Source organism: Limnobacter sp. G6BE5S (assembly GCF_058448965.1).
This window is the reverse complement of record NZ_JBZFLM010000005.1, coordinates 288,225-344,346: the sequence shown is the minus strand read 5'-3', so window position 1 is coordinate 344,346 and position 56,122 is coordinate 288,225. Positions and strand designations below refer to the sequence as shown.

The following is a 56,122-nucleotide window of genomic DNA, read 5'->3' as shown; positions in this document are numbered from 1 at the left end:
TGGACAAAGACTTGGCCAAGCAGGTAGTGAAGGAAATCAAAGACAGCAAGATGAAGGTGCAAGCCAGTATTCAGGGCGACACGGTGCGAATTCAAGGTGCCAAGCGCGACGACTTGCAAAGTGCAATTGCCTTGCTGAAACAGAAAGTGACAGAAACACCGTTGGGTTTCGAAAACTTCCGAGACTAACCGAATTAAGGACATGCCATGAGCGCAGATCATTCACACGACCATGACCATGGTCATGAACACGAACACGAACACGGCCACGATTGCGGTCACAACCACGATGTGGTGTACAACAAATTGGTGAAAGCCAACCACAAAGTGGCCTCGGTGCTGCTGCGCAATGCCAAAACGATTGAACTGACATTTGATGAGCGCCAGGAAGTACCTCACGATGTGAAGGCCACCGATGGCAGCACACTGATTTGCCACCTGCACGACACGGTTGAAGTGGGCGACAAACTGGTGTCCAACACCAATGAGTGGGCTGTTGTTGCAGCCGCGCAAGAAGAACTGTTTGAGATAGCCCGCGGCCAGAAAGGTTTTGAAGAATTTCTGCACGTGGCTGGCTTGAATTTCTGGCCAGTGCAACTGAATGACACAGGTGCTCGCATTGTGGCCAGCCATGAATGCATGCACATGCTGGAACACTTCGAACTGAAGTTCGGCACGTTGACTGCACCAATGCTGGAAATTGTGGTGCCTGAGATCAAACACCACGACTGTTGTGACCACGATCATGGTCACAGCCACGAGCACGGTCATGCGCATGAGCACAAACACGGCCCCGATTGCGGCCACGACCACTAAGCAGTAAAAAAGGATTTCCCGGCATGAGAGACGCACAAGCACCCATCACCTTTTATCGCAAAGACTACACAGCGCCGAACTACAAAATCAGTCAGACTGATTTGACCTTCACGCTAAACCCTTCGCGCACCAAGGTGGCAAGCCGCTTGCAGTTTCAGAGCTGGGATGAAAGCACCCCAGATAACGTGCCTCTTGAACTGGATGGGGAAGATCTGGAGCTGGAAATGGTACTGCTTAACGGCGAGAAACTCGACCCAGAGCATTACACCCAGAGCCCCACGGGCTTGAGCATTCACAACCCAGGTCGTGCAGGTTTTCTTGAGATTACAGTTCACATTCAACCCGATCAAAACACTCGACTGGAAGGTCTGTACGTATCCAACGGCAACTTCTTTACGCAGTGCGAGGCGCAGGGATTCAGGCGTATTACCTACTTTCCTGATCGCCCCGATGTTCTCAGCCAATTCACCGTCACACTGATTGCGAACGAGGCCACTCATCCAGTCAGTTTGTCCAATGGCAACTTGCTAGAAGAAAAGCAGTTGGGTGAAGGCTTGCACATGACGCGCTGGGAAGATCCCTTCCTGAAACCTGCTTACCTGTTTGCCTTGGTCGCTGGCCGCTTTGTGTGCCAGGAAGAAACCGTACAAAAAGGCGATGGCAAGCCTGCATTGTTACAAGTGTGGGTGGAGCCGGGCAACCTCGATAAAACCGACTTTGCCATGCAAAGCCTGAAAAAGTCCATTGACTGGGACCGCGCACGTTTTGACCTTGATCTGGATTTAGACCGCTTCATGATCGTGGCCACAGCTGATTTCAATATGGGTGCGATGGAGAACAAGGGACTGAATATTTTCAATACCAAGTTTGTATTCGCCAACCCTGAACTGGCCACTGACGTTGACTTTGAAAATGTAGAAAGCGTGGTGGGCCACGAATACTTCCACAATTGGACCGGCAACCGGGTCACCTGCCGTGACTGGTTTCAACTGTCGTTGAAGGAAGGTTTAACCGTGTTTCGCGACCAAGAGTTTTCAGCGGACATGATGGCCGATGGGCTGGACGAAGCACAGGCAGACTCTGCCCGCGCCGTTAAGCGAATTGAAGATGTGAAAGTGCTACGCGCCGCACAGTTTCCGGAAGACGCTGGGCCCATGGCCCACCCGATCCGGCCAGACAGTTATCAGGAAATCAACAATTTTTACACGGTCACCGTGTATGAAAAAGGTGCAGAAGTGATTCGCATGCAGCACACGCTGCTGGGCGAACATTTGTTTCAGCGCGGCATGAAAATTTATTTTGAACGCCACGATGGTCAAGCTGTGACCTGTGAAGATTTTGTCAGCGCCATGGAAACGGCACTGCAAGAAGACCATCCCGAACTGGATTTGAAACAGTTTCGCCATTGGTATTCCCAAGCTGGAACCCCGGAAGTGTTTGCCAGCTGGAAACAAACAGAAGACAAACTGGAACTGACGCTAAAGCAACATTGCCGCCCGACCCCGGGGCAGAGCAAGAAACCAGCTTTTCACATTCCGGTGAAACTGGGTTTTGTCGATCAAGCGAGCGGACTAGACATGCCATTGAAGCTGGTCGGCCAGCCAGGCGCACTTCATGGCGATGTACTGGACTTCACCGAAGCAGAGCAAACATTTGTATTCACCGGACTGGACAAACCGGTGGTGCCTTCACTACTGCGCGGATTTTCCGCACCGGTGATGCTGCAAACTGCGCACAACACAGATGATTTGATCTTTTTGGCCGGACACGACAACGACCCTTTCAATCGCTGGGATGCCTGCCAAAAGGTATACGGCAAAGCCATTCTGGATATCTACTTGCAACGCGGACAAACCGACAGTTCAAATACGCAGGCGGCCGTACAAATTGTGGGTAACCTGTTGAATGACAGGCAATTGTCGGACGGCTTTCTGGCTTTGGCCTTGCAATTGCCCAGTGAAGGAACCTTGCTTGAGGCATTTGATGGCTTGGTCGACCCTGTCGCCATGCATTTTGCACGCACCACGCTGCGCGATTTGCTGGCCTGTACCTTTGGGGCCGAGTTCAACGAAATTTACGAAACGCGCCACACACCCGGGCAACCATACGACTACAACGCGGTGGCTGCAAGCCAGCGTGCATTGAAAAATGTGGCCTTGGCTTATCTGGTGGCTGCAGGTGGTGATGACGAACTGATTGTCGCCAAGACGCAGTACGCAGCCTCGAACAATATGACTGACCGCATGGCGTCGCTGAGCAACATTGTGCACAATGGGCCAGCCAATCCAGCGGAACTTTCAGAGTTCTTTGACCGCTTCAGAAACGAAGCGCTGGCCGTGGACAAATGGTTCATGTTGCAAGCCACAGTGCCCGCCAGCAATGAAAGCGTCAACACCCTGAATACAGTGCGTGCATTGTTGAAGCATCCCTCATTTACGCTTAAAAATCCAAATCGCGCACGTTCACTTCTGGCTGCTTTTGCAATGCAGAACCCAAGCGTGTTTCACTCACATTCGGGTGAAGGCTATTCGCTGTGGGCAGACCTGGTGATCGAATTGAATACCATTAACCCGCAAGTGGCTGCGCGCATGGCACGTGGCCTAGACCGCTGGACCAAACTGGTGCCCGCGTTGCAGGAGAAAGCCAGAGAACAGCTGGAGCGAATTTTCAAGACAGACCAGCTGTCGCCCGATGTACGGGAAGTGATCGGCAAAGCGCTGGATGCGGCCACCCATTAATTTTGAATTGAACAGAGGACAAGAATGAGCATGAATTTGGCGCAATACCTTGAACACCATGCCGACGCGCACATGGGTGTGTTGATCTCGGCAATTGCCGAAGTGTCGCAATCCATTTCCGCGGCGGTTCACAAAGGCGCGCTGGGCGGTGTGTTGGGTAGTGCAGGTTCGGAAAACGTACAAGGTGAAACCCAAAAGAAACTCGACATTATTGCCAATGACATGATTCTGGATGCGCTGGGCGCCACTGGTGTGGTGGCTGGCATGGCATCCGAGGAGCTGGATGATTGCTCTCCGGTTCCCGGACATTCAGATCGCCCATTCCTTGTGCTGTTCGATCCATTGGATGGCTCCAGCAATATTGACGTGAATGTGTCGATCGGTACCATTTTTTCAGTGCTACCCAACCCCGATGTGGGCGAAATTACCAATGAAAGCTTCCTTCAGGCTGGAACTGAGCAATTGGCAGCAGGCTATGTGGTGTATGGCCCGCAAACATCACTGGTGCTGACATTTGGCAAGGGCGTGGTGGCCTTTACTCTCGATCGTGAAGCAGGTGAATATATTCAAACCAGTGAGAGCATGGACATTCCCGAAGACACGAAGGAATTTGCCATCAATATGTCAAATCAGCGCCACTGGTATGCACCAGTGCAACGTTATATTGCTGAATTGCTGGAAGGGAAAACCGGCGCACGCGGCAAAGACTTCAACATGCGCTGGATTGCCTCCATGGTGGCTGATGTGCACCGTGTACTAACCCGGGGCGGCATTTTCATGTACCCCAAAGACCTGCGCGATCCCGGCAAACCGGGCAAACTGCGCCTGATGTACGAAGCCAACCCGATGAGTATGCTTGTGGAACAAGCGGGCGGCAAAAGCTTTGATGCCACTCAGCGCATTCTGGACATTCAACCCACAGATTTGCACCAGCGCTGCGCGGTTATGCTGGGTTCGGCCAATGAAGTGCAGCGGGTCAGTGATTATCACAAAGGCTGATTTGGCTTTGCCCGTCAATTAATTGCCGAATTTCGCGAATTCACGCTCTGCGTCAGCCTTGCGCTTGTATTCGCGTTGTTTGGCATCAATTTCCGCTAACAAATAATAATTGTCCTTGGCATAACGCTTGGCAATTTCAGCCTGTTCAATGGCTGGCAAATACGCTTGACGGGCATTGTAAGACTGCGCCAACGCCATGTGATGTTCCGCAGGCTGGCGTAGCGCCAAGGCACTTTGCGCGAGCAAATCGAATACCTCTGGCACTGAACGATAAGCTTGAGACAACTCTTTCAAGTAGGCATCTGATTCAGCAAACAAGCCCAAGCGTTGCAAGCCCTCTGCATACAGCAAGCGAATCGACATTTCACTTTTGAAATCATTGCGCAATGCGGTCAGCTGCCCGAGCAGGGCTCTTTCCTGCGTATTCAGTGCGGAGCGCTCCCTGACGGGTCGCTGATCCATGGGTGCAGAGGCCAAAGGCAAATTGACATCCATGGCCATTCGAATGCGCTGACTTTGCAGCAGCTGTGGCACTTCGGTTTTCTTGACCACCGATTGCCCAGCCTTGAACAACTCAATTGCTTTTTCACTGGCGGCAAGAGCCTCTTGCTTTTTACCCATTGAATTCAGAACCAAAGAACGTCCATAGGTCAAAGCAACTGGGTCTTTAACACCTTCCTGCTCGTTGGGCGACTCGAAAGTACGCAGACGATCAAGCAATTGCTGGTTACTGCGCTCTGCAAATACGATTGATTTGACCCTGATCAATTCAAATTCCAGACTCGACTGGTTCCGGGTACGATTTGAACCGCTTTCCAGGCCAGCCCGATTTCGGATGTCAGCAATTCGCTCGGTGGTCAGGGGGTGCGTGCGCAAATAGGAGGGCGCGTTGTTTTCATACAGTCGGGAAGCTGTTTGCAAACGTCCGAAAAAATCCACCATACCCTGGGTGTCAAATCCAGCTTGTTGAAGCGTTAGAAAACCGACCCGATCAGCTTCGCGTTCCGCATCCCGGGAAAAAGCCAATTGCTGATCGATGGAGTACCCGGCACCCGCAGCCATCAAACCAGAGGCCGCTTGGGGGTTGGAGCCGGCGACCAGCAAGGCGGCGATCAAGGCCGCGGTGGCGACCAGGCTGGCCTGCTTTTGTTGGCCAAAACGGCGTGCAATGTGACGTTGGGTAACGTGCCCTACTTCGTGTGCCAACACCGAGGCCAATTCTGACTCGGTTTGCGACGCAGCAATTAAACCCGTGTGCACGCCGATGTAGCCACCAGGCATAGCGAATGCATTGACCGATTTATCTGTGACCAGGAAAAACTCAAAATTGGAAGGAGATTCAGATGCAGCTTGAACAATTTTATTGCCCAACCTACTGATGTACGCAGTGATTTCAAGATCGGTGTTCACTGCGCCGAAGGCACGATAATCTTTCATGATCAGCGCACCCAAACGGCGCTCGTCCTGAACGGACAGCTCTGCTCCGCCTGCATCGCCCAAACTGGGCAAGTTGTTCAAGCCATCGGCATGCGCAACAGGCGAAATCAAGGATGACAGCAACAGGGTACTGCACAGCACACTCGCAACACTTTTCCGAAAATCAAGACGCATCATGGGCTTTTTACGGTGATAGTCTGGGTATGATAGCGCGATGAAAAACAAGTTCAATCAACTTCGGGCTTTGCGTTGCGTTTCCATGGGTAAATTTAGGTAAATGCAGCAGGCACCATTGAAGTTTGGAAAATCAGTTAGCAGGGGATTACAACAATGAACGGACTCACGCATTTTGACCAGGAAGGCAATGCACACATGGTCGATGTGGGCGGCAAAAGCGAGACAGAACGCAAAGCGGTGGCCACAGGGACCATACAATTGGGCCGCGAGGCTTACGCTGTTTTGAAATCGGGGACAGCCAAGAAGGGTGATGTGCTGGGAGTGGCACGGATTGCTGCAATTCAGGGTGCCAAACGAACTTCTGATCTAATTCCACTTTGCCACCCACTACCCCTGACTCGATTGGCTGTTGAATTTGAACTAAACGATGAACTGTGCGAGGTGCACTGCACCTGCACAGCGCAAACAGCGGGTAAAACCGGCGTTGAAATGGAAGCCCTGACCGGTGTTCAGGTAGGGCTTCTGACCATTTACGACATGCTTAAAGCGATAGACAAAGGCATGGTGATGACTCAAACCAAACTTGTTGAAAAACGTGGTGGCAAGAGTGATTTCAATTCACGATAAAGATCAACCGTTGTTACGACAGGTCGCGGGTAAATATCGGTAATTTTCAACACCCACATTCGTCAGGCAACGCCACTGGCTAATGGGCTGAGTCGCATCAGTTTGGTTAGTCGTCCCATTTGCCAGCACCGGCCTGAGACGAATGTAATGCCCATCAACAATTGAATCGGCGACTTCCTTTGCCTTGAAACTCACCTCAATAACGCCATTATTTCGAACAATCAAATTATCTGCATACTTAGAGCTTATCGCAGTACCAGTACCCGTCTGGCAACCCGCTTGAGCACCATTTGTTGGCCATTTACTCGTTGAGGCGGCGAACTCGACAATCCCTGTTTTACAGGCCTGCGCCAAATTTATTAGTTCTGTAACCTTGGAGCGATTCAGATAATCCTGAAACGCTGGAATTGCGATGGCAGACAGCACGCCAATAATTGCAATGCCAATCATCAATTCGATCAGGGTAAAACCCTTCGAAATCTTGCTTCGGGTAAAGGTTTTTGGAGTAATCATCGTCGCATTCCTCACATCGAAAAGTGGTGTTGAGAGACCATTCTTCGGTGTTCAGCCTGCGCGAAGTACCCCCGCTAGGGTTAAAAACAAAAAACCCACCATTCAGGGTGAACAGTGGGGTTTGCGTAGTTGGCCATTGAGACCCAGTGCAGACTCTTAGGCGCCGATTGCCTTTTTCAGCAATTGACCCATGACCGAGGGGTCTTTGGTCACAGTGATACCGCACTCTTCCATAATGGCCAGTTTTTCCTGAGCTGTACCTTTACCGCCAGAGATAATGGCACCTGCATGGCCCATACGCTTCCCGGGGGGCGCTGTGACACCAGCAATGAAACCAACCACTGGCTTGGTCATATTGTCCTTGACCCACAACGCAGCTTCTTCCTCATCGCTACCGCCAATTTCGCCAATCATGACTACAGCATCTGTGTCAGGATCATCATTGAACATGCGCATGACATCAATGTGCTTCAATCCATTCACGGGATCGCCGCCAATACCCACGGCAGTGGACTGGCCCAAGCCCAACTCACTCAACTGACCCACCGCTTCGTAAGTCAGGGTACCTGAGCGGGATACAACACCAATACGACCCTTCTTGTGAATGTGGCCGGGCATGATGCCGATCTTGATTTCATCAGGTGTGATTACGCCTGGGCAGTTTGGACCTACTACGATTGTTTTACGGCCTTCACGACGCATGCGATCGCGTACTTCGATCATGTCGCGAACAGGAATGCCTTCGGTGATACAAATCACCAGGTCCAGATCGGCTTCGACTGCTTCCCAAATGGCAGCAGCCGCGAAGGGAGGCGGTACATAAATAACTGAGGCATTGGCGCCAGTTTGCTTTTTGGCATCGGCCACGGTGCCATAAATAGGCACGCCTTCGAAGTCCTCGCCGGCTTTCTTCGGGTTCACACCCGCTACGAAACAGTTATTGCCGTTGGCATATTCACGGCACATGCGCGTGTGGAACTGACCAGTTTTACCAGTAATACCCTGGGTAATTACCTTGGTGTCTTTGTTAATGAGAATAGACATTGTGAAAATCCTTTTTCGTGTTGAATGGCTGTCAAATGTGGAGCACCAGGCGCTTAGGCACCTTTGGTAGCAGCCACCACTTTTTGAGCAGCCTCACCCATGGTGTTCGCTGCAATGATCGGCAAACCAGATTCGGCCAGAATTTTCTTGCCCAAATCTTCGTTCGTACCTTTCATGCGCACTACCAAGGGAACCGACAAACCCACCGCTTTCGATGCAGCAACCACGCCATCTGCGATCACATCGCAACGCATGATGCCGCCGAAAATATTCACCAAAATGGCCTTCAGATTGGGGTTTTTCAACATGATTTTGAAAGCTTCAGTCACTTTCTCGGTTGTGGCACCACCACCCACATCCAGGAAGTTGGCTGGCTCGCCACCAAACAATTTGATGGTATCCATAGTGGCCATGGCCAAACCAGCGCCGTTGACCAAACAACCGATGTTACCGTCTAGGCTAATGTAGCTGAGGTCAAACTTACTGGCCTCGATTTCTGCCGGATCTTCTTCAGCCAAATCTCGCAAGGCTACGATTTCAGGGTGGCGATGCAAAGCGTTGGAATCAAAGTTCAACTTTGCGTCCAGGGCGATGATGTCGCCTGAACCAGTCAGAATGAGCGGGTTAATTTCGGCCAGGCTGGCGTCAGTTTCCCAAAAGGCTTTGTACAAACCCTGAAATGCGACACGTGCCTTGGCCACCGAACCGGCGGGGATACCAATTTTTACAGCCAAATCGTCAGCTTCTGCGTCGGTCAAACCAGATACGGGATCAACATACACTTTGTGAATCAGGTCGGGCGTGTGCTCTGCAACCTCTTCAATTTCCATGCCGCCTTCGCTTGACGCCATGACACATACGCGTTGGGTAACACGGTCGACGACCATACCCACATAGTATTCTTTCTTGATGTCGGCGCCCTCTTCAACCAGCAAGCGACTGACTTTCTGGCCTTCGGGGCTGGTTTGGTGGGTAATCAACTGCATGCCCAGAATTTGGCTTGCATAAGTTTTTACATCTGCCAGGCTTTTGGCAACCTTCACGCCACCGCCCATGCCGCGACCACCCGCATGGATTTGCGCCTTCACGACCCACACCGGACCACCCAGTTTTTCCGCGGCAGCCATGGCCTCGTCGATTGAATAACAGGGGTAGCCGGTTGGCACAACCACACCGTACTTCTTCAGAATTTCCTTGCCTTGATACTCGTGAATCTTCATTTGAATTCCTTGCTGGGAAAGTTAATGCAAATCGGCTAGACGCAACAAGGCGACTGAACTGACAACATTGTAAAGTGGAGAGTGTTTTTTTCGCGTGACAGCGCAAGCGGGTTCTCGGACGTAAAGCCGAGGCAAGGACGAGGCATGCCGAGCATGCTATGAAGGTTTTTATCCATCTCTTTCTTTGCTTCTTGTGTCGTTGAATAACGCTTCGTTATTTAACTAGACTATCACTTCTATGGAAACACATAAGCCGAGCGAGATGATATCACGCATTGGATTTGAACTCAGCTAGAATGCGACGCCAGGCGCGTTCTATGTTGCCAAATTCAAACCCGCGAGCGGAAAGTCCTCGGTATACCTTGGATTTCAAAGTTAACAGTTGTGCCTGGTCGATTCCCGCATCACTGTTCAACACAGTGCCCAGGCTTGAGAACTGTCTGCGTTTGATCCAGTCATAGGCCCTGTCCTCTTCACCGGTCAGGGTATGTGCGTCGGAGTCTGTTTCTGAAATCGATTTAACGTCGCCCAAACCGTGTTGTCCCAATTCAGCCGTGATCGCCCTATCACCGAAGGTGGGCGCGCGCCTGCGAAACAGACTCAGCTTAAAACGCTCATCAGACTGAAATTGGTGTGAAGTAGCCCACTCAATGGCCTCCTCCACTTCACTGGACTCGTATCCGCGTTGTAATAACTTGGCTCGAAGTTCTGACTGGCTGTGCTCCCTTCGGGCGAGCAGTGCAACAGCCTTTGATTTGGCGGAGGCCACGGGCTTGCTCAAGCCTGTGGCACCCCCGAAAGAACGCTTACTCGGCGTCTTCGACTTCATTCTTCTTCTTGGCAACTGGGGCTGACGCTGCAGCCTCAAGCAAACGCACACCGAGCTTTTCACGAATTTTGTTCTCGATCTCGGCAGACATTGCGGAATTGGCCTTCAGGAAGTCACGGGCGTTGTCTTTGCCTTGACCAATTTTCTCGCCATTGTAGGAATACCAAGCACCGGCTTTGTCTACGAAGCCATGCAACACGCCCAGATCAACAACCTCCCCCTCTCGAGACGTACCTTGACCGTACAAAATGTCGAATTCAGCTTGTTTGAATGGCGGGCTTACCTTGTTTTTAACCACCTTGACGCGGGTTTCACTGCCAATAACCTCGTCGCCTTTTTTGATCGCACCAATTCGCCGAATATCCAGACGAACAGACGAATAGAATTTCAAGGCGTTGCCACCTGTGGTGGTTTCCGGGCTGCCAAACATGACACCAATTTTCATTCGGATTTGGTTAATAAAGACAACCAGGCAATTTGTACGCTTGATGTTGGCCGTTAATTTGCGCAAGGCCTGGCTCATCAATCTGGCTTGCAAGCCAGGCAGTGAGTCGCCCATATCACCTTCAATTTCGGCTTTGGGGGTTAGCGCTGCCACCGAATCAATGACGACCAAGTCTACCGAACCCGAACGAACCAAAGCATCAACAATTTCCAGTGCCTGCTCGCCAGTGTCAGGCTGGGAAATCAGCAGATCGGGCAAATTAACGCCCAATTTGGAAGCGTATTGAACATCGAGCGCGTGTTCAGCATCGATAAACGCACAGGTGCCGCCAAGTTTTTGCATTTCAGCAATTACTTGTAAAGTCAGAGTGGTTTTACCAGATGATTCAGGCCCATAAATTTCGACGACGCGGCCACGTGGCAAGCCACCGATGCCCAAGGCAATATCGAGACCCAAGGAACCGGTTGATACCGACTGAATGTCGTCGATGATCTCATTTTCACCAAAACGCATGATACTGCCCTTGCCAAACTGCTTCTCGATTTGGCTAAGCGCGGCGGCCAGGGCTTTGACTTTTTCTGAGGATTGGTTCTTTGTTCTGAGATCTTCCATGGTCTGCCTTCAACTGAATTGGGTTTCGATTTCTGAATTATTGCACAGTTTTTACTGTAAATCTATACAGCCTTTTTGAGTGATACTTTTGAAAGTATAGTTAACCCGGCCTGTACTGCCTGCTGGCGAACGGAGTCACGATCTCCTTCAAAAACATGGTGAAAAGCTTCAATTGACCTGTGCCGCACCGCCAAGCCAAACCACACTGTGCCCACGGGCTTGTTGGCTGAACCACCCCCTGGCCCGGCAATGCCAGACACAGACAGGCAACAATCCACACCCAATGCGATCATGCCCCCATTGGCCATTTCTTTGACGCACTCTTCACTGACTGCCCCGTGTTGCTCCAACGTGGACTCACGAACATACACTGACTTCATTTTGACTTTGTTTGAATAGGTAATCAGCCCACCCTCAAACCAGTCACTTGAACCCGAAATACTGGTCAATGCCGCGCCAAGCCCACCACCCGTGCAAGACTCGACCACGCCGAGTTTGCCAGCCGATGCATTGAATGTGTCCGCAATTTGCAGCAAAAGTGCTTGGTCTGGATTGCTCAAGAGGCTCCCCGTAATAGGTTGGAAAATCGGTTCACTTCAAAAAATACAAATAAACCGCCAGTGTAAGCAGCGTCATGAAGGCCGCCACGATGTCGTCGAACATAACACCAAAACCGTTTTTCCAATGTCGGTCGAACCAACGGATGGGGGGCGGTTTCACCATGTCATAAAACCGGAAAAGCGCCACGCAGGCCAGTTGGGCAGCTGGACCGGAAAAGTGGTTGGAGGCCACAAACAACACCAGCCAGATTGCCACGATTTCATCCCATACAATGCCGCCGTGATCAATAACTCCCAAAGCTTTGCCCGTAACCTGGCAAGCCCACACGCCCGCCAAGAAGGCACCAGCTATTGCCCAAACCCACTGGCTACCAGCCAGGTAGGGATCAAGCCACAGGTATAACAGCCAACCCATCAGTGTGCCGAATGTTCCCGGCAAAAACCACGCCAAACCACTGCCAAAACCCAAGGCCAACAAGTGAGCCGGGTGGGCCAACATAAAACGCCAATTCGGTCTGCGACTGTGGTTTGAGGTCAATTCTTGCTCTCGGCAAAATGATTGTAAGAAGTTCCAGAAATACGCTTGCGCTCTTCTCCCTGGGTTCGAAGCCACAGTCCGCTTCCCTGCTCAATAATGCCCACACAATGAAGACCCGCGCCCAAGGATTGTATTGCATCGCGATGTCGCGGGTGGGCTGTCCAGCACAATTCGAAATCGTCACCGCCTTTCAAGGTTTGTGCAATCAGCGTTTTCAACAACCCGGCAACATCAGCGTGTTGATCAATTTCGGGCCAAAGATGCCGCCAAATGGACTCCAGGCTTGTCTGAGAAAGTACGGCTGCAACTTCACTGGCTTTTAAAACATGAGCCAGATCGCCACTTAGACCATCGGACAGGTCCAGACAGGCACTAGCCAGGCCGTGAAGCATCAACCCAAGTTCAATTCGCGGCACTGGCATTTCAAGCCGGCTCACAGCCTGCCGAACCAGATGTTCGGGCAATACGGCCAACAAGGCCTGGACCATTTGCAACTCGGCACCCCGGCAACATTCCGCCAAACGGCCACGCTTTTGGTATTCAAGTAAAAGCCCGAGCCGAGCCAGCCCGGGGGTGCCGCTAACCCAGATTCCCTCATCCGCTTTTGCATGCCCCCGGTTGAACCCGCGGTGAGATGCGGCCGCTTGCCCAAACACGGTGATCGACACGGTTTTCAAAGTATTCAACCCGGCAGACGTGGTGTCACCACCCACAAGTGGGCAGTTAAATCGGGTGGCCACCTCGAGCAAACCTGCCGAAAAACCGGCAAGCCATGTTTCATCGACCTCGGGCAAACTTAAATTCAGGGTGAATCCCAATGGCGTGGCCCCACTGGCAGCCAAGTCCGACAGATTACAAGCCAGTGCTTTCCAGCCTGTTGTGCGCGGCGCATCGTCGGAAAAGAAATGCACACCTTCAACCAAGGTGTCGGTGGAGGTGAATAGATTCTGACCCGGAGAAATTTGAAGTGCGGCACAGTCATCGCCAATACCAAGCAAGACTGTGTCAGCATTGGCCCGCGCCAACGGGCCAAAAGGCGTTTTGAAATGGCGATGAATAAGGTCGAATTCCAAAACGCCTCTTGAGTATTAGCTGGACTGACTATTCGCCTGGGCCTTGATTTCGGAATCACGCGCCTGAGCGGCTACTTTGTCGAGCACGCCATTGACGAACTTGAAAGCGTCGGTACCCCCAAAGGTTTTGGTGAGTTCGACAGCCTCATTGATTACAACCCGATAGGGAATTTCAGCATGGGTATTCATCTCATGGCTGGCAAGTACCAAAACAGCCTTTTCAACCGGGCTGAGTTCACCCCAAGGTCGGTCGATGAATGGCTGGATTTGATGCATCAAGTCTTCAAGGTGATGAACAGAACCATGCAAAAGCGATTCATAGTGTTCACGGTCAGCCTTGTCGAAACCGGGGGCGTTGCGAATGTGCGCATCCACTTCACCAACCTCGGTGGGATTCAAAAACCACTGATACAAACCCTGCAAGGCCAATTCGCGGGATCGACGTCGAGCGTTGCGTGTGTGCCCTTGCCTCTTGCCTGATTCAGGCCTGCTGGCTTCACTCATCGTCTTCTTCCTCGTCATCAGCACTGGGCAGGTTGTCGTCCAGCGTCATCATTAAATTGCCCATTTCCACGGCACAACGCGCTGCATCGACACCTTTGTCTTCAATGCGCTCAATGGCCTGTTCTTCGGTGTAGGTGGTCAGAACCATGTTGACCACAGGCACGTCGTGCGCCAAAGCCACGCTTGAAACGCCGCGCGCGCTCTCGCCGCAAACAATCTCGAAATGATAGGTATCACCCTTGATCACGGCGCCCAAAGCGATCAGGGCATCGAATTCACCTGAAAAAGCCAGTCGCTGCAAGGCAATTGGAATTTCCATGGCACCTGGCACGGTAATGTGCAAAATATCCTCGTTCAACACACCCAAACGCAGCAACTCGCTGCAACAGGCAGCCCAAAGGCCATTGGTGATTTCTTCGTTGAAGCGGGCCTGAACCACACCCACACGAATGCCATCGCCGTTCAAATTAGCAGGCACACTTCCTGGACTGTTGCTCATTTCGTTTCTCCGTTGACATAACCTGACACTTCCAAATCAAACCCGGTCATGCTTGGCATTTTCCGTGGCCGGGACAGCAATTTCATTTTGTTCACACCCAAATCGCGCAAAATTTGTGCGCCGATACCGTAGGTTCGCAGGTCCGGGTTCGAGCCAGCGCCCTTGCGTGCGGTTGTGCCACGCTGCTCAATGTCGTCGAGCGAAGCAAACTGCCCCAACAAGCGGTCAGAGGAGACATCGCAGTTCAGCAGCACAATGACGCCTGCCCCTTCTTCCACCACTTTCTTCATGGCTGCGGGAATCGAGAATGAGTGCTCCGACAAGTTCACTTCCAGAAAGTCGATCAGCGAGGTGGGTTCGTGCACACGCACCAAGGCTTCTGTATCCGGGTTCAACTGGCCATACACAAGCGCAAAATGTGCGCTGCCCGTTGGCTTGTCACGGAAAGAAATGCAATTGAACTGGCCCTGCACGGTGTCAATGACACGTTCGTGCATGCGCTCGATCAGGGATTCTTTGGTGCTGCGGTACTGAATAAGGTCGGCAATGGTACCGATCTTCAAGTTATGTTCTTTGGCAAACTCGACCAGATCGGGCAAACGGGCCATGGTGCCGTCGTCTTTCATGATCTCGCAGATCACGGAAGCTGGACTTAAACCAGCCATTGCAGACAAATCGCAGCCTGCTTCTGTGTGGCCGGCTCGCATGAGAACACCACCGTTTACGGCAGTCAGCGGAAAAATGTGGCCAGGCTGAACCAAGTCTTCGGGCTTTGCGTTTTTGTTGACTGCCACACGAATGGTGTGGGAACGGTCAGCCGCTGAAATGCCAGTGGACACACCCTCAGCAGCTTCGATGGACACGGTAAAGTTGGTGCCATGCGAAGAACCGTTGGCAGCCACCATCGGGCGCAGGCCCAATTCGCGGCAACGGGCTTCGGTCAATGTCAGGCAAATCAGGCCCCGGCCATATTTGGCCATAAAATTGATTGCTTCTGGCGTAACAAAATCGGCGGCCAACACAAGGTCGCCCTCGTTTTCACGGTCTTCTTCATCGACGAGAATGACCATGCGGCCCGCACGCATTTCTTCAACAATTTCGTTGATTGGACTAATTGACATGGCAGTGTAAGTTCTTGAGATTGATTTAATGGGCTCTATTGTAAGCCTTCAAGCGCCATTCACGCACGCACAGCAGTAGAAGGACTACTCCCCAAATCGAAAACCACAGGCGATTGCCCCACTTCGCAAAGAAGGTTTGCCCCAATCGACCCTCGATTTGCCCCGACCACACCAGTGCCTTTCCGGGATCGACCCGCAAAGCCCACTGCCCATGCTCGTTCACAAAGCCAGACATCCCCGTGTTGGTCACCCTTAATCCAGGCTTACGGTGCTCGGCAGACCGGGTTCGACCCATTTGCGCGTGCTGATCAAGTGCCCAGGATTGACCAAACCAGGCCAGGTTACTTAAATTCACAAACAGCGTTGGCTCTTGCGTGGAATTGGCGACCAAACCTGCAAACTCCCCACTGAAAATGTCTTCGTAACACACTGTAGATGCCAAGGCATTGCCATCGACCAAGAAGGGCTTCAGTGGGCCCGAGCCTGAAGTGAACTCGCCCATGGGCATGTTCAACATGGCAACAAACCACTTGAAACCCAATGGAATGAATTCACCAAAAGGCACCAAATGCCGTTTGTCGTGCCGTATTTTGGGCACCTCCAGGTCATTCAGCGCCTCATCGCCTTGAAACATAACAATTGAATTGAAATACCGTGAACCCTCTTGAATTGCAGACCCCATAACCACAGCTGTTTCCCCCGGAGTGGCAAAGTCACGAAATGTAGTTCGCCATTCCTCGGGGGTGTCGGTCCACACCAAAGGATTGACTGTTTCCGGAAACACAAGCAATCCACCGCCTTGCTGGGCCAACTCATGCTTGGCCGTGTCGCCAAGGGCAAAGGTTTTTTGCATGTTCGACACAATCAATTCGGGATCAAACTTGATACTTTGATCCACATTGGTTTGCACCCCCACCACCGTCAACGGACCTGCACTTTGGGTTGTCACCGGTAACTGCACCAATACCAGCGCAGCGACCAGCACAGAGGACGCGGCCAAGGCCAAACCACTGCGGCGCGTAAGCACAAATGACACTAGCAAATGCCCAATCAGCATGAGAACAAACAAGCTGCCGTAGCTGCCGAGCCACGGTAACAAATTGGTAAATGGAGAATCGACCAAGGCATCGCCCAAACCCAACCAGGCAAAACCAGTCATGAAGGTACCCCGGGCCCACTCAAAGAAGGTCCACAACGCAGCCCACAACAACGCATTAAACACTTCCCCGGTTGGGGATGCTGCATTGGTGGACATAAATCGGTTGTAGAACCACAGCGCCAAGGCAGGAAAAAGTGCCAAATACAGGGTAAACGCTGCGATAGCCGCCCAGGCCAGCAACGATGGCAAGCCACCATAAGTATGCAGACTGATATGCAACCAGGAAACACCAACCCCATAAGCCGACCAGCCAAATGCCAAACCTGTTAGCCAGGGCCGACGTGTTTTAAGTGCAACAAATGGCAACACCGCAAGCAACAGCAGCCCTAGCCACCACAATGAAATCGGGGCAAACGACAACGCCCAAGGCGCTCCCAAAAGTGCGCCTGCAAAAAAGGAGTACATCAAGTGGGCCTGTCGGAGTCGGAATTTTCAGCGGATGGGTTGGAATCAAGGGTGTCTGGAGCAGGTTCTATTTTTTGAACTCGAAGCAAATGCACCTGCCTTGCATCTGCACGCAACACCTCGAAGCGGAAAGGTGGCGACTCAACCACGTCGCCACGCACTGGCAAACGCGCCAAGTGGTCGGTCAACAGTCCGCCCAATGTATCCGCATGTTCGTTTGAAAAAGTCGTTCCAAATGTTTCATTGAACTGCTCAATCGTGGTCAGGGCTTTGACGCGATACACACCAAGCTGATCGCCGCCCAGGCTCACAATATTGTCGGCTTCTTCATCGAAATCGTATTCGTCTTCAATGTCACCCACAATTTGCTCAAGCACGTCTTCGATGGTCAGCAAGCCAGCCACCCCACCGTATTCATCGACCACCAAGGCAATGTGATTGCGGTTCAGGCGGAAATCATGAAGCAGCACATTCAAGCGCTTGCTTTCGGGAATGAACACCGCCGGGCGCAGCATGTCGCGCAAATTGACCTCAGAATCAGCATGAATGCGCAGAAGATCTTTGGCCAACAACACACCAATCACATTGTCGCGCTCGCCTTCATAGACCGGAAAACGCGAGTGAGCCTTTTCTACCGCAAAAGCGACGATTTGATCGATGGAATCTTCGGCGTTGATGGCGTCCATTTGAGCGCGGGGCACCATGATGTCGCCTGCGGAAAGGTCGCTAACCTGCATGACGCCTTCAATCATTGAAAGCGCATCGGCGTCCAGCAGGTTTCTTTCATGAGCCTGCTGAAGGACTTCCAGCAACTGCTCTCTGTCCTCTGGCTCTCGAAGTAGCAGTGAAGACAAACGTTCTAGCAGGCCCCGCTCTTTTTTACTGGGGACCTGCAACGGACTCGATTCTGACATGGGGGAGGATAAACCTCTGCAAACAATAACGGCTCAAGGATAACCGAAAAAAATGACGGATATCAGGCAGCCGTGATTGGCACCAGTCCACGCAAGGAGTTGGGATAGGCCTCCACAATGTCCAACTCAACGATTTGCCCCACCATGCGGGGATTTCCGGCAAAGTTGACCACCCGGTTGTTCTCGGTACGGCCAGCCAATTCAGCAGGGTCTTTTTTGGAAGGTCCCTCCACCAACACCTTCTGGCGCGTGCCCAGCATGGACTTGCTGATGCTGGTGGCGTGGTCTTGAATTGTTTTCTGTAGACGGGCCAAACGCTTGAGCTTGGTGATCTGGTCGACACCGTCTTCCAGATCAGCGGCAGGCGTGCCCGGCCGAGGGCTGTAAACAAAGGAAAAAGAGGTATCGAAACCCACGGAGTTGATCAAATCCATGGTTTTCTCGAAGTCAGCTTCAGTTTCGCCGGGAAAGCCTACGATGAAATCGGAAGACATGGAGATATTGGGGCGAATTTCACGCAGCTTGCGAATAATTGACTTGTACTCGAGTGCGGTGTAACCGCGCTTCATGGCAGCCAAAATGCGGTCGGAACCCGCTTGAACCGGCAAATGAAGGTGATCCACAAGCTTGGGAAGCTTGGCATATGATTCGATTAAGCGCGGACCAAACTCTTTGGGATGCGAGGTGGTAAAACGAATACGCTCAATGCCTGGCACCTCAGACACATATTCCAACAGCAGGGCAAAGTCGGCAATTTCAGCAGTTTCACCCATTTTGCCGCGGTAGGCATTCACGTTTTGCCCCAACAAATTGATCTCTCGCACACCTTGATCTGCCAAGTCAGCAATTTCCATGAGCACATCGTCGAAAGGGCGGGAAATTTCTTCGCCGCGTGTGTAAGGCACCACGCAGAAACTACAGTACTTGCTGCAACCTTCCATAATGGAAACAAAGGCTGTGGCACCGGTGTTTTTGGCCAAGGGCAGGTTGTCGAATTTTTCGATTTCAGGAAAGGAAATATCAACCTGGGGCCTGTGAGTGTCCCTACGCTGCTTGATCAGTTGCGGCAAGCGATGCAGGGTTTGGGGACCAAATACCACATCCACATAAGGTGCGCGCTCAACGATCGCCCTGCCTTCCTGACTGGCCACACAGCCACCCACCCCAATAATGAGGTTGGGATTGGATTTTTTCAGGTGCTTGACTCGACCAAGATCGCTGAATACTTTTTCCTGCGCTTTTTCACGTACCGAACAGGTATTGAACAAAATAATGTCCGCATCATCGGGGGTATTGGTCCGCTCCAACCCATCAGAGACGCCCAGCACATCGGCCATTTTGTCGGAGTCGTACTCGTTCATCTGGCAGCCAAAGGTTTTGATGAAGAGTTTTTTCTTGGAAGTCATGGTTTGCCTAAAATATGCCACCATGAAGCAGACCTGCTTCAGAACAGAAACAGGAGCCAACACGGGGACGTTGTAAATCGTTGCGCGTTGCCGCGGATTTTACGTGTATCCCTTGCTAAAATGAAGACTTCGTTGAAAAAACACAGGATTGGTGCGTAGTAATGCCAAATCAACCCCCACGCTTTCCCGGTTTTCCGGGTTTGCCTGCACTTCCGAAACTCCCCTCTGTGGATGCAGTGCTCAGTGAAGTCGACAAAGCCCTGAAAACACTCGCAGCCACACCCGTGGCACAGCGCCCAAACCCCGCCGGGCAAAATCTGCGTGCCGAGCAATTAAGCGACGCAGAAAAAGAACAAGTCATTGGTTTGATGCGCGTCAACCATGTTGGCGAAATTTGCGCGCAAGCGCTTTACCAGGCGCAGGCCTTGGCCAGCAAAGATCCTGAAAAGAAAGCCCTGTTCGATCACGCGGCCAAAGAAGAAGCAGACCACTTGGCCTGGACGCAGGAAAGGCTTGACCAATTGGGCGCGCGCCCCAGTCTGTTGAACCCATTCTGGTACGGCGGCGCGTTTGCCTTGGGGTTTGTAGCGGGCACCTTGGGCGACAAGGTGAGCTTGGGTTTCATGGCTGAAACCGAGAAACAGGTTGAAAAACACCTGAATGACCACTTGGGCAGGTTGCCTGCAGGCGATCAGCAATCACGGGCAATTCTGGAACAAATGCGCCAGGATGAAATTGAGCACGGGCAAACTGCCATTGACCAGGGCGCCAACAATTTGCCCATGCCTGTAAAACTGGCCATGACCGCCATGTCAAAGGTCATGACCACACTTGCGCAGAAAATTTAATCTTCAATAATTTCGTGCGTGAACACCAGTTCAGCCGTTTTGCCCAGCATGGCAGAGGCTGAACAATACTTCTCGTGCGACAACTTGATGGCCCGATCAACCAGATTGGGCTTTAACCCCCTGCCGATCACTTGAAAGTGAAAATTGATCCGGGTAAACACCTTGGGGGCTTCTTCAGCGCGCTCTGCACTCATTTTCACCTTGCAGTCGCGAATGTCTTGTCCGCTTTTGCGAAGTATCAACACCACGTCGTAAGCCGTACATGCACCAGTGCCCGCCAACACCACTTCCATGGGACGCGGAGCCAGGTTATTGCCCCCGCCATCTGGCGCTCCGTCCATACACAACATATGACCACTGCCGGTTGTGGCCACAAATGACATGCCGGGCAACCCGGACCAGCTAACTTCGGCTTCCATAAAGCTCCTTATTTATGATTAATCACTCATTATGCATTGCACAATATTTGGTGAAGAGAAGTTGAAAAACTGCTCTATTTTATTAGATTGAATTAACAAATAACTATTCAGTCACTAGTTTTAAATACAAGCTATTGTTTTTGTTGGCATTTTTTAAACCACTTTTAAATTGTGGAATAAGTTGCTTTTTTCGGACAACAAAAACAGACTCTTGCGCCGCAACAGAAATGTCTCTAGAATTCAAATTGTAGTCACTTGAATGAACCACGAAACATCAATCGCAGAGTTTCTTTCACAGTGCAAAGTTGTCTCCTCCACCCTCCTCCTTTGGTGGATTAAACCCAAGCACTTCACAGTGCTTGGGTTTTTTTTTATCCAACACTCAAAAAAGTTTAACCGAAAGCAAAAAACTTTGCTAAAATCGCGGGTTACCTGTTGGGAGAGCCCTTCGGCTGCCGACCTGCATATTAATTGTGGGCTGCATGTACAAGTAGGGAGACAGGTAAAAAGCACTTTTTTATCTTTAAGGAAAAATCATGAAAACCTACTCAGCGAAACCCGGTGAGGTTAAACAAGAGTGGTTTGTGATCGACGGCACCGACAAGGTGTTGGGACGTGTAGCCAGTGAAGTTGCACGCCGCCTCCGTGGTAAACACAAACCTGAGTTCACACCGCACATCGACACAGGCGACTTCATTGTTGTTGTAAACGCCGGTAAATTGCGTGTTACAGGCACCAAAGGCCTGAACAAAAAGTATTTCCGTCACTCTGGTTACCCAGGCGGTATTTACGAAACAAACTTTGACAAGATGCAAGAACGCTTCCCCGGCCGCGCGCTGGAGAAAGCAGTGAAAGGCATGTTGCCAAAAGGTCCTCTGGGCTATGCGATGATCAAGAAGTTGAAGATCTACGCAGAAGCAGAGCACCCGCATTCCGCACAACAACCCAAGCCACTTGAAATCTGAGGTGAACCATGATTGGTGAATACAATTACGGAACCGGTCGCCGCAAAAGCTCAGTGGCCCGTGTTTTTATCAAAAAAGGTACTGGCCAGTTCATCGTGAACGGCAAGCCTTTGACTGAATACTTTTCTCGCGAAACAGGCCAAATGGTTGCACGTCAACCTTTGGTATTGACCGAGAACGTTGAAACTTTCGACATCAAAGTCAACGTGCGCGGCGGCGGCGAAACTGGCCAAGCTGGTGCAGTTCGTCACGGCCTGACTCGCGCTTTGATCGACTTCGACGCAGAACTGAAGCCAACCCTGTCCAAAGCAGGCCTGGTGACTCGCGATGCACGTGAAGTTGAACGTAAGAAAGTGGGTCTGCGTGGCGCTCGTCGTCGCAAACAGTTCTCCAAGCGATAAAACAAGCGTTAATAATCAAAGTACGCTTACACCCAGCAGCCCTCCCAGCTGGGTTACAATCGAAAGCCGCACAAATGTGCGGCTTTTTTTCTTTTCAGCACAAGGATTAGTCATGATCAAGGTAGGCATTGTCGGCGGAACCGGTTACACAGGCTCTGAACTTCTTCGCCTGTTGGCCCTGCATCCGCAGACCGAACTGAAAGCAATCACATCGCGCGGCGAAGTGGGCCAACCTGTGGCCGACATGTTCCCTGCCCTGCGCAAGCGCGTGAACATCGCTTTTACAGAGCCTAAGTTTGAATCACTGAAAGATTGTGACGTGGTGTTTTTCGCCACACCCCATGGCGTGGCCATGGCCCAGTCCGCTGAACTGGTGAACGCTGGCATTCGTGTCATCGACCTGGGCGCAGATTTTCGCCTGAAAAATACCGCTGAATTTGAAAAGTGGTACGGCATGCCACACTCTGAACCCGAACTACTCAGCCAAGCCTGTTATGGCCTGGTGGAGTCGGCCCGCACTGAACTCAAGAAAGCCAAACTGGTGGGTCTGGCAGGTTGCTACCCCACTGCCGTGCAATTGGCCTTGAAGCCACTCCTTGCTGCGGATACGCCATTGATCGACGAAAGCAGCATTGTGGCCGATTGCAAATCGGGCGTTTCCGGTGCTGGGCGCAAAGCCACGGTAGGCTCTTTGTTCTCGGAGGCTGCTGAAAGTTTTAAAGCCTACGGAGTAAGCGGCCACCGCCACTTGCCAGAAATTGAACAAGGCCTGGAATTGATCTCGGGCCGGAAAACCCAGATTACTTTCACCCCCCACTTGGTGCCCATGGTGCGCGGTATTTTGGCAACCACGTACGTGAAACTGAACGAACAGGGCAAAAACACCGACATTCAGGCACTTTACGAGCAGCACTATGCCAAAGAGTACTTTGTGGATGTGATGCCAAAGGGCTCCCTCCCAGAAACCAAGTCAGTGCGCGGCTCAAACTTTGTGCGCATTGCCTTGCATCGCCCGCAAGGCCGCGACACCCTGGTCATTGTTTCAGTGATCGACAACTTGGTGAAAGGTGCAGCAGGCCAGGCCGTTCAGGCCATGAATGCGATGTTTGACCTGCCCGAACACATGGGCCTGGAACAGCTGCCGCTGTCGCCTTAATAACCAGGATTTCGTAGTTTGAACCCAAAAAAAACACATCATTCACGTCGAACACTGCTTCCAGGAGTTAAACGATCCTCCAGGTTTGCATTCGCTTATGGCCTGCTGCTGGGCCTTGTCATTTTGGGCGCATGCGCAGCCTATGCGCTCTGGGGCCCCAAAGGCAACGTTATACAGGGCTTGTTTTCTACGCAGGAAATCGAAGTGTTGAATGCTCAACTTGCTGAGCTTCAAACCAAAACCATCGAGATGCAGGAAGATATTTCACGTACCAATGAGCTGGTGAAACTGGACAAGGAGGCGCGCAGCAAGTTGAATTTGCTGATCAGCAACCTGGAATCAGAAAATGCGAAATTAAAAGAGGACTTGGCGTTTTTTGAAGGTTTTATTCCGGGCAGCCTCCAGGGAGCTATTTCATTAAAGCGTTTGCAAGTGAACAAGGACACGGTTCCTGGTCAATACCGCTACAAGGCACTCGTGATTCAGGGTAGCCAGCGCCCGGAGATTACCCTGAATGTGCAGGTCTTGATTAAAGTGTTGAACAAAGACGGATCCAGTGTCATAGTTTTACCGAACGCAGCGTCTTCAGAAGATCCCCAGTTCAAAATCACACTGACCCGTTTTTCAAGGGTATCGGGCATGTTTTCCCTTCCGGAAGACAGCAAGCTGCAAAGCGTAGAAATGAGAATTCTGGATGCGGGTGCCATTCGCGCCCAATCAACTATCAAACTGTGAAGGGGTTTACACATGTTTTCGAAGAAAAATACAAAGCGACTGCTGCCCATTCAAAGTTTGGTTGGTGCCGACATGGTGCTCAAAGGGGATTTGCACTTCAAAGGCGGCCTGCGCATTGACGGCGAGGTAGATGGCAACGTGGTGGCCGATGAAAGCTCACAATCACTTTTGGTCATTTCCGAGACCGGCAAAGTGCGTGGTAGCGTGCGCGTGGGCCATGTGGTGGTCAGCGGTCTGATCGAGGGCCCGATAGAAGCCAATCAGCTTCTGGAACTTCACCCTTCCGCAAATGTCTCAGGTGACGTAAGATATAGGGCATTAGAGATGCATCCAGGTGCTGTTGTTGATGGCACCTTGCATCACGAAAATGAAGCAGTGGTGCCAAGCAAGCTGGCATTGGCATCAAGCAAGTAAAATCCAGCACATAGGCAGGACATGATGGAAGTAACTACGACAGAACAACCCAGCGTATTGGTCTTCACCGATTCAGCAGCAGCCAAAGTGCGCGATCTGATCAATGAAGAAGGCAACCCCAACTTGAAGTTGCGCGTATTCGTGCAGGGTGGTGGATGCTCTGGTTTCCAATACGGTTTTACCTTTGATGAAGACGTGAACGAAGACGACACCGCTTTGGACAAAGGCGGAGTGACTCTTCTGATCGATTCAATGAGCTACCAGTATTTGACTGGTGCGGAAATTGACTACAAAGAAGACATCAACGGCGCACAATTCGTGATTAAGAACCCAAATGCCACAACAACCTGTGGCTGCGGATCCTCTTTCTCGGTGTAAACCGGAAGCGGGCTGGCATTCACCCCAGACCTGATCGAAAAACCCACCCTAGGGTGGGTTTTTTATTGGTAAAACAGATACATTCCATTGTCTCCACTGCTTCTTTTTCCTGATTTCGCCATTATCGCGCTGGGCTACTTGCTACGTCGCTTCTGGATGGCACCTGCAGCTTGGGTCACCATTGAAAAACTGGTGTATTTCGTGCTGTTTCCTTGTTTGCTGTTTTTCTCGGTGGTATCGAGCAATTTCAACGTGAGCACCGTGGGCTCATTTGCATTGGGCGGCCCCGCAGTTATTTTCGCTTCATTTTTGCTTGGGTGGCTGGGTCTGCTGGTCAGCAAAATGGGACGGGTGGATTTTGCGTCGGGCCTGCAAACCGCTTACCGGTTTAATTCTTACATCGGCTTGGCCCTGGCAAGTCGCCTGGGCGGGCAATCAGCTGTCGCGAATATCGCCATTTTGCTGGCCCTTGGTGTGCCACTGTGCAATGTGCTGGCTGTTGGCACCATGAGCAAGGGTGGGCGATTTACCGCCTTCCTTGAAATCTTGAAGAACCCACTCATTATTGGCACCAGCCTGGGCATTGCCGCCAAACTGCTGGGTGTTCAGGTGCCAGAACCCATGATGCTGACACTGGAACGGCTTGCACAAGCCGCCGTGTCACTGGGTTTGCTGGCAGTGGGATCGGGGTTGGTGTTTTCCGGTTTGAAGGGAAATTGGGCCGTGTCTATTTGGTGGCTATTCATCAAACTGATGGTCTCGCCGCTGCTTGCCATGTTGTACGCACACTTCATGAATTTGCCAGAAGAACAGGCTGTTGTGCTGCTGGTGTTTTCCGCCATTCCATCGGCATCCAGTGCCTATATTCTGGCAGCAAGAATGGGCGGAAATGCACCGTTGGTGGCCTGCCTTATTTCCATGTCGACCGTGGGGGCTGCAATGACCCTACCGTTGGTATTTGCCCTTGCGCAGCGTTTTCCGCTGTAATCAGACCAAGCACACGCGACCTTTCAGGGCAACAATGCCTCGATCTGCCTGTGTATCCAGGGTTTAACTGACTCAAGCCAATCAGCTTGCAGTGGATCTACCACCTCTTTGTTGGCTGTTGAACGCAGCCAGGTGATTTGCCGCTTGGCCAATTGTCGGGTGGCTGCAATTCCGCGGTCTATCATGTCTTGCCGGGTACAGTGGCCGTGCAAGTGTTCCCACACCTGCCGGTACCCCACGCAGCGCATGGAAGGCATGCTTTCGTCCAACACATAATTGTGCCGAAGCTCAATGAGCTCTTCAACAAGCCCCTGATCCAGCATGGTGAGAAAACGCGATTCAATGCGCTTGTGCAACACAGCCCGGTCAGAGGGCTCAATCGCCAGCGTGGGAATGCGTAAATCAGCCTGTTGGTCTCGCTGATGAAAACTTGACAGAGGTTGACCTGTAATTTGAAAGACCTCGAGCGCACGTTGCAATCGCTGAGAGTCATTGGGCTTCAAACGTTGGGCCGTGGCGGGATCTACCTCAGCAAGGCGGGCGTGAATGGCAGGCCAGCCTTCTTGCAGGGCCTGTTGCTCAATGGCCTGCCGAATTTCAGCGTTGGCGACAGGAAGATCGTCCATGCCACTGACCAGTGTTTTGTAATACATCATGGTTCCGCCCAAAATAACGGGCACTTTGCCCCGAGCGCGTATGTCGGCGATCAGTGCATGGCATTGAATGACGAATTCGGCCGCACTAAAGGTGTCGCTGGGCGTGATGATGTCGATTAAATGGTGGGGCACCAAGGCCAATTCCTGGGGCGTCGGCTTGGCAGTGCCTATATTCATGTCGCGAAACACCAACGCAGAATCGAGACTGATAATTTCGATCGGAAAACCTTGATCGGCCATCCAAAGGCCCAACGCCGATTTTCCCGATGCGGTTGGCCCGAGTACAGCCAAAGCGGGAATGGAAGCTGTGCTTGCGGGAGTCATGGTGCTGCTCACTGACCGCGCAAGAACCATTTGTCCATTTCAGACAAACTGAAGTGGCGCCAAGTGGGTCTGCCATGATTGCATTGGTCCGAGCGCTCGGTTCGTTCCATGGAACGCAAGAGCGCATTCATCTCGGGTATGGTGAGCTTGCGATTGGCACGCACGGCTGTGTGGCAGGCGAGCCCCGCCAACCATTCGTTGCGCTGGCGTTCAAGCACATGGGCTACGCCATACAGCTGCAGGTCCTCAAGCCACTGTTGCAGCAACGCTGACAAATCCTGGCCCGCCAACATGGAGGGCACGGCACGCACGGCAATTTCTTGCGTTGAAATCAGGCTCAACCTGAACCCGAGCTTTTCCCATAGGTGTTGCCCATTGTCGACCTCGCTGGCCAGGCGTGGATCAATTTGAACCAACAAAGGCACCAGTAACTCTTGAGATGAAATGGTTTGTTGATTGTCGAGCGCATTCTTGAACTGCTCATACAACACCCGCTCGTGGGCTGCGTGCATGTCAACCACCACCATGCCATCCGTGCGCAAAGCAAGAATATAAATGCCATGCACCTGTGCAATCGCCTGCCCCAAATATTCCGCATCTTCAGCGGTGCGAGGTGGCTCTGCCTGTGGCTCTTTGGGTTGTGCGGTGATCTGTACAGGCCGGGGTGCCGGTTCAAGTGGGCGATACGCCTGAATGTAGTCAGCCAGCTCCTCGCGCAAGAAAGGGAGCGCTGCGCTTTTGGCCTGAACCTGCACCACGGGGGCTGAGCCCGTGGACGAACGCCACACATTGCTGCTGACTGGGGTCGACGCAGCGACCTGATCGGCACTGGCAGGCGAATCGCTAAGTGGCACTACTGCCCTGGACGGTGCGAGGCAGGCCTGAATCGAATGACGTACCCATTGGTGTACCGCCCGGGCATTTCTAAAACGCACCTCGGTTTTTGCAGGGTGTACATTCACATCCACTTCATTGGCGGGAAGGTTTAAAAAGAGTACGAACGATGGAAACTTGTCCCCATGCAACACGTCTTCGTAAGCTGATCTCACCGCATGGTTGATCAACTTGTCTTTCACAAAACGGCCATTCACATAGAAAAACTGCATGTCGCCCTTGCCACGGGCCGCGTCGGGCAAACCCACTGCACCATGTAGTTGCATGTCGGCAGCGTGCACATCGATTGGTTTTGAAGCGCCGTTGGCCATGGCTTCCAGAATACTGAAGACCCGCGCGCTCCAGCTGCTTTCCTGAAAGCGGCTTTGAAGTTTGCCATCCCGATACACCAGCCAAGTGACTGCTGGATTGGCGAGTGCCATGCGTTTGACAACGTCCAGGCAATGAAAAAACTCGGTTTGCTCCGTTTTCAGGAATTTACGACGGGCTGGCGTACTGAAATACAGCGATTGCACATCAACCGTGGTCCCGGGACTGGCGGCAGAGGGCTCAAGCAACCACTGCCCGGATTGATTGCTGATGCTATAGGCGCTGTCTTGATGCTTTGGATAACTGCTTAAAGTGAACTGACTCACAGAGGCAATTGAGGCCAAAGCTTCTCCGCGAAAGCCCAGGCTCATCACGCTTTCAAGTTCATTGAGCGATTGGATTTTTGAAGTTGCATGGCGTGTAACCGCCAACTCCAATTCGTCTTGCGGGATGCCTTTGCCGTTGTCTTGAATACAAATTCTTTGAATACCACCGCCATCGATGCGAACGGTAATTTCAGATGCACCGGCGTCCAATGCATTTTCAAGAAGCTCTTTGACCACCGACGCAGGGCGATCAACCACTTCGCCAGCGGCAATTTGGCTGATCAAGACATCGGGCAACAGGGATATGGGGCGATGGTTCATGCGCCCATTATAAGTGCCAGCAAGCCGGGTTTAAGTGAGTGGAGTGCGCGCTACTGGAGGGTTCTTGGCAAAGTAATTGGCAATGCCCTTGGCGATTGCTTCCGCCAATTCTTGCTGATGCACCGAATTGGCCAACTTTTTTTCCTCTTCCGGATTGCTGATGAATGCTGTTTCAATCAGGATGGAAGGAATATCAGGCGCTTTCAGCACTGCGAAACCAGCTTGCTCAACACGGGGCTTGTGCAAGCGATTGACCTTACCCAGGTTACCCAGTACTGCGTCGCCCAGCTTCAGGCTGTCATTGATTTGGGCCGTGGTGGACAAATCGAGCAAAACCCTTGCCAATTGCGCATCGGTGCCTTTGATGTTCACGCCACCAATCAAATCAGAGGCATTTTCCTTGTTGGCAATCCATTTGGCGGCTGTACTTGAGGCGCCCCGCTCGGACAGGACGTAGACCGATGAGCCGCCCGCAGTGGGACGAATGAAAGCATCGGCATGCACCGATACAAACAGGTCCGCATTTACGCTTCGGGCCTTTTGCACGCGTGTGTTCAAGGGCACAAAAAAGTCACCGTTGCGAGTCAGCATGGCACGCATGCCAGGCATTTTGTCAATTTCTGCTTTCAGCTTTTTACTGATCGCCAACACCACATTTTTTTCGTAGGTGCCGCCTTTTCCAACTGCGCCAGGGTCTTCACCACCATGCCCGGGATCAATTGCAACAGTCACCATACGCTTCAATTCAGGTACGGTTTTTTGCTCAACTGGCGCATTGGGCTGAGCCTTGGCAACTTCTGTTTTGCTGGAGTTTTTGTCAGGCAACGCACCATCTAGCTTTAACTTGCCGTTTGTTTCCGATTCAGCCAAACGCAAGGCACGAGAAATCTCATCTTCCCGCATGGCGGGGTCGTCAGACTTCTGAAGCAAAGCCAACAAAGGGTCAGCTGGATTTTTCGGGTAAAAATCGACCACAAACCGATTTTTGTACTCTGCAATCGGATCAATGGTGAAAATCTCGGGTTTGACTTCCGCTTTCAGATCAAATACCAGTCGGACAGTGTTCGCATCGTATTGTCCAACACGAATTTGCTGAACATAAGGGTCATCCGGATGAAGGCGACTTGTCAGATCTTTCAGTGTGCTGTCCAGCCGCATGTCGAGCAGGTCGATTACCATGCGCCAGGGGTTTTCAATCAGGAAATGTTTGTACTTGATGGCGCCGGCGTGCTCGAGCGTGACCCGTGTGTATTCATCGGCGGGCCACAGGCGCACATCGACAAACTTCACCTGGTCGGCAGCCAATGCGCCCACAGGAATCAGTTTCAGGAGCATTCCTGCTCCAACAGTTTTCAACAAGTCGCGACGCGAATTCATAGGCTATTGTTGTTCGTTCAGTTTTTCTACCAAATGCTGCCCATTGATCGACAGGGCCTTCACCTCGATGCGTCGTCCCGTTGTTTCCGGGCTCGCTTGCTGGTGATAACTCAATTGAATTTCAAGATCGGCTTGGGGAAGTAGACCACCTGCTTTCTCTGGCCATTCGACCAAACAAATGGCGTTTTCCTCAAAATAATCTCTAAATCCAGATTCTTCCCATTCATTCTGATCGAAGAATCGATAAAAATCAAAGTGATACACAGAATAATTCGAGAAATTGTAAGGTTCTACCAACGCATAGCTTGGGCTTTTCACCGCACCTTGCACACCCAAAGCCCGCAAAAAAGCCCGCACCAAAGCGGTTTTACCTGCGCCCAACGGGCCGGAAAGATAGACGCGAAGCGGTGCTTGTGCAAGTTTGGCCAGCTTTTCCCCTACACTGTGGGTTGCGGCGTCGTCGGGTAAATAGCGGGTAAAAGTTTTCATGCAGGCTCATCAAGAACAAGAGAACTGGGCATTGTTACAGCGTGTGGCCAAAAAGCAGGGCTTGGGCTGCATGGGTGTAAGCGACACCAATTTGCAGGCCTGTGAACCACACTTGCAAGCCTGGCTTAACCAAGGCATGCATGGCGAAATGGCCTACATGGAGCGCCACGGACTGAATCGCCTGAATGCAGACACCCTGTTTCCCGGTGCGATTCGAATCGTATCACTGCGCGTGCCCTACGTACCTGAAACAACGCTGAACCAACCCGATGCGGCGACATTCAGCGAAAAAACCCTGAGTGAGATTGAAGCACGGGACAAGCCCTATGTCAGTTTGTATGCCCGGGGGCGGGATTACCACAAAGTAATTCGCCAACAATTAAAACGATTCGCCGACGCAGTGAATGCGGAAGTACAAGGCTTCGGATTTCGTGTGGCTGTGGACAGTGCCCCCACAGCCGAAGTAGAAATTGCGCGCAAAGCAGGCTTGGGCTGGCGCGGCAAACACACCTTGTTGATTCACCCCGATGAAGGCTCGCTATTTTTTCTGGGCGAGGTGTTCACCAACATGCCCTTGCCCCTAAGCGGCGAATTTGGAAAAAACCACTGCGGCACCTGCAACAGCTGCATGACAGCCTGCCCCACCAACGCGATCGTGAAACCCTATCAGGTTGATGCCCGGCTTTGCATTTCTTACCTGACCATTGAACACGACAGCGAAATACCCCTTGAACTACGCCCGCTTGTTGGTACCCGAATATACGGTTGTGACGACTGCCAACTGGCCTGCCCGTGGAATAAATTTGCCAAACCGGCAGAGTACGCCGACTTCAATCCGCGAGAGGAATTCGATCAGCCTGACTGGTTTGAAATGATGCGGTGGACCGAAGCCGAGTTTTTAAAGCGAACCGAGGGCAGCGCCATTCGGCGAATCGGTTACAAACGGTTCAGGAGGAATTTGGCCGTGGCCGCGGGAAATAGCGTTGGCGTTGTCGGCATGCGTGAATCGCTGCTTGAAATGCGTTCAAGCGCCGATGCATTCCTGAAGGAACACATCGACTGGGCTTTGTCCCGTCTGGCTTAGCGTCTAACGATGGTGTGTGCTTCACCTTCCACACGCGGGCGGACAACACCCACCTGATAAACATTCTCGCCCGCAGCGCTCAACAAATCCATTGCAGCCTTGGCCTGCTCAGCTGGCAACACCACGACCATGCCAATGCCGCAGTTGAACACACGATTCATTTCATCAAACGGCACCTGGCCGTTTTCTTGTAGCCACTTGAACAATTCAGTTTCTGGCCAGGTACCGCGATCCAGCTCAGCCACCAGGTTGTCTGGCAACACACGTGGAATATTTTCAACCAGTCCACCGCCAGTGATGTGCGCCAGCGCGTGAACAGGCACTTTCTTGATCAACTCAAGCACAGGCTTTACGTACATGCGCGTGGGCGCCATGATGGCTTCACGCAAGGGCATGCCGTCGCACATCTGGTTCAAATCGGGCTGTGCACGTTCCAGGATTTTGCGCACCAAAGAAAAACCATTGGAGTGAATGCCATTGGAAGCCAGACCCAAAATAACATCGCCCGCTTTTACCTTGCTGGCATCCAGAATTTCAGACTTTTCAACAATACCCACAGCGAAACCCGCCAGATCGTATTCGCCATCGGGATACATGCCCGGCATTTCGGCTGTTTCACCACCAATCAGCGCACAACCGGCTTGTTCGCAACCGTAAGCAATACCACCCACTACGCTGGCTGCTGTTTTTACATCAAGCTTTCCACAGGCAAAGTAGTCAAGAAAGTAAAGGGGCTCAGCGCCTTGAACCAAGATGTCGTTGGCGCTCATGGCCACCAAATCAATGCCCACGGTGTTGTGAATATTCCATTCAAAAGCCAGGCGCAATTTGGTGCCCACACCATCGGTACCGGAAACCAGCACTGGCTCCTTGTAACCTTTGGGCACCTCGAACATGGCACCAAAACCGCCAATACCAGCCAATACGCCAGGGCGCATGGTGCGTTTGGCCAAGGGCTTGATTGCATCAACCAGATCATCACCGGCTTGCATGTCGACGCCGGCGTCTTTGTAGGTCAAGGGAGAATTCATTGAAATTCGGTCCGAAAAATTGTGGAGCTGGGTTGCTTGCTTCAGGTTTGTGGCCACAAGCGCGAGTGGGTGTATTTTAACCGAGACAAGGCGTAAAAAGTGCTATTCAAGGGTATTATTGGGAGCTGCTCGATTCCCCCCGCTTTGGCAATGCCCATGCAACAGTTGCTTCTCGATGTGTTCACGCCACCCAGGCCCACTCTGTCCAATTTTCTGATCGGACAAAATGGACAGCTTGTGCACGAATTGCGAGAACTGATTAATTTGAAAGGGACAAGTCCGTTTATTTATATTTACGGACCGTCCGGTTGCGGAAAAAGCCATCTGCTGCGGGGCGTGGCAAGCCAGTTGGGCGTGAATGTATTTGCGGGCAGCAATCGCTTTGTTTTTCGGCCCGACGAGCAGGCACTGATCATTGACAACATTGACCGACTAACGCCCTATTCACAGGTGCAGTTGTTCAATGCTTTCAATTCAAGCATGGCAGAGCGCAAACCCGGTAAAATCGTGTTGGCGGGTGAGCACCCCACAACAGAGTTAAAGCTGCGCGACGATTTGCGCACACGCATTGAGGCAGGCTTGTGCCTGCGTGTGCAACCATTGAGCGACCAGGAAAAACACGAAGCACTGCAAGCCATGGCAAGATCACGGGGCCTGCAACTTAGCGAAGAAGTGATTGAGTACGCGCTGCGCTATTTTCAGCGCGACATGGGTTCGCTGATGGCGGTAATGGACGGACTGGATCGCTTTTCCCTTGAACAACAAAAACCAGTCAGCGTGAATTTGCTGCGCCACTGGATGAAACGACGAGAAAGTCTGGTAATTCGAGAATATGAAACTCGCACTGTTTGACCTGGACAACACCCTGTTGCCCATTGACTCTGACCACGGATGGTCGCAATTTCTCATCAACAAAGGTGTACTGGATCGTGCCGATTTTGAGGCGCGTAACAATCAGTTTTTTGCGGATTACAAGGCGGGTACGCTGAACATCGACGAGTTTCTCGACTTTCAATTGCGCCCGCTACGCGACAACAAGCGCACACAACTGGCTGTTTGGCACAATGAATTCATGGCCGAAGTGATTCGACCCAATATGAAAGCCAGTGCCATTGAGTTGGTCAAGCGGCATCAAGCCGAGAACGCAGTGTGTGTCATCATTACTGCTACCAACAGCTTTATTACCCAACCCATTGCACAGGCATTCGGCATTGAAGCCTTGATTGCCACCGAACCTGAGCTGGTAAACGGAGAATACACTGGCAAAGTGGCTGGCTTGCCGAGCTTTCGGGAGGGCAAGGTAACACGCCTGAACGACTGGCTGGCGGAAAAAAACTGGACCATGGACAGCTTCGAGAGCAGCCACTTTTACAGTGACTCGATCAACGATCTGCCCCTTCTGGAATGCGTTTCCCACCCTGTGGCTGCAAACCCCGACAACAAACTGGCTGAAATTGCACAAGCTCGCGGCTGGCCTGTACTTGAGTTGTTTAAATGATAAAGAAACTTTTTAAACGAATGTTTTCCAAGCCTGCGACCCTGGGGCGAGAAGCTCCCAAACCTGCGGCGCATCTCAATATGGGTGAGTCGCGAAAAGTCAAAGCCAGCTATGGCGTGCACAAACCCAAGGTATGGGGTGTGGCCGAACACAAAATTGATCGCCGCCTGGTTAGCCACAATGCAATTCGCGTGTGCGAAACCTTGCAAAGCAAAGGCTACAAAGCATTTGTTGTTGGCGGCGCTGTTCGCGACTTGCTACTGGGCATGAGCCCGAAAGACTTCGACGTGGCCACCGATGCAAGCCCCGAACAAACCCAACGACTGTTTCGCCGTGCGCGGGTAATTGGGCGCAGATTTCAGATCGTGCACGTCATGTTCGGCCCGGAAACCATCGAAACCTCGACCTTTCGGGCATTGGCCAGTGCCAGCAACGAGAAAGATGAACATGGCAGAGTGCTGCGCGACAATGAGTTCGGTCGACAAGATGAAGACGCATCGCGCCGCGACTTCACAGTGAACGCCATGTATTACGACCCCAGCACTGAAACGGTGTGGGACTACCACCATGGCATGGAAGACCTGCGAGCCCGGGTTCTGCGCATGATTGGCGAGCCCAGCCTGCGCTATCGCGAAGACCCGGTGCGCATGCTTCGCGTGGTGCGATTTGCCGCCAAACTGAATTTTTCAATTGAACCAGCCACCTACGCGCCCATCGCGGAACTGGCGGATCTGTTGCGCAACGTGCCAGCTTCCCGATTGTTTGATGAAATGCTGAAGCTGCTGATGAGCGGTTCAGCCATGGCTTGCCTGAAAGGCTTGCGAGAAGCTGGCTTGCACCACGGTGTATTTCCGCTGCTCGATGCCATTCTGGAACATGAACGGGGCGAGCCCTTCTTGACCGAAGCCCTTGCACGCACCGACAAGCGAGTGAAGGAAGGCAAACCACTGAGCCCCGGCTTCCTGTTCGCCTGCCTGCTGTGGCATTTGGTGCTTGAAAACTGGGAAGAAAAACTTGAACAAGGCGAACTAAAATTCCCTGCCCTGTTTGCAGCGATGGATGATGTATTGGCCGAGCAAGCCGATCGCACCGCTATTCCGCGTCGCCTGACAGGCGATATGCGTGAAATTTGGGCATTTCAACCCCGTTTCGAAAAACGTGCAGGCAAAGCGCCATTCCGCATGCTTGAACAACAAAAATTCCGGGCATCGCTTGATTTTTACGAATTGCGCGCCATGGTTGGTGATGTAGATGCCGACACTGAACTTGCGCAATGGTGGCGCGAGTTCAGCGATGGCGATGTGAACAATCGCCAGAATATGCTGGATGCGCTGCGTGGCACCCCGGCGGGTACTGATGGGGCTGCCAAGAAAAAACGCCGCCGCAGAAAACCCAAGCCGGGTACCGGCGCAGCCAATGCAGGCGAAACCGGACAAGGACAGCAAGGGGAGTGAGCGACCCCATGAACACAACACCAAGCTATTTGGGCTTGGGGGGCAACCTGGGGCACCCCATGGCCCTGTTTGACGAGGTGGTCGATCATTTTCGTGCCCACCCGCTGGTGAACGCGGTCAAAGAGTCATCCAGGTTTGAAAGTGTGCCTGTCGATGCAAGTGGCCCAAACTATGTGAACTCCGTGCTGGAAATTCAATGGCTGGGCAGTGCCGAGCAACTGCTGCAATCGTGCATGGCACTTGAATCGAAGTTGGGGCGAGTTCGTACTACTCGCAATGCCCCCCGCCCTATTGATGTGGATGTGCTCTTGGTAGGCCATCAAACCGTTAATACATCACAATTAACGGTGCCGCATCCCCGCATGCACCTTCGACGCTTTGTACTGGAACCGCTGTTGCAGTTGAATCCCGACGTTCTTATCCCCGGCCTGGGCCCAGCCAAACACTACTTGCCCGCCACGCTGGACCAGATCGTCACGGTAATTTGAAGTTTTTTTCCAATACCTGCTTCACCCCTGCGCTACACTGAGGCCGCGCGTAAGCCACCCACCGGAGACTAAAACTTGTTGTCAGAAAAGTATCGCCATATCGTAATTGAAGGGCCCATTGGCGTGGGTAAAACCTCGCTGGCCCGACTGATTGCCCAGCGATTCCAGGCCGAGCTATTGCTTGAAAAGCCCGAAGACAATCCTTTCCTGGAGAAGTTCTATCAGGAGCCCGCGCGTTACGCACTGCCCACTCAATTGTTTTTCCTTTTCCAGCGTATTGGTCAGCTGCGGGACTTAACCCAGCGAGACTTTTTTGAGAACATGGTGATAAGCGACTTTTTACTGGAAAAAGACCGCATGTTTGCCAGCCTCACGCTGGACGAAGAAGAACTGAAGCTGTATCAGCAAATTTACCAACACCAAAGCCCACAGACCAGCGTGCCTGATTTGGTGATTTATCTGCAAGCCTCGCCACAAGCACTCATTGAACGAGTACAAAAGCGTGCCACGCCCTACGAGGCCAATATCACCGAAGCGTATTTGTCCCAGTTGAGCGATGCATACAGCCGGTTTTTTTACCACTACGACGATGCCCCATTGTTGATTGTGAACACTGAACATTTGAACCCGGTTGACCATTCCGAAGACTTTGATTTGCTGTTAAACCAGATCGAAGGCATGAAAGGTCGCCGCGAGTTTTTCAATTGGTCTGAGTAAAAAAGCACCACACCAAACACGAGAGCAAAAACCATGAGCGCACAACCCCAAGCCGCCACAAACCAAGCACGCAAGGCCGTTACCCTGCCTGCGCTGCTTGAGATGAAGAAGAATCAGGAAAAAATTGCCATGCTGACCTGTTACGACGCCTGCTTTGCCAGCGTGCTCGATGCCAGTGGCGTGGATATTTTGCTGATTGGCGACTCCTTGGGCATGGTGTTGGCCGGTATGCCGAGCACGCTGCCAGTAACCATGGACATGATGGAATACCACACCCGTTGCGTGGCTGCCGGCAACAAAAATGCATTTGTAGTGGCAGACATGCCTTTTGGAAGCTATCAGGAAAGCCCTGAACAGGCCTACCGCAATGCGGCCCGCCTGATGGCAGCAGGCGCGAACATGGTGAAACTGGAAGGCACCGCCTGGCTGGCCCCGACAGTGGAGTACCTGACCACACGCGACATTCCCGTGTGTGCCCACTTGGGTTTGACCCCACAATCCGTAAGTGCATTGGGGGGGTATCGCGTGCAGGGCCGCGACGCAAAAGCTGCAAAAATACTGAAAACCAATGCCAAAGCCATGCAGGAAGCGGGTGCCCAAATGGTGCTGTTCGAACTGATCCCAGGCAAGCTGGCCGCCGACATTTCCAAAACCCTGACTGTACCCACGATTGGCATTGGTGCCGGGGTTGATTGTGACGGACAAGTTTTGGTGCTACACGACATGTTGAATGTATTTCCGGGTAAAAAACCAAAGTTTGTGCGCAATTTCATGGATAATCAGCCCTCGATTCAAGCTGCCGTGCAGGCCTATGTGTCTGCTGTGAAAGAGAAAACTTTCCCCACGGCAGATCACACATTCTGAGTATTCGATGAGACAGATATCTTCCATTTCCGAACTGCGTGACCAGTTGCGCGGCCAGAACCGGGTGGCTTTTGTGCCCACCATGGGCAATTTGCACGAGGGCCACATGTCCTTGATGCGCATTGCCGCCAAACACGGCGACCCCGTGGTGGCCAGTGTGTTTGTGAACCGCCTGCAGTTTGGTCCGAATGAAGATTTCGACAAATACCCGCGCACCATGCAAGATGATGCGGAAAAACTCGAGAAAGAGCAGGTGTATGTGATGTTTGCACCCACCGAGCGCGACCTGTACCCCGAGCCACAGGATTACCGTGTGAAGCCACCCGATGACTTGGGCGGCACGCTGGAAGGCGAATTTCGCCCCGGTTTTTTTGAAGGTGTTAGCACCGTAGTCACCAAGCTATTCAATTGCGTGCAGCCAAAAGTGGCCGTATTTGGCAAAAAAGACTACCAACAGCTGATGATTATTCGACGCTTGGTGGCCCAACTGGCCATGCCCATCGAAATTATCGCTGCACCGACCATTCGGGACCCTGACGGGCTGGCCATGTCGTCCCGCAACCGTTACCTGAACGAGCAAGACCGCGCCGAAGCGCCGTTTTTGTATCAACTTTTGAATGATCTCTCGAATCAGGTAAAATCGGGTCGCCCGAATTTGGACCAGTTGGTACAATTGGAGCGCAAATGCGCCGACACACTGGCAAGCCGTGGCTGGAAGCCCGATTATTTTGAGGCACGCAGGCAAGCAGACCTGCAGCGCCCCACCGATGAAAACCTGTCCGATCAAACGCCGCTGGTCATTTTGGCAGCGGCCAAGCTGGGTCAAACCCGTCTGATCGACAATCTGGAGATTGCGTAATGCACCGTGAAATGTTGCTCGGTAAAATTCACCGGGCCAAAGTGACCCACTGCGAACTTCATTATGAAGGCTCATGTGCGATTGACGAGAATCTCTTGGAGGCCTCCGGCATCATTGAGTTCCAGCGCATTGACATTTATGTAATCGACAATGGTGAACGCTTCTCAACGTACGCCATCAAGGGCGAACGTGGAAGCGGAATGATTTCGCTGAACGGGGCTGCAGCCCGCCGCGCGCAGAAAGGCGACTTGGTGATTATTGCAGCCTACGGCACCCTGGATGATCAGGAATGCAAAACATTCCAGCCCAAGCTGGTATTTGTGGATGACAACAATGTGATCGCCGAGCAGCGCGGGCACATTCCAACACAGCAAATGTAATCCCCTTGGGGCGATTCAAGCGGAAGCGCGTTTCAACCGGTCGTTGACCGCTTCCCACTCTGCAGACTCTTCTGGTTTCTCAAACAACACTTGTTTGCAGGCCAATTCGTCGGCCTGCCGCAAAGTGGCATACAGTGCCTTGGCGACTTCCGATGGGTTGTAGCTCAAGGCTTCGACCACGACTTTTCCGTGCTTTTCTCGCAATGCATCGGCCTGCGCCAGAAAGGCATCGCTCCAACCCACGCACAATGTTTTTTGCTGCACGGGTACAACAAACAGTTCGTTCGCGTTCAATACCCACACTTTGGCATCCGGGCTGTAGTGCTTTTCAAGCGCTCCGGAAACCCGGGGATTGGCATTCGGTGTTTTTGACACCTGACCATGGGTTTTTACAACAACTCCCAATACGCCCTCAATTTGGGCGGCGGTGATTGCTCCAGGTCTCAAAATCGCCGGTTGATCGTTCAACAGCGAAACAATGGTAGATTCAATGCCCACTTCGGGCACATCGCCATCAAGAATAAGCGGAATTCGATCACCCAGTTCAGCCAGCACATGGCTTGCACGTGTGGGGCTGACTTTGCCAAACCGATTGGCCGAGGGCGCAGCCACCGGTACACCGGTGGCTTTTAACAATTCAATGGCAACCGGGTGTGACGGACAACGAATACCCACGGAACTTTGTCCACCAGTGACCTGCAAGGGCATGCGCGCACCTTTGGGCACAACCAGTGTGAGTGGGCCAGGCCAAAAGGCATCCATCAGCTTTTGCATAGTGGGGGTGACTTCAGCCACCCAGCCGGTCAAATTGGCGCCGGGGGCCACATGCGCAATCAATGGGTGTTCTGATGGGCGGCCCTTGGCTTTGAAAATGCCTTCGATCGCTACCAATTGAGTAACGGCTGCACCCAGGCCAAACACGGTTTCTGTGGGGAAAGCCACCAACAGGCCTTGTTTCAGGGCCTGCGCACAACGCTGAATGTGGGAATCACTGGCGACCAACAATTCAGCATGCACATGGGGCACACCAGAATCAGTCGTCGTCATCGCCAATGCCCAGAATGTCACGCACCTCTTGGGCAACCGCCAGGGCACGGTCAAGGGTTTCTGCAATCACCGTGATGTGGCCCATCTTGCGCCCTACCCTGGCCTGTTCTTTGCCGTACAGGTGTAGCTTCACCTCGGGAATGGCCAGCACTTTTTCCCAAGCGGGTTCACGCACGCTGCCATCTTCGCCATACCAAAGGTCACCCAGCAGGTTTACCATGACCGCAGGGCTGTGCTGGCGCGTGTCGCCCAAGGGCAAACCTGCAAGCACACGAGCCTGCTGCTCGAACTGGCAGGTTACGCAAGCGTCAATGGAGTAATGCCCGCTGTTGTGTGGGCGCGGGGCAATTTCATTGACCACCAAACCCAACTCGTCAACCACAAAAAACTCAACGCACAACACACCCACATAATCGAGCGCGCCAGCAATTGAAATGGCGTTGGCGCGGGCCTGGGCCGCCATGGCGTCGTCAATGCGGGCTGGCACAATGGTTGTGGCCAAAATGCCTTTGCGGTGGTGGTTTTCAGCCACAGGGAATGTGGCGCATTCGCCTTTGTGATCACGCGCCACAATGACCGACATTTCCTTTTGCAAGGTCAATCGCTTTTCAAGCACGCATTCCACTTCATTGAGATCAGCAAACGCCTTGCGTACTTCTTCCAGCGTTTTCACGCGGACTTGTCCCTTGCCGTCATAGCCCAAACGAGCTGTTTTCACGATGCCAGGCAGCAAGCCTGAAAGGTCATCAGTGATGTCGGCCATGCTGCGAATGGCTGCATGGGGTGCCACGGGCACTCCGCAACCCATGATGTACGCTTTTTCTTCAATGCGGTTTTGTGCCACACCCACCGAAAAAGCCGATGGGCTGACCGGAATGCTTTTGGACAGGGTATCGAGCGCCAAAGCAGGTACATTTTCGAATTCCGTGGTGACCCCGATGCAACGCTGCGCAAGTTTGGCCAAACCTTGGTCGTCCATGTAATCGGCCAGCACCTGGTCGTCGGCAACAGAGCCCGCAGGGCCGTTGGCCACGGGGTCGAGCACCAGCACCCGGTAACCCATACTTTGAGCCGCCATGCAGAACATGCGGCCCAATTGGCCGCCGCCCAACAGGCCTAGCCATTGGCCAGGTTTGGCTGTTTTGAATTCGATCTTGCTCATGTGTTTGGCTTAAAAATTAACGCAACGGGGGCAATTCCATTTCACGGGCCACATTGGACTGGCTCACGCGAAAATCCTGCAATTTCTGGTTCAGTTCAGAGTCGGTCAAGGCCAAAATGGCCACTGCACCCAGGGCGGCATTGGCTGCACCGGCTTCGCCGATGGCAAAGGTGTGCACCGGAATGCCCTTGGGCATTTGCACAATAGACAACAGCGAGTCTTCACCACGCAAATACTTGGACGGCACAGGCACACCCATCACTGGCACGATGGTTTTGGCTGCAAGCATGCCAGGCAAGTGGGCTGCACCGCCTGCACCGGCAATAATCACCTGAATGCCGCGGGTGGCGGCTGTTTCTGCATAAGCAAACATTTCGTCAGGCATGCGGTGGGCTGACACCACGCGGGCCTCGTAGTCCACGCCAAAGTCGCGCAGCACTTGCACGGCGTTTTTCATGACTTCCCAATCGGAAGACGAACCCATGACCACGCCCACTTTGGGATGGTCGGAAGTGTGCAGGTGTGGAATGCTTTCAATCATGTGCTTATCCAATCCAAAGGCGACCAGTCAAAATTTCATAGGCTTGACGGTATTTGGCCGCTGTTTTGTCGATGATGTCTTGTGGCAGTGTAGGCGCTGGTGCCTTTTTGTTCCAGCCCGGTACGCTTTCCAGGTAGTCGCGAACAAACTGCTTGTCATAAGAAGGTGGGGAAATACCCACTTGGTATTGATCGGCTGGCCAAAAACGAGAGGAATCTGCGGTGAGCACTTCGTCCATCAAGGTCAGGGCGCCGTTTTCATCCAGCCCAAATTCAAACTTGGTGTCGGCAATGATAATGCCCTGGCGGGCTGCGTAGTCGCTGGCCTTGGTGTACAAGGCAATGGATACATCGCGGATTTGCTTGGCAAGATCACGACCCACCACATCGCTCATGGTGTCGAAATCAATGTTTTCGTCGTGTTCACCCATGGCGGCTTTGGTGGCCGGTGTAAAAATGGGTTCATCCAGCTTGGCTGCCATTTGCATGCCAGAGGGCAATTTAATGCCGCACACTGCACCTGTGGCCTGATAGTCTTTCCAGCCTGAACCAATCAGATAACCACGCACCACTGCTTCGATGGGCAGGGCCTTCAGCTTCTTGACCACCATCGAGCGGCCTTTGATTTGTGGCGCTTCTTCAGCGGACACCACCGTTTCAGGGGAAATACCAGTGAGGTGATTCGGTACCACATCGGCCAGAATATCGAACCAGAACTGGGCCATCTGAGTCAGCACCATGCCTTTCTCGGGTATGGGTTGATCCAGAATGACGTCGAATGCAGACAGGCGGTCGCTGGCCACAATCAACATTTTGTCGTCGCCAACAGAAAAATTCTCCCGAACTTTGCCACGGTGCAGCAAAGGCAGGGAAGTCAGCTTGGTTTCAAACACAGTACTCATTCAAATGGCCTCTAGGGATTCAGGCTTTAAAAATAAAACACGCGGGGCACAGCCCGCGTGAGCTTCCAAACGGGTTGGCAATCGATTACTGAACGATTTGGGCCAGTTCACCCTTGGCATATTTCTGGGCAATTTCGCTCATGGGGATCGGCTTGATTTTCGCACCCTGCCCCTCACAGCCAAACTCCATGTAACGCTGTTTGCAAATCTGCTTGGCCGCTTCACGCGCGGGCTTGAGCCACTCGCGAGCATCAAACTTGTCGGGGTTTTCAAACAAAAATTTGCGCACAGCACCTGTCATGGCCAGGCGAATATCCGTGTCGATGTTGATTTTACGCACACCATACTTGATGGCTTCCTGAATTTCCTCTACGGGTACGCCGTAGGTTTCTTTCATTTTGCCGCCATACTGGTTGATGATCGCCAACAGCTCCGCGGGCACAGAGGACGAACCGTGCATAACCAAATGGGTATTTGGAATGCGCGCGTGAATTTCTTTCACGCGTGAAATAGCCAAAATGTCGCCAGTGGGTTTGCGGCTGAACTTGTATGCGCCGTGGCTGGTGCCAATGGCAATGGCCAAGGCGTCCAGCTGTGTGCCTTTCACAAATACGGCTGCCTCTTCGGGGTCAGTCAACATTTGGCTGTGGTCCAATTTCACATCGGCGCCAATGCCGTCTTCTTCACCTGCCTCGCCAGTTTCAAGGTTGCCCAGGCAACCCAGTTCGCCTTCTACGGTTACGCCAACCTTGTGGGCCATCTCGACTACTTTGCGAGTCACCTCAAGGTTGTAGTCGAAGGACGCGGGCGTTTTACCGTCGTCCATCAGGGAACCGTCCATCATCACCGAGCCAAAGCCAAGGTCGATTGCGCCTTGGCACACTTTGGGGCTGGTGCCGTGGTCTTGGTGCATCACCAGGGGAATGTGCGGGAATGCTTCAACCGCGGCTTGAATCAGGTGTTTGATAAATGGTTCGCCTGCGTACTTGCGGGCACCGGCGCTGGCCTGAAGAATTACGGGTGCGCCCACTTCATCAGCAGCGGCCATCACGGCTTGAACCTGTTCCAGGTTGTTCACGTTGAACGCAGGGATGCCATAGCCATTTTCAGCGGCATGGTCCAGCAATTGGCGCATGGATACGAGAGGCATTTCAAAGTCTCCGAAAAATAAAATTAGTCAAATAAGTGGTTAATTCAGTAAGCCAATGTGTTCGCCCACGCGAACAATTTTCATGGTGTTGGTTCCACCCGATTTACCAATTGGCTCACCAATGGTGATCACAATCAGATCACCCAACTCAACCACTTTGGCGTCTAGCAAAGCCTGTTCTGATTTCGCCAGCAACACTTCACGGTCCTCAGTTTCGTACTGCATCATGACAGTGCGCACATCGCGGTACATGGACAGGCGACGGCGGGTTTTTTCCTCTGGTGTGAGTGCAAAAATTGGCACGCCACTGTTCAAACGCGACATCCACAATGCTGTTGACCCTGACTGGGTCAACGCAGCAATTGCTTTCACCTCCAGGTGGTGCGCTGTGAACAAGGCCGCCATGGCAATCGATTGATCCACACGTTTGAACTTGCGGTTCAGAAAATCCGCATCCAGGCTAATGGTGGCTGATTTCTCAGCCTCGACACACACGCGAGCCATGGCCACAATTGTTTCTACCGGGAACTTGCCCGCTGCGGTTTCAGCAGACAACATGACCGCATCGGTACCATCAAGTACAGCATTGGCCACATCCGACACTTCAGCACGGGTAGGCACAGGGCTTTCTATCATGCTCTCCATCATTTGTGTTGCCGTGATAGTCAGTTTATTGGCCTCGCGAGCGGCGCGGATAAGGCGCTTTTGCGCGGCTGGTACCGCTGCATCGCCAATTTCAACTGCCAAATCACCACGGGCTACCATCAAGCCGTCGCAAGAACGAATCAGATCATCGAGGTTCTCAAGCGCCTCACAGCGCTCAATTTTTGCGATCATCATGGCATGTCCACCAGCCGCGCGCGTCAATTCACGGGCCATGTACATGTCGGCACCACTTTTCGGAAAACTGACGGCAATGTAGTCCGCCTCGAAAGACACCGCAGTGCGAATGTCTTCCATGTCTTTTGAAGTTAGCGCGGGAGCAGACAAACCACCGCCCAGCTTGTTAATGCCTTTGCGGTTTTTAAGCACTCCACCCACTTCCGTTTCGCAGAGGATCTGGGTGGGCGTGACCTTCTTGACCTTCAGCACGATTTTGCCATCGTCTAGCAGCAGTGTGTCGCCAGCTTTTACGTCATTCACCAACTCGGGATAATCCAGGCCCACGCGCTCATCATTTCCGGAATCACATTTGGCTTCGAGCACGAAGGGTTGACCATTGACCAAGGTGGCTGACCCATTGGCAAACACACCAATGCGAATTTTTGGGCCTTGCAAGTCGGCCATCACAGCGATGTCCCGCTTCAAGCGGGCCGCGATTTCACGCACGGTTTTAACCCGGTCAATGTGCTCTTGGGCAGTGCCATGCGAGAAATTGACTCGCACCACATTCATGCCGGCAGCAATCATTCGCTCAAGTACAGCGGGGTCGGTGGATGCAGGCCCCAAAGTAGCCACGATTTTGGTTTGACGGGGTACATACACGTTAGGCACTAATTTGCTCCCTGAGTTAGCCATCAAGCCGCTCTCTGTTGAAGAATTTCCACGGCCGGTAAAGTTTTACCTTCCAGAAATTCAAGGAATGCGCCACCACCGGTGGAAATATAACTGACCTGATCACCAATGTTGTACTTGGAAATGGCGGCCAGTGTATCGCCACCGCCCGCAATTGAAAATGCATTTGATTTTGCAATTGCCATGGCCAAGCGCTCTGTACCTTTGCCAAATTGATCAAACTCGAACACACCCACAGGGCCGTTCCATACAATGGTGCCTGCTTTGTCAAGAATGGCGGCCAGTTCCTCGGCTGTGTTGGGGCCAATGTCGAAGATCATGTCATCGGCTGCCACATCGCCCACTTTCTTGGTGGTAGCGTAGGCTGTTGGAGAGAACTCTTTGCCCACCACCACATCGGTAGGAATGGGCACAGCGGCACCCCGGGCTTTCATGTTGTCGATGATGGTTTTCGCCTCACTCACCAAATCATGCTCCGCCAGTGATTTGCCAATGGGCAAACCCAAAGCAGCCATGAACGTGTTGGCAATGCCGCCGCCCACAATCAGCTGATCTACTTTGTTGGCCAGGCTGTTCAGAATTGTCAACTTGGTCGACACCTTTGAACCTGCCACAATGGCCACCATGGGGCGCTTGGGCGCAGAAAGTGCAGCCCCCAGTGCATCAAGCTCGGCAGCCAACAAGGGGCCTGCACAGGCCACAGGGGCGTATTGTGCTGCGCCATGTGTGGTGGCTTCCGCGCGGTGGGCGGTGCCAAAGGCATCATTCACGTAAATATCGCAAAGGGCTGCGATCTTCTGGGCCAGTTCGGCGTTGTTCTTCTTCTCGCCTTTGTTGAATCGGCAATTTTCGAGCAGCAACACTTCGCCCGCTTTCACGTCCACGCCATTGACCCAATCTTTGACCAATCGCACAGGGCGACCCAGCAACTCGCCCAGGCGGACAGCCACTTGGGCAAGGCTTAGCTTTTCATCGTACTCACCTTCGGTGGGGCGGCCAAAGTGGCTGGTCAACAACAAGGCTGCGTTGTTGTTCAGGCAGTATTCAATGCCGGGCAAGGACGCACGAATACGGGTGTCTTCCGTGATGTTGCCATTTGCATCCACTGGCACGTTAAAATCGACGCGGATCAACACGCGTTTGTTGGATACGTTTTGGTCGGTCAGGCGCAGGAAACGCAACATTGCTGTTCAACTCTCAAGGAAGGTTATTGGAAACAATCCGGAATTATAACGCCCCCAGCCCACTTTTCCTCAGTGTTGCATACTCCTTTGCGATTGGAATATTGGCAATTTCAGGACAACTTTTTGCACCTGACTTTGCGCAGCAAGGGCTTGATTTAATTGACTCATTCTTCATTTATGCATTGTTGGCGCAGTTTACGCACCTGGGCTGGGTACACCTGGGCTTGAACCTCGCCGGTTTGGCTATCGTCACATGGGGCTTTTCAAGCCTGCGCAGCCAGGGCGAATGGCTGTGGATGCAGCTTTTGTCCGTGGTGTGGGTTGCATTTTATTTGGCACAGGTCGAGCCGATCGATTGGTATTGCGGCTTAAGCGGTGCTTTGCATTTTCAATTCACCGCATGCCTGTTGCTTGCGCTGCACAGGAGCCCAAACACGCTTCGGCAAAGCTGGCCACTGTGGGTGCTTGGCGCGGGGCTGATGATCAAATTGATACTGGAGTGGAATTCAGGCCCCACCACCGATTCACTGGTGGGCGGGCCAATTGCGTTTGAGGCACACAGGGGCGGCGCCCTGGGGGGTACATTGCTCGGACTGTTTATGATTGGGCAATCGATTTGGATGAAGTCGAAGCAAGTGCCCTGAACACCCACATCAGCAGTGACATTAACAACAAACCGGGCAAGGTAGTGGCACCTCCGCCACCGCCACCGCCGTCACCTGCTGAAACCGACGAACTTGAGCCTGAACTGTTGTCAGTGGTGGGTGTTGTCGTGCCGCCCGAGCTGGCGCTGGCCACCGAGGAAGGCGAGCTGCCATCCTCCCCGCTGGCGACCACGCGCAGCGCTGTAAAGCTGCTGTGCGATTCACCAACCGAGTCAGTCACGGTAAGTTGAAAGACCAAATCAGAACTCGACGTTGCCGCGGGTAAATCAACATCGGCGGTCGTTTGCGTGCCGCTCATTAACTGCTCACCCGAAACCTGTGTCCATGCATAAGAAGCAATGCTGCGACCCGCAGTAACACTGCTTGCGGAACCACGCAAACGAACCGGATTCAAACCAGTGGCGCTTTCCTGATATCCACTGGTGCCCAGGCCATTGGCAGAGGCTGAGGCATTGGCCACGGGGCGTGTGCCCTTGGCTGAAGTGACCGCGCCAAAGGTATCCAACATTCCTGCTCCACACACTGCGGTGGTGCAATTGCAACTGCCTGAACCCTGATTGACTGTGCAGGTGCTGCTTCTAGGACTCAAGAAGCTTGCGGTGTTGGCCAGAATTTGACTGCGGATTTGGGCCGGAGTCAGTGCAGGGTTGATTGCACGCATCAGACCTGCCGTTGCCGCCACCAGGGGCGCGGCAAACGAAGTACCTGTTTTGCTCACCAAGCTGGCTGAAGTGGGTGTAGTGGTGCCTGAGTTACCCAAACCAACCAAACCGTTGCTGAAACCACCGGGGGCCATCAAGCTGATCGCAGAACCTATTGCACTGTAGCTGGCACGGCTGCCGTCGCGATCAAGGGCCCCAACTGACAACACATTGTTGCAATTGGCTGGGGAATCAACCGAACCGCCGCTGTTGCCCGCTGCGGCCACCACCAAGGTACCCGCTGCATTCACGCGGTCGACCACTGTTTGCTCAAATGAACTGCATGTGGTGGGACTACCCAAACTCAGGTTGATCACATCGGCAGGGTTGGGGTTACGGGGTATGCCGGGCACGTCCAGACCGGCTGACCACAGCATGGCATCCAGCACATCGGACAGCAAACCGCCGCACTTACCAAGCACACGAACCGGCAACACCTTCACGTTCCAGTCAGCGCCAGCCACATCCGAATCACTGTGGGTATTTGCCGCAATTTGGCCAGCAACGAAGGTGCCATGCCAACTCGAATTTTTTACACTACAACCCGAAAATGCAGATGTTTGGGTATCCGCACTGCTGACCCAATTACCAGGATCTGCCGCATTGGCATCACGACCATTGCCGTCATTGGCAGTGGGCACATCCGATACAAAATCGTAGCCGCTGAGCAGTCGACCCTTCAAATCCGGGGTTTCGAACACCACGCCGGTGTCCAACACGGCCACCACCACGTCGGCGCTGCCACGAACCACATCCCAGGCTTGATCAAATTTTGCGCCCGCTGTGTTAAAGGTAGAACGTAGTGCCCACTGATTCAAAAAGCTGGGATCGTTGGGTGTCGCGAAAGCCCTGACTGCGCGGTCTTCGATGACAAACTCAACTTCGGGGTCGCTGGCCAGGCGATTCAACATGGCTTGCTGATCACCTGCACGTACGCTGCTACCCCAACGCATCACATGCGTTCCCACCGAACCTGCACGTAACCAGCTTGCATCGATATTGTTTCTGGCCATCACATCGGCAAGGAACTCACCCTCCCTTTCCAATCGGCGCACGGAAGGTGTGCTGCTTAACTCAACCGAGTTCTTCAATTTGATGATGAACTGCCCTGCACCGCCCTGAGCATGGGCCGGCGCGGCCAGAAGAATCCAGAGCATCAGCAAAACGGTAGTCACCAGCACACGCAGTGGCGTCAATTTTTGCTTCTTGGAACGGAAGGTCAGCATGGCAGTACTCGCTTATCACAATGGGTTCAGGTTACCCAGCGAGGTGCACAATCAATTTATTGAAAAGAAAGCAGAACGGAGCCTACTTCTCAGCCACCTCGCCAAGACCCGACGAATACCGCTTTAACGGCATAAAACAAGGCTTTGCGCATAACCAATAGGGGTAGGGACACCCACAAAAGGGAGGGGGGGTCTGAGGAATTCGGTGACATAAAAAAACCGGGCTCGAGGCCCGGTTTTTTTGCATGAAGCGCGTATGGAATTACTTGGCGTTCATCAGTGCAACAGTGGTGTCCAACATGCGGTTGGAGAAACCCCACTCGTTGTCGTACCAGCTGGATACCTTGACCAGCTTGCCGCTCACCTTGGTCAGTGTGGCATCGAACGAACTGGAAGCTGGGTTGTGGTTAAAGTCAATCGACACCAATGGGGCCTCGTTGTACTCCAGCACACCTTTCAATGGGCCTTCGGCAGCAGCTTTCAAAATGCTGTTCACTTCATCAACCGTGGTTTCACGCTTGGCGATGAACGACAAATCAACCATCGACACGTTGATGGTGGGCACGCGAATCGCGTAGCCGTCGAGCTTGCCATTCAATTCTGGCAACACCAAACCAACCGCAGCAGCCGCACCTGTTTTGGTGGGGATCATGCTCATGGTGGCGGAACGGGCGCGGCGCAGGTCTTCGTGGTACACGTCAGTCAACACTTGGTCATTGGTGTAGGCGTGGATGGTGGTCATCAAACCTGTTTCCAGACCAATTACATCATTCAAAGGCTTGACCAGTGGGGCCAAACAGTTGGTGGTGCAAGACGCATTGGAAATAACGGTGTCGGTGCTCTTCAAGACACTGTGGTTTACGCCAAATACAACTGTGGCATCCACGTCTTTGCCGCCAGGTGCGGAAATAATTACTTTCTTGGCACCACCTTTCAGGTGGGCCGATGCTTTTTCTTTGGATGTGAAAAAGCCGGTGCATTCCAGAACAACGTCAACACCCAACTCGCCCCAAGGCAGTTCGGCCGGGTTGCGGTTGGCCAGCACCTTGATTTTGTCGCCATTCACAACCATGTAATCGCCATCTACGCTCACGGTGCCGGGGAAACGGCCATGGGCGGTGTCGTACTGGGTCAGGTGGGCGTTGGTTTTGGGATCGCCCAAATCGTTAATCGCCACGATTTGGATGTCGTGTTTTTTGCCACCTTCATAGTGGGCACGCAGTACATTTCGGCCGATGCGGCCATAGCCGTTAATCGCTACGCGAATGGTCATGACAAATCTCCTTGAAAGTAAATCAATTATTGCGTTTTTTAAGCTGTGACCAAGGCCAATGCGGCCTCGGTGAATTTCTCGGTGGTCAACCCAAAGTGCTTGAACAAGGCACCCGCCGGGGCAGACTCACCGAAGGTGCTCATGCCCAGCACAGTGCCCTTCACGCCAGCCTGCGCAATGTACTTGTACCAACCATCGGTCATACCGGCTTCAATCACGGCGATCGGGGCTGTACCCAGCACTTCGGCCTTGTAGGCCGCGGACTGGCGATCAAACACATTGGTTGATGGCAGTGAAACCACACGGGCAGCTATGCCTTTCTCGGTCAGTGCTTTTTGCGTGTTCATCGCAATTTCAATTTCTGAACCGGTGGCAATCAGGGTGACCTTGGCGTTTACTGCCTCGGCCAACACATAACCACCCTTGGAGATGGAGTTCAATACAGACTCGGAACGGGCCAGGAAAGGCAGGTTTTGGCGGCTGAACAGCAATGAACTAGGACCGTCTTGGCGCATCACTGCACTGTTCCATGCAGCCATCGATTCAACTGAATCGGCCGGGCGCCACACGTCCATATTGGGCAGCAAACGCAAAGTGGCAGCGTGCTCCACGGGTTGATGGGTTGGGCCGTCTTCACCCAAGCCAATCGAATCGTGGGTGAACACGAAAATATTGCGCTTTTTCATCAGGGCAGCCATACGCAACGCATTGCGGCTGTAATCAGAGAAAGTCAGGAAGGTTGCACCAAAAGGAATGTAACCACCGTGCAGGGCCACACCGTTCAAGGCTGCGCTCATACCAAACTCACGCACACCCCAATTAATGTGGTTACCCGCAGTAAAACCTTCAGCGTTTCGGCGCACAGCCACGCACTTGGCCCAGTTGGTCAGGTTTGAACCAGTCAGGTCGGCAGAGCCGCCCAGCAATTCGGGCAATTCGGCAGCCAGTAAAGTAATCGCGTTCTGGCTGGCTTTGCGGGTGGCAATGGTTTCACCCTTGGCAGCCACTTCAGCCAGCAGGCGTGCGGCAGTTTGTTCAAACTGATCAGGCAAATCACCGGCCATGCGGCGCTTGAATTCAGCAGCCTTGGCCGGGAATTTTGCGCTGTAGGCATCGAACAACTTGTCCCAGGCTGATTGGCGTGCAGCACCCTCTACCTGAGCATCCCAAGCGTTGTACACCTCGGCAGGAATCTCGAAGGGAGCATGTTCCCAGCCAATGGCGGCGCGGGTAGCGGCAATTTCAGCGTCACCCAGCGGTGCGCCGTGTACTTTGTCGGTGCCGGCCAAATTGGGCGAACCTTCGCCAATATTGGTTTTGCAGCAAATCAGGGTGGGGCCTTTGTCCAGCGCAGCGTTTTGTTTGGCCTGGGCAATGGCGGCATCCACCGCGTCTACATCGTGACCATTCACGTTGGGAATCACGTTCCAGCCATAGGCCTCGAAGCGCTTGGGTGTGTTGTCGGCAAACCAGTGTTCAACTTCACCGTCAATCGAAATGCCGTTGTCGTCGTACATCACGATGAGCTTGGACAAGCCCAAGGTGCCCGCCAACGAGCAGGCTTCGTGGGAAATGCCTTCCATCAGGCAACCGTCGCCCAAGAACACATAGGTGTTGTGATCCACCACCGGGAAGCCGGCTTCGTTGAACTCAGCAGCCAGCAGTTTCTCGGCCAACGCAAAACCCACTGCATTGGCAATACCCTGCCCCAAGGGACCCGTGGTGGTTTCAATACCGGGGGTAATGTCCACTTCGGGGTGGCCCGGTGTTTTAGAATGCAACTGGCGGAAATTCTTCAATTCCTCGATCGGCAGGTCGTAACCGGTCAAGTGCAGCAACGCGTATAGCAGCATGGATCCATGGCCGTTGGACAATACGAAGCGATCGCGATCGGCCCAAAGGGGATTCTGCGGGTTGTGCTTCAAGTGGCGAGCCCAAAGGGCAACGGCGATTTCGGCCATGCCCATAGGCATGCCAGGGTGGCCGGATTTGGCGGCTTGAACTGCATCCATGGCGAGCGCGCGAATCGCGTTGGCCATGTTCTTTGACGGTGAGGACATAGGTATGGGGATTGAGGGTTATGCCTGTGGCAAAGTTGGAAAAAAATGAATTTTATCAAAGCTATCCCAATAAAGCGCGCCCTTGCGGACAAACCATTGAATAAAGACAGGAAAACATGAAACACGACCAAGGCAAGCGTCTACCTCGCTTCCTGCTAGAACACTGCAACAGCGTGGGCCAAGTGCTTGATCTGTCTGACGACTTGATGCATTACGCGTCCAGAGTTTTGCGCCTGCGCGAAGGCGAAGCGCTGCGGGTGTGGAACGGAAAAGGTTGTGAGTACAACGCCACAGTTCACTATGTATCCAAAAAACTGGCGCAAATCCATGTGGGCGAAAAACTGGCAGTGCGCAATACCGAACTGAACCGACAAGTCCATGTGCTTCAAGCGCTGCCAGAAGGCGACAAAATGGATTGGGTGCTTGAAAAATGCACAGAATTGGGCGTAGCTGGCTTTCAACCGGTTCAGGCCCAGCGCAGCGTGGTTAAACTGGAAGGTGAGCGGGCTGCCAAAAGGCAAGCCCACTGGGAAAGGGTTGTTTTGGCAGCTAGCCTGCAAAGCGAACGGGAACAACTGCCCTTCGTTGAACCTGTCAGGTCACTTTCCGCAGCCTTGGAATACGCTGCGCAAAGCTGGCCCAACGCGCAAGTGCTTTGGTTTACGCCACAGGCCGAGGAATCGTTGAAAAACTGGTGTCTTGATGCCAAAACTGGTGAGCCTCTTATTGTTTGTGTGGGACCAGAGGGCGGCTGGTCACCCGAGGAAACCAATACGGCAAGGCAGCTTGGTGCCCTACCCCTGAATTTTTCGCGACGCGTGTTGCGAACAGAAACATTTGCAGTGGCCTGCACGGCACAGCTGACAGCCCTGCTAAACCTTGAAGCAAATTGACAACCAGAGAGACGGACATGAGCAGTAACGTGAGCAATGAGGTAAGCAATCAAATGAGCAAGCAGTTCCAATTCAAGAACCCGAGCTTGTTGCAAACCAATCCCTTTGTGTATGGCAGTTTCCATGAATGTGAAAAAGACTTTCCGGTGGACAATCCCTCAACGGGTGAAACCATCGCCCAGGTTGGAAACACATCGATTGCCCTAGCCCACGATGCCATTTTGTGTGCTGAAAAGGCCTTGGCCAGCTGGCGCAACACCACGGCCAAAAGCCGTGCGCAAATGATGCGCAAGTGGTTTGACCTGATTATCGACAATGCCGATGACCTGGCCTTTCTCATGACACTGGAGCAAGGCAAACCGCTTTCAGAAGCCAAAGGCGAGGTAATTTACGGCGCAAGCTTTGTGGAATGGTTTGCCGAACAGGCCAAACGAATTGAAGGCAGTGTGCTGGAATCGCCACAATTGGGCCGTGAATTACTGGTGTTGAAGCAAGGCATTGGCGTGTGCGCAGCCATTACGCCCTGGAATTTTCCGATCGCTATGATCACCCGCAAAGTAGCCCCTGCACTGGCTGCAGGCTGTACAGTGGTGATCAAACCTGCCGAGCAAACCCCGCTCAGCGCGCTGGCCTTGGCTGAACTGTCGCGTCAAGCAGGAATTCCCGCCGGGGTTCTCAATGTGATCACCGGCGATGCGGACCGTTCCGTGGAAATTGGCAAGGTACTCTGCGAAAGCGATGTGGTTCGAAAACTCACCTTCACGGGCAGCACCGAGGTGGGCCGAATCCTGATGCAACAGTGCGCCCCAACCATCAAAAAACTCAGCCTTGAACTGGGTGGCCATGCGCCATTCATCGTGTTCGAAGACGCAGATCTGGACAAAGCTGTTGATGGCTTGATCGCGTCTAAATTCCGCAATGCGGGCCAAACCTGCGTGTGCACCAACCGCATTTATGTTCAACGCAGCGTGCAACAGGCTTTTGCAGAAAAACTGCACGCCAAGGTCGCCAAGCTGGAAGTGGGCGATGGCCTGAAGACCAAAGCCAGTATTGGCCCCATGATCGACGACCAAGCGATTGCCAAAGTTCAAAAACATGTGGATGACGCGCTTGCAAAAGGCGCAAAATTGCTGCACGGCGGAAAACCTCATGATTTGGGCGGCCGCTTTTTCCAGCCAACCTTGATCGACAATGCAGACCACCGCATGCTGGTGGCGCAAGAAGAAACCTTTGGCCCACTGGCAGCAATTTTCCCATTCGACACCGAAGAGCAGGCGATCAACTACGCCAACAACACGCCTTACGGGCTGGCCGCCTACTTCTACACCGAGAACTCTGCACGCACCTTCCGGGTGGGTCGAGCGCTCGAGTACGGCATGGTAGGCATTAATGTGGGCGTATTCTCCAATGAAGTAGGGCCTTTTGGCGGCGTGAAGCAATCGGGCTTGGGGCGAGAAGGCTCTGTGTGGGGCATTGAAGAATTCCTGGAAATGAAGTACCTGTGCATTGGCACGCTCTGAGTTGGAAAGCCCCGGTAACCATTACAATACGGGGCAATTGACGTACAAAAAATTGAATCACGAAGGACACCGGCGCACATGCACAAGAAACCGCTGACGTTTCAACAGGCCATTCTGACCCTGCAAAACTATTGGGACCACCAAGGTTGTGCCTTACTGCAACCTTTCGACATGGAAGTGGGCGCAGGCACCAGCCACACCGCCACATTTTTGCGCGCATTGGGCCCCGAGCCCTGGAATGCAGCCTATGTGCAGCCCTCGCGCCGGCCCAAAGACGGCCGTTACGGCGAAAACCCAAATCGCATGCAGCACTACTATCAGTTCCAGGTGGTGCTAAAGCCTTCGCCCGAAAACATCATTGATTTGTACCTGGGTAGCCTGGAAGCACTGGGTATCGACACCAAGCAAAACGACATTCGTTTCGTTGAAGACAACTGGGAAAACCCAACGTTGGGTGCCTGGGGTCTGGGCTGGGAAGTGTGGCTCAACGGCATGGAAGTGACCCAGTTCACCTATTTCCAGCAGGTTGGCGGTCTGGATTGCGCGCCAATTCTGGGCGAAATCACCTATGGCATTGAACGCCTGACCATGTACCTGCAAGGCAAGGAAAACGTGTACGACTTGGTGTGGACTGAACGCGAAGAAAAAGGCGTGATGAAAACACTGACCTACGGCGATGTGTTTCATCAAAACGAAGTGGAACAATCCACCTACAACTTCGAGCACAGCAATGCCGACATGCTGTTTCGCCACTTCGGCGAATACGAGGCGGAAGCAAAGCACCTGATTGAAGTCGGCCTTGCCCTGCCCGCCTACGAGATGATTCTGAAAGCCGCGCACACCTTCAACTTGCTGGACGCACGCGGTGCCATTTCAGTGACCGAGCGCGCAGCCTATATTGGCCGAATCCGCAATTTGTCGCGTGCCGTGGCGCAAGCCTACTTTGATTCACGCGAAAAGCTGGGTTTCCCAATGTGCGATACCCCCAATACACAAGCCGCCTAAAACACGTGAGACCCATGAATTCAACACTACTGGTTGAGCTGTTTACCGAAGAGCTCCCACCCAAAGCACTGCAAACACTGGGCAACGCATTCTCTGAATTGCTCAGCAAAACCCTGCGCGATGAAGGCCATCTTTCTGATTCCAGCGTGATCGAGGGCTTTGCCAGTCCACGCCGTTTGGCCTGCCGCATTACCAACGTGGCCGCAATCAGCCCCGAGAAAAAAATTCAGGAACGTTTGCTGCCCGCGAAAATTGGCCTGGATGCGAACG

General features: G+C 52.9%; 58 protein-coding genes (2 of these 58 only partly in view). 27 read left to right on the top strand and 31 right to left on the bottom strand.

Translation table 11 applies throughout. From position 1 onward, the window contains the following. The 4 genes in view from ACVL1J_RS11350 to ACVL1J_RS11335 are tightly spaced (at most 30 nt apart) and all read left to right on the top strand, a layout consistent with a single transcriptional unit that may run on beyond the window. Nucleotides 1-188: the 3' end of a YajQ family cyclic di-GMP-binding protein gene (locus ACVL1J_RS11350; RefSeq protein ID WP_159568346.1), read on the top strand. Its footprint begins 298 nt before the window's first position; only the last 188 of its 486 coding nucleotides appear in the window; its start codon lies beyond the left edge, outside the window; its stop codon occupies nt 186-188. A gap of 18 nt (nt 189-206) precedes the next feature. Further along, nucleotides 207-815, top strand: a complete 609-nt coding sequence (locus tag ACVL1J_RS11345) for an urease accessory protein UreE (RefSeq protein WP_341236233.1) — start codon at nt 207-209, stop codon at nt 813-815. Between the two features lie 23 nt (nt 816-838). Beyond that, nucleotides 839-3,553, top strand: coding sequence for an aminopeptidase N (gene pepN / locus ACVL1J_RS11340; protein WP_341236234.1), 2,715 nt, complete (start codon nt 839-841; stop codon nt 3,551-3,553). Nucleotides 3,554-3,583: 30 nt separating this feature from the next. After that, on the top strand, nt 3,584-4,552 hold the full coding sequence (locus tag ACVL1J_RS11335) for a class 1 fructose-bisphosphatase (RefSeq protein WP_201301436.1): 969 nt from the start codon (nt 3,584-3,586) through the stop codon (nt 4,550-4,552). An 18-nt stretch (nt 4,553-4,570) separates the two neighbouring features. Here the strand turns inward: ACVL1J_RS11335 and ACVL1J_RS11330 are convergent, their stop codons facing one another. Continuing rightward, nucleotides 4,571-6,166 carry a M48 family metallopeptidase gene (locus ACVL1J_RS11330; protein WP_491665341.1) on the bottom strand — a complete coding sequence of 532 codons (1,596 nt, stop codon included), beginning with the start codon at nt 6,164-6,166 and terminating at the stop codon, nt 4,571-4,573. A 153-nt stretch (nt 6,167-6,319) separates the two neighbouring features. Here ACVL1J_RS11330 and moaC point away from each other — a divergent pair, with 153 nt between their 5' ends. Next, nucleotides 6,320-6,793 (top strand): cyclic pyranopterin monophosphate synthase MoaC, encoded by a 474-nt coding sequence (gene moaC, locus ACVL1J_RS11325; protein ID WP_341236236.1) that lies wholly within the window; start codon nt 6,320-6,322, stop codon nt 6,791-6,793. Nucleotides 6,794-6,796: 3 nt separating this feature from the next. On the opposite strand, the gene ACVL1J_RS11320 is transcribed toward moaC, so the two are convergent. From ACVL1J_RS11320 to miaB, 14 genes are all read right to left on the bottom strand, one after another. Then, the gene (locus tag ACVL1J_RS11320; protein ID WP_341236237.1) at nt 6,797-7,306 is read right to left on the bottom strand and encodes a pilin; all 510 of its coding nucleotides are present in this window, start codon (nt 7,304-7,306) and stop codon (nt 6,797-6,799) included. A 156-nt stretch (nt 7,307-7,462) separates the two neighbouring features. After that, nucleotides 7,463-8,350, bottom strand: a complete 888-nt coding sequence (sucD, locus tag ACVL1J_RS11315; protein ID WP_341236238.1) for a succinate--CoA ligase subunit alpha — start codon at nt 8,348-8,350, stop codon at nt 7,463-7,465. Between the two features lie 53 nt (nt 8,351-8,403). Then, nucleotides 8,404-9,570: an ADP-forming succinate--CoA ligase subunit beta gene (gene sucC / locus ACVL1J_RS11310; protein ID WP_159568338.1), complete on the bottom strand. Its 1,167-nt coding sequence runs from the start codon at nt 9,568-9,570 to the stop codon at nt 8,404-8,406. Between the two features lie 268 nt (nt 9,571-9,838). Further along, nucleotides 9,839-10,351, bottom strand: a complete 513-nt coding sequence (locus ACVL1J_RS11305) for a regulatory protein RecX (protein ID WP_491665340.1) — start codon at nt 10,349-10,351, stop codon at nt 9,839-9,841. Nucleotides 10,352-10,376: 25 nt separating this feature from the next. Continuing rightward, nucleotides 10,377-11,456 carry a recombinase RecA gene (recA, locus tag ACVL1J_RS11300; RefSeq protein ID WP_159568336.1) on the bottom strand — a complete coding sequence of 360 codons (1,080 nt, stop codon included), beginning with the start codon at nt 11,454-11,456 and terminating at the stop codon, nt 10,377-10,379. 62 nt (nt 11,457-11,518) lie between these two features. Then, nucleotides 11,519-12,016 carry a CinA family protein gene (locus ACVL1J_RS11295; RefSeq protein ID WP_159568335.1) on the bottom strand — a complete coding sequence of 166 codons (498 nt, stop codon included), beginning with the start codon at nt 12,014-12,016 and terminating at the stop codon, nt 11,519-11,521. A 31-nt stretch (nt 12,017-12,047) separates the two neighbouring features. Continuing rightward, a complete protein-coding gene (locus tag ACVL1J_RS11290) occupies nt 12,048-12,515 on the bottom strand; it encodes a phosphatidylglycerophosphatase A family protein (protein WP_159569569.1) in 468 nt (155 codons plus the stop codon). A 35-nt stretch (nt 12,516-12,550) separates the two neighbouring features. Further along, nucleotides 12,551-13,627 (bottom strand): thiamine-phosphate kinase, encoded by a 1,077-nt coding sequence (thiL, locus tag ACVL1J_RS11285; RefSeq protein WP_341236241.1) that lies wholly within the window; start codon nt 13,625-13,627, stop codon nt 12,551-12,553. Between the two features lie 15 nt (nt 13,628-13,642). Next, nucleotides 13,643-14,131: a transcription antitermination factor NusB gene (nusB, locus tag ACVL1J_RS11280; RefSeq protein WP_159568333.1), complete on the bottom strand. Its 489-nt coding sequence runs from the start codon at nt 14,129-14,131 to the stop codon at nt 13,643-13,645. After that, nucleotides 14,124-14,630, bottom strand: a complete 507-nt coding sequence (ribH, locus tag ACVL1J_RS11275; protein WP_341236242.1) for a 6,7-dimethyl-8-ribityllumazine synthase — start codon at nt 14,628-14,630, stop codon at nt 14,124-14,126. Before ribH ends, nusB begins: the two co-directional genes overlap by 8 nt. Next, the gene (ribBA, locus tag ACVL1J_RS11270) at nt 14,627-15,751 is read right to left on the bottom strand and encodes a bifunctional 3,4-dihydroxy-2-butanone-4-phosphate synthase/GTP cyclohydrolase II (protein WP_159568331.1); all 1,125 of its coding nucleotides are present in this window, start codon (nt 15,749-15,751) and stop codon (nt 14,627-14,629) included. Before ribBA ends, ribH begins: the two co-directional genes overlap by 4 nt. Nucleotides 15,752-15,776: 25 nt before the next feature. Then, nucleotides 15,777-17,315 (bottom strand): apolipoprotein N-acyltransferase, encoded by a 1,539-nt coding sequence (gene lnt / locus ACVL1J_RS11265; protein WP_341236243.1) that lies wholly within the window; start codon nt 17,313-17,315, stop codon nt 15,777-15,779. Next, a complete protein-coding gene (locus ACVL1J_RS11260) occupies nt 17,315-18,229 on the bottom strand; it encodes a CorC family transporter (RefSeq protein WP_341236244.1) in 915 nt (304 codons plus the stop codon). Before ACVL1J_RS11260 ends, lnt begins: the two co-directional genes overlap by 1 nt. A gap of 62 nt (nt 18,230-18,291) precedes the next feature. After that, the gene (gene miaB / locus ACVL1J_RS11255) at nt 18,292-19,635 is read right to left on the bottom strand and encodes a tRNA (N6-isopentenyl adenosine(37)-C2)-methylthiotransferase MiaB (protein WP_341236245.1); all 1,344 of its coding nucleotides are present in this window, start codon (nt 19,633-19,635) and stop codon (nt 18,292-18,294) included. 161 nt (nt 19,636-19,796) lie between these two features. On the opposite strand from miaB, the gene coq7 reads away from it, so the two are divergent. Next, nucleotides 19,797-20,483, top strand: coding sequence for a 2-polyprenyl-3-methyl-6-methoxy-1,4-benzoquinone monooxygenase (gene coq7 / locus ACVL1J_RS11250; RefSeq protein WP_341236246.1), 687 nt, complete (start codon nt 19,797-19,799; stop codon nt 20,481-20,483). Here coq7 and ACVL1J_RS11245 read toward each other — a convergent pair. Next, the gene (locus ACVL1J_RS11245; protein WP_105027035.1) at nt 20,480-20,902 is read right to left on the bottom strand and encodes an OsmC family protein; all 423 of its coding nucleotides are present in this window, start codon (nt 20,900-20,902) and stop codon (nt 20,480-20,482) included. The genes coq7 and ACVL1J_RS11245 overlap by 4 nt on opposite strands. A gap of 536 nt (nt 20,903-21,438) precedes the next feature. Between ACVL1J_RS11245 and rplM the strand changes: the two genes are divergently transcribed. From rplM to ACVL1J_RS11210, 7 genes are all read left to right on the top strand, one after another. Next, a complete protein-coding gene (rplM, locus tag ACVL1J_RS11240) occupies nt 21,439-21,867 on the top strand; it encodes a 50S ribosomal protein L13 (protein ID WP_008251461.1) in 429 nt (142 codons plus the stop codon). An 8-nt stretch (nt 21,868-21,875) separates the two neighbouring features. Next, the gene (gene rpsI, locus ACVL1J_RS11235) at nt 21,876-22,268 is read left to right on the top strand and encodes a 30S ribosomal protein S9 (RefSeq protein WP_159568326.1); all 393 of its coding nucleotides are present in this window, start codon (nt 21,876-21,878) and stop codon (nt 22,266-22,268) included. Nucleotides 22,269-22,380: 112 nt separating this feature from the next. After that, nucleotides 22,381-23,424 (top strand): N-acetyl-gamma-glutamyl-phosphate reductase, encoded by a 1,044-nt coding sequence (gene argC / locus ACVL1J_RS11230; RefSeq protein WP_341236247.1) that lies wholly within the window; start codon nt 22,381-22,383, stop codon nt 23,422-23,424. 18 nt (nt 23,425-23,442) lie between these two features. Continuing rightward, entirely contained in the window at nt 23,443-24,159 is a 717-nt protein-coding gene (locus ACVL1J_RS11225) for a DUF6776 family protein (RefSeq protein WP_341236248.1), read from the top strand. Nucleotides 24,160-24,171: 12 nt separating this feature from the next. Next, nucleotides 24,172-24,573: a bactofilin family protein gene (locus ACVL1J_RS11220; protein ID WP_341236249.1), complete on the top strand. Its 402-nt coding sequence runs from the start codon at nt 24,172-24,174 to the stop codon at nt 24,571-24,573. A 21-nt stretch (nt 24,574-24,594) separates the two neighbouring features. Then, a complete protein-coding gene (erpA, locus tag ACVL1J_RS11215; protein WP_159568322.1) occupies nt 24,595-24,951 on the top strand; it encodes an iron-sulfur cluster insertion protein ErpA in 357 nt (118 codons plus the stop codon). 87 nt (nt 24,952-25,038) lie between these two features. Continuing rightward, entirely contained in the window at nt 25,039-25,938 is a 900-nt protein-coding gene (locus ACVL1J_RS11210; protein ID WP_341236250.1) for an AEC family transporter, read from the top strand. A gap of 23 nt (nt 25,939-25,961) precedes the next feature. Here ACVL1J_RS11210 and miaA read toward each other — a convergent pair whose 3' ends face one another. From miaA to tsaE, 4 genes are read right to left on the bottom strand one after another with little or no spacing between them, the layout of a single operon-like run. After that, a complete protein-coding gene (miaA, locus tag ACVL1J_RS11205; protein WP_341236251.1) occupies nt 25,962-26,918 on the bottom strand; it encodes a tRNA (adenosine(37)-N6)-dimethylallyltransferase MiaA in 957 nt (318 codons plus the stop codon). An 8-nt stretch (nt 26,919-26,926) separates the two neighbouring features. Then, entirely contained in the window at nt 26,927-28,768 is a 1,842-nt protein-coding gene (gene mutL / locus ACVL1J_RS11200; protein WP_341236252.1) for a DNA mismatch repair endonuclease MutL, read from the bottom strand. 30 nt (nt 28,769-28,798) lie between these two features. Then, on the bottom strand, nt 28,799-30,103 hold the full coding sequence (locus tag ACVL1J_RS11195; RefSeq protein ID WP_491665339.1) for an N-acetylmuramoyl-L-alanine amidase: 1,305 nt from the start codon (nt 30,101-30,103) through the stop codon (nt 28,799-28,801). Nucleotides 30,104-30,148: 45 nt separating this feature from the next. Continuing rightward, entirely contained in the window at nt 30,149-30,634 is a 486-nt protein-coding gene (gene tsaE, locus ACVL1J_RS11190) for a tRNA (adenosine(37)-N6)-threonylcarbamoyltransferase complex ATPase subunit type 1 TsaE (RefSeq protein ID WP_341236254.1), read from the bottom strand. On the opposite strand from tsaE, the gene queG reads away from it, so the two are divergent. Next, complete coding sequence (gene queG, locus ACVL1J_RS11185) at nt 30,633-31,718, top strand: tRNA epoxyqueuosine(34) reductase QueG (protein WP_341236255.1); 1,086 nt, start codon at nt 30,633-30,635, stop codon at nt 31,716-31,718. The two genes, tsaE and queG, sit on opposite strands and share 2 nt — an antisense overlap. Here queG and purM read toward each other — a convergent pair. Continuing rightward, a complete protein-coding gene (gene purM, locus ACVL1J_RS11180; RefSeq protein WP_341236256.1) occupies nt 31,715-32,749 on the bottom strand; it encodes a phosphoribosylformylglycinamidine cyclo-ligase in 1,035 nt (344 codons plus the stop codon). The genes queG and purM overlap by 4 nt on opposite strands. A gap of 156 nt (nt 32,750-32,905) precedes the next feature. On the opposite strand from purM, the gene ACVL1J_RS11175 reads away from it, so the two are divergent. From ACVL1J_RS11175 to panD, 8 genes are all read left to right on the top strand, one after another. Further along, complete coding sequence (locus ACVL1J_RS11175; RefSeq protein ID WP_159568313.1) at nt 32,906-33,601, top strand: HdaA/DnaA family protein; 696 nt, start codon at nt 32,906-32,908, stop codon at nt 33,599-33,601. Continuing rightward, nucleotides 33,582-34,247: a histidinol-phosphatase gene (locus ACVL1J_RS11170; RefSeq protein ID WP_159568312.1), complete on the top strand. Its 666-nt coding sequence runs from the start codon at nt 33,582-33,584 to the stop codon at nt 34,245-34,247. Before ACVL1J_RS11175 ends, ACVL1J_RS11170 begins: the two co-directional genes overlap by 20 nt. Beyond that, nucleotides 34,244-35,701, top strand: coding sequence for a polynucleotide adenylyltransferase PcnB (pcnB, locus tag ACVL1J_RS11165; RefSeq protein WP_341236257.1), 1,458 nt, complete (start codon nt 34,244-34,246; stop codon nt 35,699-35,701). Before ACVL1J_RS11170 ends, pcnB begins: the two co-directional genes overlap by 4 nt. An 8-nt stretch (nt 35,702-35,709) precedes the next feature. Continuing rightward, nucleotides 35,710-36,189: a 2-amino-4-hydroxy-6-hydroxymethyldihydropteridine diphosphokinase gene (folK, locus tag ACVL1J_RS11160; protein ID WP_341236258.1), complete on the top strand. Its 480-nt coding sequence runs from the start codon at nt 35,710-35,712 to the stop codon at nt 36,187-36,189. A 75-nt stretch (nt 36,190-36,264) separates the two neighbouring features. Continuing rightward, nucleotides 36,265-36,906, top strand: a complete 642-nt coding sequence (locus ACVL1J_RS11155; protein WP_159568309.1) for a deoxynucleoside kinase — start codon at nt 36,265-36,267, stop codon at nt 36,904-36,906. Nucleotides 36,907-36,939: 33 nt separating this feature from the next. Beyond that, nucleotides 36,940-37,770, top strand: a complete 831-nt coding sequence (gene panB, locus ACVL1J_RS11150; protein WP_159568308.1) for a 3-methyl-2-oxobutanoate hydroxymethyltransferase — start codon at nt 36,940-36,942, stop codon at nt 37,768-37,770. A 7-nt stretch (nt 37,771-37,777) separates the two neighbouring features. After that, complete coding sequence (gene panC, locus ACVL1J_RS11145; protein WP_341236259.1) at nt 37,778-38,629, top strand: pantoate--beta-alanine ligase; 852 nt, start codon at nt 37,778-37,780, stop codon at nt 38,627-38,629. Next, entirely contained in the window at nt 38,629-39,009 is a 381-nt protein-coding gene (gene panD, locus ACVL1J_RS11140; protein ID WP_008251515.1) for an aspartate 1-decarboxylase, read from the top strand. The genes panC and panD overlap by 1 nt, the downstream gene beginning before the upstream one ends. 15 nt (nt 39,010-39,024) lie before the next feature. Here panD and ACVL1J_RS11135 read toward each other — a convergent pair whose 3' ends face one another. From ACVL1J_RS11135 to ACVL1J_RS11105, 7 genes are all read right to left on the bottom strand, one after another. Next, nucleotides 39,025-40,056: an L-threonylcarbamoyladenylate synthase gene (locus ACVL1J_RS11135; RefSeq protein ID WP_341236260.1), complete on the bottom strand. Its 1,032-nt coding sequence runs from the start codon at nt 40,054-40,056 to the stop codon at nt 39,025-39,027. Continuing rightward, complete coding sequence (locus tag ACVL1J_RS11130) at nt 40,043-41,218, bottom strand: 5-(carboxyamino)imidazole ribonucleotide synthase (protein ID WP_159568305.1); 1,176 nt, start codon at nt 41,216-41,218, stop codon at nt 40,043-40,045. Before ACVL1J_RS11130 ends, ACVL1J_RS11135 begins: the two co-directional genes overlap by 14 nt. 16 nt (nt 41,219-41,234) lie before the next feature. Next, on the bottom strand, nt 41,235-41,759 hold the full coding sequence (gene purE, locus ACVL1J_RS11125; RefSeq protein WP_341236261.1) for a 5-(carboxyamino)imidazole ribonucleotide mutase: 525 nt from the start codon (nt 41,757-41,759) through the stop codon (nt 41,235-41,237). A gap of 4 nt (nt 41,760-41,763) precedes the next feature. After that, entirely contained in the window at nt 41,764-42,660 is an 897-nt protein-coding gene (locus ACVL1J_RS11120) for a phosphoribosylaminoimidazolesuccinocarboxamide synthase (protein ID WP_341236262.1), read from the bottom strand. Between the two features lie 85 nt (nt 42,661-42,745). Continuing rightward, entirely contained in the window at nt 42,746-43,810 is a 1,065-nt protein-coding gene (gene fba / locus ACVL1J_RS11115; protein ID WP_159568302.1) for a class II fructose-bisphosphate aldolase, read from the bottom strand. Between the two features lie 39 nt (nt 43,811-43,849). Beyond that, on the bottom strand, nt 43,850-45,328 hold the full coding sequence (gene pyk, locus ACVL1J_RS11110; protein ID WP_159568301.1) for a pyruvate kinase: 1,479 nt from the start codon (nt 45,326-45,328) through the stop codon (nt 43,850-43,852). Then, the gene (locus tag ACVL1J_RS11105) at nt 45,328-46,509 is read right to left on the bottom strand and encodes a phosphoglycerate kinase (RefSeq protein ID WP_159568300.1); all 1,182 of its coding nucleotides are present in this window, start codon (nt 46,507-46,509) and stop codon (nt 45,328-45,330) included. The genes pyk and ACVL1J_RS11105 overlap by 1 nt, the downstream gene beginning before the upstream one ends. A 101-nt stretch (nt 46,510-46,610) precedes the next feature. On the opposite strand from ACVL1J_RS11105, the gene ACVL1J_RS11100 reads away from it, so the two are divergent. After that, nucleotides 46,611-47,153: a rhomboid family intramembrane serine protease gene (locus ACVL1J_RS11100; protein WP_341236263.1), complete on the top strand. Its 543-nt coding sequence runs from the start codon at nt 46,611-46,613 to the stop codon at nt 47,151-47,153. Here the strand turns inward: ACVL1J_RS11100 and ACVL1J_RS11095 are convergent. From ACVL1J_RS11095 to tkt, 3 genes are all read right to left on the bottom strand, one after another. After that, nucleotides 47,107-49,101, bottom strand: a complete 1,995-nt coding sequence (locus tag ACVL1J_RS11095) for a S8 family peptidase (RefSeq protein WP_341236264.1) — start codon at nt 49,099-49,101, stop codon at nt 47,107-47,109. The two genes, ACVL1J_RS11100 and ACVL1J_RS11095, sit on opposite strands and share 47 nt — an antisense overlap. A 262-nt stretch (nt 49,102-49,363) precedes the next feature. Then, the gene (gene gap / locus ACVL1J_RS11090) at nt 49,364-50,374 is read right to left on the bottom strand and encodes a type I glyceraldehyde-3-phosphate dehydrogenase (RefSeq protein WP_341236265.1); all 1,011 of its coding nucleotides are present in this window, start codon (nt 50,372-50,374) and stop codon (nt 49,364-49,366) included. A gap of 38 nt (nt 50,375-50,412) precedes the next feature. After that, the gene (tkt, locus tag ACVL1J_RS11085) at nt 50,413-52,413 is read right to left on the bottom strand and encodes a transketolase (RefSeq protein ID WP_341236266.1); all 2,001 of its coding nucleotides are present in this window, start codon (nt 52,411-52,413) and stop codon (nt 50,413-50,415) included. 137 nt (nt 52,414-52,550) lie between these two features. Here tkt and ACVL1J_RS11080 point away from each other — a divergent pair, with 137 nt between their 5' ends. From ACVL1J_RS11080 to glyS, 4 genes are all read left to right on the top strand, one after another. Next, nucleotides 52,551-53,327, top strand: coding sequence for a 16S rRNA (uracil(1498)-N(3))-methyltransferase (locus ACVL1J_RS11080; RefSeq protein WP_341236267.1), 777 nt, complete (start codon nt 52,551-52,553; stop codon nt 53,325-53,327). A gap of 17 nt (nt 53,328-53,344) precedes the next feature. Next, nucleotides 53,345-54,847 (top strand): NAD-dependent succinate-semialdehyde dehydrogenase, encoded by a 1,503-nt coding sequence (locus ACVL1J_RS11075; RefSeq protein WP_341236268.1) that lies wholly within the window; start codon nt 53,345-53,347, stop codon nt 54,845-54,847. A 78-nt stretch (nt 54,848-54,925) separates the two neighbouring features. Beyond that, nucleotides 54,926-55,852 (top strand): glycine--tRNA ligase subunit alpha, encoded by a 927-nt coding sequence (glyQ, locus tag ACVL1J_RS11070; RefSeq protein WP_341236269.1) that lies wholly within the window; start codon nt 54,926-54,928, stop codon nt 55,850-55,852. Nucleotides 55,853-55,866: 14 nt separating this feature from the next. Beyond that, nucleotides 55,867-56,122, top strand: the beginning of a protein-coding gene (gene glyS / locus ACVL1J_RS11065; RefSeq protein WP_341236270.1) for a glycine--tRNA ligase subunit beta. It continues 1,829 nt past the right edge of the window; only the first 256 of its 2,085 coding nucleotides appear in the window; it begins with the start codon at nt 55,867-55,869; its stop codon lies off the right edge, out of view.

Excerpts from the sequence above, each read along its gene's own strand:
- ACVL1J_RS11345 (WP_341236233.1), top strand. The coding sequence starts at position 207 with ATGAGCGCAGATCATTCACACGACCATGACCATGGTCATGAACACGAA.
- pepN (WP_341236234.1), top strand. The coding sequence starts at position 839 with ATGAGAGACGCACAAGCACCCATCACCTTTTATCGCAAAGACTACACA.
- ACVL1J_RS11335 (WP_201301436.1), top strand. The coding sequence starts at position 3,584 with ATGAATTTGGCGCAATACCTTGAACACCATGCCGACGCGCACATGGGT.
- ACVL1J_RS11330 (WP_491665341.1), bottom strand. The coding sequence starts at position 6,166 with ATGATGCGTCTTGATTTTCGGAAAAGTGTTGCGAGTGTGCTGTGCAGT.
- moaC (WP_341236236.1), top strand. The coding sequence starts at position 6,320 with ATGAACGGACTCACGCATTTTGACCAGGAAGGCAATGCACACATGGTC.
- ACVL1J_RS11320 (WP_341236237.1), bottom strand. The coding sequence starts at position 7,306 with ATGATTACTCCAAAAACCTTTACCCGAAGCAAGATTTCGAAGGGTTTT.
- sucD (WP_341236238.1), bottom strand. The coding sequence starts at position 8,350 with ATGTCTATTCTCATTAACAAAGACACCAAGGTAATTACCCAGGGTATT.
- sucC (WP_159568338.1), bottom strand. The coding sequence starts at position 9,570 with ATGAAGATTCACGAGTATCAAGGCAAGGAAATTCTGAAGAAGTACGGT.
- recA (WP_159568336.1), bottom strand. The coding sequence starts at position 11,456 with ATGGAAGATCTCAGAACAAAGAACCAATCCTCAGAAAAAGTCAAAGCC.
- ACVL1J_RS11290 (WP_159569569.1), bottom strand. The coding sequence starts at position 12,515 with ATGTTGGCCCACCCGGCTCACTTGTTGGCCTTGGGTTTTGGCAGTGGT.
- nusB (WP_159568333.1), bottom strand. The coding sequence starts at position 14,131 with ATGAGTGAAGCCAGCAGGCCTGAATCAGGCAAGAGGCAAGGGCACACA.
- ribH (WP_341236242.1), bottom strand. The coding sequence starts at position 14,630 with ATGAGCAACAGTCCAGGAAGTGTGCCTGCTAATTTGAACGGCGATGGC.
- ribBA (WP_159568331.1), bottom strand. The coding sequence starts at position 15,751 with ATGTCAATTAGTCCAATCAACGAAATTGTTGAAGAAATGCGTGCGGGC.
- lnt (WP_341236243.1), bottom strand. The coding sequence starts at position 17,315 with ATGTACTCCTTTTTTGCAGGCGCACTTTTGGGAGCGCCTTGGGCGTTG.
- ACVL1J_RS11260 (WP_341236244.1), bottom strand. The coding sequence starts at position 18,229 with ATGTCAGAATCGAGTCCGTTGCAGGTCCCCAGTAAAAAAGAGCGGGGC.
- miaB (WP_341236245.1), bottom strand. The coding sequence starts at position 19,635 with ATGACTTCCAAGAAAAAACTCTTCATCAAAACCTTTGGCTGCCAGATG.
- coq7 (WP_341236246.1), top strand. The coding sequence starts at position 19,797 with ATGCCAAATCAACCCCCACGCTTTCCCGGTTTTCCGGGTTTGCCTGCA.
- ACVL1J_RS11245 (WP_105027035.1), bottom strand. The coding sequence starts at position 20,902 with ATGGAAGCCGAAGTTAGCTGGTCCGGGTTGCCCGGCATGTCATTTGTG.
- rplM (WP_008251461.1), top strand. The coding sequence starts at position 21,439 with ATGAAAACCTACTCAGCGAAACCCGGTGAGGTTAAACAAGAGTGGTTT.
- rpsI (WP_159568326.1), top strand. The coding sequence starts at position 21,876 with ATGATTGGTGAATACAATTACGGAACCGGTCGCCGCAAAAGCTCAGTG.
- argC (WP_341236247.1), top strand. The coding sequence starts at position 22,381 with ATGATCAAGGTAGGCATTGTCGGCGGAACCGGTTACACAGGCTCTGAA.
- ACVL1J_RS11220 (WP_341236249.1), top strand. The coding sequence starts at position 24,172 with ATGTTTTCGAAGAAAAATACAAAGCGACTGCTGCCCATTCAAAGTTTG.
- erpA (WP_159568322.1), top strand. The coding sequence starts at position 24,595 with ATGATGGAAGTAACTACGACAGAACAACCCAGCGTATTGGTCTTCACC.
- miaA (WP_341236251.1), bottom strand. The coding sequence starts at position 26,918 with ATGACTCCCGCAAGCACAGCTTCCATTCCCGCTTTGGCTGTACTCGGG.
- mutL (WP_341236252.1), bottom strand. The coding sequence starts at position 28,768 with ATGAACCATCGCCCCATATCCCTGTTGCCCGATGTCTTGATCAGCCAA.
- ACVL1J_RS11195 (WP_491665339.1), bottom strand. The coding sequence starts at position 30,103 with ATGCTCCTGAAACTGATTCCTGTGGGCGCATTGGCTGCCGACCAGGTG.
- queG (WP_341236255.1), top strand. The coding sequence starts at position 30,633 with ATGCAGGCTCATCAAGAACAAGAGAACTGGGCATTGTTACAGCGTGTG.
- tsaE (WP_341236254.1), bottom strand. The coding sequence starts at position 30,634 with ATGAAAACTTTTACCCGCTATTTACCCGACGACGCCGCAACCCACAGT.
- purM (WP_341236256.1), bottom strand. The coding sequence starts at position 32,749 with ATGAATTCTCCCTTGACCTACAAAGACGCCGGCGTCGACATGCAAGCC.
- ACVL1J_RS11175 (WP_159568313.1), top strand. The coding sequence starts at position 32,906 with ATGCAACAGTTGCTTCTCGATGTGTTCACGCCACCCAGGCCCACTCTG.
- ACVL1J_RS11170 (WP_159568312.1), top strand. The coding sequence starts at position 33,582 with ATGAAACTCGCACTGTTTGACCTGGACAACACCCTGTTGCCCATTGAC.
- pcnB (WP_341236257.1), top strand. The coding sequence starts at position 34,244 with ATGATAAAGAAACTTTTTAAACGAATGTTTTCCAAGCCTGCGACCCTG.
- folK (WP_341236258.1), top strand. The coding sequence starts at position 35,710 with ATGAACACAACACCAAGCTATTTGGGCTTGGGGGGCAACCTGGGGCAC.
- panB (WP_159568308.1), top strand. The coding sequence starts at position 36,940 with ATGAGCGCACAACCCCAAGCCGCCACAAACCAAGCACGCAAGGCCGTT.
- panC (WP_341236259.1), top strand. The coding sequence starts at position 37,778 with ATGAGACAGATATCTTCCATTTCCGAACTGCGTGACCAGTTGCGCGGC.
- panD (WP_008251515.1), top strand. The coding sequence starts at position 38,629 with ATGCACCGTGAAATGTTGCTCGGTAAAATTCACCGGGCCAAAGTGACC.
- ACVL1J_RS11135 (WP_341236260.1), bottom strand. The coding sequence starts at position 40,056 with ATGACGACGACTGATTCTGGTGTGCCCCATGTGCATGCTGAATTGTTG.
- ACVL1J_RS11130 (WP_159568305.1), bottom strand. The coding sequence starts at position 41,218 with ATGAGCAAGATCGAATTCAAAACAGCCAAACCTGGCCAATGGCTAGGC.
- purE (WP_341236261.1), bottom strand. The coding sequence starts at position 41,759 with ATGATTGAAAGCATTCCACACCTGCACACTTCCGACCATCCCAAAGTG.
- ACVL1J_RS11120 (WP_341236262.1), bottom strand. The coding sequence starts at position 42,660 with ATGAGTACTGTGTTTGAAACCAAGCTGACTTCCCTGCCTTTGCTGCAC.
- fba (WP_159568302.1), bottom strand. The coding sequence starts at position 43,810 with ATGCCTCTCGTATCCATGCGCCAATTGCTGGACCATGCCGCTGAAAAT.
- pyk (WP_159568301.1), bottom strand. The coding sequence starts at position 45,328 with ATGGCTAACTCAGGGAGCAAATTAGTGCCTAACGTGTATGTACCCCGT.
- ACVL1J_RS11105 (WP_159568300.1), bottom strand. The coding sequence starts at position 46,509 with ATGTTGCGTTTCCTGCGCCTGACCGACCAAAACGTATCCAACAAACGC.
- ACVL1J_RS11095 (WP_341236264.1), bottom strand. The coding sequence starts at position 49,101 with ATGCTGACCTTCCGTTCCAAGAAGCAAAAATTGACGCCACTGCGTGTG.
- gap (WP_341236265.1), bottom strand. The coding sequence starts at position 50,374 with ATGACCATTCGCGTAGCGATTAACGGCTATGGCCGCATCGGCCGAAAT.
- tkt (WP_341236266.1), bottom strand. The coding sequence starts at position 52,413 with ATGGCCAACGCGATTCGCGCGCTCGCCATGGATGCAGTTCAAGCCGCC.
- ACVL1J_RS11080 (WP_341236267.1), top strand. The coding sequence starts at position 52,551 with ATGAAACACGACCAAGGCAAGCGTCTACCTCGCTTCCTGCTAGAACAC.
- ACVL1J_RS11075 (WP_341236268.1), top strand. The coding sequence starts at position 53,345 with ATGAGCAGTAACGTGAGCAATGAGGTAAGCAATCAAATGAGCAAGCAG.
- glyQ (WP_341236269.1), top strand. The coding sequence starts at position 54,926 with ATGCACAAGAAACCGCTGACGTTTCAACAGGCCATTCTGACCCTGCAA.